Consider the following 57,671-nt stretch of genomic DNA (forward strand, 5'->3'; position numbering starts at 1 on the left):
CGTCTGCGAGCCGGAACAATCCGTATGCCGCGTGAGCTGCCCGTCTTCGTTCCACTGAAGGTATTTATTCCCCCCACGGGCATCGGTTATCTGTACCACCTGGCCGTGGCGGTCATACTGATACCGGGTGTTTTGTTGCAACGGGTCGGTCACGGTAAGAAGATTGCCGCGTTCATCGTACTCACAGCGCCAACTGTTCCCCGTCGCATCCACTTCCGTTTCCGGTTCGTGCCATACCGGGTGCCACTGTGTCTGTGCCACCCGCCCCAGCGGGTCGTGCGTCTCCGTGATATGCCCCAGGCGGTCATACACATAGCGCCATTTGCCGCCCTGAGCGTCGGTCATCCCCAGCAGCAGTCGTTCTTCGTCGCTCCAGCGGAACGTCATCACCTGCCCGGCTTCGTCCTGGTACGCCGTCACCTGATTCTGCGCATCCCACTGATGAAAGCGTGTCCGGCCCGCCCCGTCTGTCACACATACCACACGTTCAGCCATCCGCCAGTCCAGACGGTATCGTGCGCCACTGTCGGTATGGTGGCCCGTCACGCGCCAGCCTGCATCATCCGGCCCTTCATACCAGCCCCACTGGTAATAATACCCTTCGCCGCCGGGCTGCCGGTGCAGCGTCATGCAGTTGTTTTCGTCGTAAGCAAACTCACGCAACAGGTGCCCCGTGCTGTCGTGCACGCCGTTCAGGTGGCCAGCCTCGTCATAGTTGTAACGACGCAGCAGTAAAGGTGCAGTATCAGGGAAATGCTGATAAATCTGTGTCACCCGCCGGGGATGCGCCGCCAGTTCGTAATACAGACGGATGCACGGACGCTGCTGTTCGCCGCGGATTTCAGTGATGCGCCCCCGGTTGTCGTAGTACAGATTCAGACAGTTGCTGTTACGGTCGCCCAGCATTTTCAGCCGCTGGCGCTGCGGGTGATGCGGGTCGGCTTCAAACAGAAAAAAATGTCCATCATCGCTGCTGATAAGCCAGTGCCCCTGCTCACCACGCCGTACTGCCAGTCCTTCACCGGGGCTGTAAAATCCGCTCCCCGGCAGCACGGCTTCCATATCCAGCCGTCGCCCCATACCCGCCACAAAGGTCATGCAGTTTTCGTCCGCGTTACCCGGTGTGCGCTCGAGGCTGACTTCATACATCACGCTCCAGCCCTGACCGAACATCCCATCCGTGCGTTCGTCACGACTGCTGTACACACGCTGCCAGTCCAGCGGAAAGTGGCCCGGCAGGCTGAAATCGAAGTCATCATCATCAGCCAGGTATTTGGCCCCGGTGGCGGCGTTGACCGGATGCGGGAGGGCGCTGATGGCCTTCTGCGTCATCATGCTCATCCCGATACCGGCAGCAAAACAGGCGATTTTAGAAAGCATTTTGCCCGGGCGAAGAAACATCAGCGCCACGGTTGCCACCAGGGTTATCTGCGACCTGCCGCTTCTGATATCCCTGACCACCAGTAACGGACCGCCAATGCGGACATCCGGTGACACAAACGCCCCGTCCCCCGGCGCATTCACCACCCTGGCCTCGCAGGTACAGCGTGCCCCGCTGCGTGCCGCTGGCTGACTGTTGACACGCACATCCCGCGCACCTTCCGCGATATATTCCGCCGCGGGCGGTTCGTCATCACCTTTGAACAGATTACTGATACTACCAATAACCGCATTCACTCCCTGAAAGGCGGTTTCCAGCAGACCGTCCGGACTCAACAGGTTAAGGGCCGTTCCCAGAGGGTCATCCAGAAAGGCGGCTTTTTTTTGTGCGAGTAACTGAGTCAGTGAGGAAGGATGTTTATGGCAGTCGATTTTATCGTCAGGGGTCGGGGTGGAGTCAGGTGCCGCACTGGCCACGGTGGGCTGCCATAGTTCCGACACAAAATGTGTCACGCCATCCACCATCTCAGAACGCCCTTCTTCCGTACTGAGCTGGTCGTGCAGCGCCCGGGACATCAGAACAGGTCCAGTCACCGGATGAACCGCCAGGGCTATTGCCCCCGCCATTTCCAGATATTCCCCGGCCACATCCCGGAACGTTCTGGCGTCCTCCTGACGCTGCGCTTCTTCCTGTTCCGCCTTCGCCTGCGCTTCCTGTGCCTCAATCTCCTGCCGCGATGCCGCTGTGGCCGCTGCCCGCGCGGCAGGTTTGCTGTTGATCAATGTGTCACCAGAGCCGGTGAGGATGTAACCTTCAATCTGAGGCGGGAAAAGCATATCTGCGAGGTCTGAACAGACTTCGCTGACCGTTTCTGTCACGCCGGTGTACACCATCGCCACACCCGCCACAAAACCGGTCAGCAAGACAGCCGTGCACCCCATCGTGATCCCTACTGACGCCGCCAGTAACGAGGTTGCGCCGACAATGAGGGCATCAATAACGACATTTGCGGCCACTTCCAGCACCGCCCCCAGCACATCTGCCATAAACGACGTATGCAGCAGGGCATCACCCTGCCTTGCCGCCCAGAATGCATCTTCCATGTCCCGTTCCCTGTGTGATTAATGCGTCCTGGTTTCCTGCCGTATCCTGAAGCGCAGATTCTTTTTAATTTCAGCCCAGCGCGTCATGTCTGCCGGGGTCAGCGGTGTGGTTCTGGCGTAAGTGAAGGCCATCATGACCCGCTCACCCGGCAATACAAATGCCACCTGACACTGATACACCTGCTCGTTACCCCGGAGAAACTGGCTCTGTATCTCCAGCCCTTCCTCAGCGTCATTAATCCCCACGCGGGTCACCTGCACGGGCGTGTGGTGCAGTTCCCTGACCTGCTTTTCCAGCTTTTTCATTTGCTGTTCAACCTGAGAGGCTAATTCGTCTCCTTCCTGCATCTGACCCCGGCTGATAATGAGTGCGGCGTCGGGATTGCTGAGCCGCAACATATTAATGGTACTGTCCTGAATAATATTCCCGGTGAAAGTTATAACTGTCTCATTGAGGTAATATTCCGTCATAATGGCATGAGTCCTTTTTAATAAACGAATTATTTTTGATGGGTTTTTATTTATTTTTTAGTCATGAAGGTGACGTCTATTGCCGTCTGAAGGGCTGTTTTCTCTAATGCTCCAGGCGGAGGTATATTTGCCGCTCTGTCATTCATGTTTAAATCAAGCTGCCCTGATTGTGTATTTATTTTTCCGTTCTCTGTTGCTGTAATATTAAAATTCTTACAGGTTATATTAAATATTCCGTCACTGGTCATTTGCAGGATAGTTTCTCCGCAGCTAAGAATAATGGAATCTCCCGCAGCAAGGCGTAAATTCTGCACTGTCTGAATTGTTTTATCCCCTCCGGCGAGAGAGATATCATCTGTCTGGACTGTTAGAGAACGTTTCTCACCAATAATCGCAGTTTCTGTTTTATCAATAACTTTAAGGCGATTATTGCCCACCCAATGGCTTTCATTATTATTTACTTCAATGCGTTGATCTTTCTCGGCATGCAACCAGACTTCTTCTCCGCCAGTTTTATCCTCAAAACGCAGGGCGTTAGCATTGGTTGGGCCGCCGCCGATGGTGTGGCTGTAAAACCCGCTTTGCGTCGCTGCGCCCGGTAGTCCCCACGGAGGCATGGTGTCCTGGTTGTATGTCCGCCCCACGATAATGGGTAAATCCGGGTCACCGTTTTTGAAATCCACTAGTACTTCCTGACCAATGCGCGGGATCTGAATGCCACCGAATCCTTTACCCGCCCACGGATAACTGACACGGATCCAGCAGGAGCTGTTTTCGTCATTCTTACCGTAACGATCCCAGCCAAACTGAACTTTCACCCGGCCATATTTATCCGTCCAGATTTCCTGCCCCGCCGGGCCAGTCACGATGGCGCTCTGCGGACCTTTGGTATGGGGTTTGCTCAGAGTTCGCTGCGGACGGTAAACTTCATTGGTGGGATGCAACTCAAAGCTGGTTGAGTAAGAGAAGTGCTGCTCCTGGCCGCTGTGTTGCGCATTGTCCTGTATAAATAGTGTGGTCTGTGCCAGCAGATATTCCCGGTTCACTTCGGCTGTTGGATAGTTTTCCAGGATGAAGGTAAAACCTGTCATCAGGGTACGAATATTGCCACTGCCCTGTACCCGACTACCGGGGCTACGCTGTTCTTCCATGCGGATGCGTGTCAGCATTTCACCTTCACTCTTTGTGAAGTAGTCTCCCGGCCATTCGTAGTGCTCATATTCAGCAAGGCCGGTTTCACGTGGATTAGCCACGGTGCTCTTCAGCAGTGAACGCGGCTTCATAAAGTCGAAATCATTCAGCACCCACTGTCCGCTGCGCAGGCTTTCATTTGCTGTGATGGTATGGATAAACTCCTTGTCCAGTTTCAGCCCTTTCTGGTAATAACACACCAGCGGCGAATCTGCGCATGTCTTGTGGACATTAATGGCATCAGCCAGCACTAACGTGTGACTGTTCTCGCTGTGCTCAAACCACCAGTAGATACCCCACTCCTGCATCAGGCGCTGAATAAAATCAAAATCTGTTTCACCGTACTGCACCTGCCAGGTGCGAGTCGGATAATTTTCCACCAGTCGTTTTTCCACTGGCCAGGGGTACTCATCCAGTACCTCATCCAGGATGTCCACCACGTTTTTATTCTGAAACGCTTTGTAGTCACTCGTGTGGGTCAGTATTTTTAACCACGGTTCGATCCGCAGTTCATACACCACCGAACGTCCTTGATGACCAGCCACGCGCGCCGCCGTCACCAGCCCGCTGATATACCGTTTTCCGCCGCCATCCAATTCGATATGGACGCACAGATCTTTGCCTACCATCGATTTGAGCTGCAGGTTGGCTGCGGGGGAAACATAGCCTATGTTCAGGGTGTCAGGAGTTTTTAATTTAATAGAATAAGTAAATAGTTCCCCTACTGTTTCTGTACCACCTAAGCTTGCGAACAGTAACATTCCATCAGGAACAGCGCTGCCGCTCAAAGTCACGTTATGCTTACCCGATCCAATTAGTGTGCCGGATGGGTAATCTGTAGCTGTAAAACTCATAATTAATCCTTTTAACTAGGAATGGCTAAGTGCTAATAAGAAATCTTACAGAGAAGAAAATATATAAAATATTCGTCGTTGGCATAAAACACCTCAATACTTATGAGTGCTACTGAAGGTACTATCAACCATATATACCATGAAGAATGCACAGTCATGTTACCCTGGCGAAAATATTCACCTGAAGCACATTAATAAAACCAATGAAATTATTTAACTTGTCATTTGATATGATTATCATCAAGTCTTAAAATACGTCCCCCTGTTCTAATTATGCTAAAACCATAGTATTCTTTTTTACTTCCGGAAGAGAGCATATATTTTCCGATATAAATAACATCTGAAGATAGCTCATTTATGTCAATACATACGGGATCGAACTGACCAGTCACTCTTTTCAGTTTTATTGCATTACCATATTTACCTTCATATAAAATATAATTTGAAATCATATTCCCATCGTCTGGTTTTGAACAAACCCGTGCGTCTTGTAAATATATATTACCGGGCAACAATGGACGAACATAATCACCAACAGTGCATCCCGATAAAAAGAGCAACAAAAATAATCTCTTCATATGACGCCCGCAGGAAATAAATTAAGCACCTTTTTGTATTTTTCCGATAGAGTATTCGCTGATTCAGTTGTATCTCCTACATAGTTAACATTTGCCAAATCAGCTACCAATCCATAGTTAATCAATAGCCAATAATCAGCAACTATAGATGCTTGTTGTTCCATTGAATAAGAAGCAATTGACTGTAAATTAAGATCGTAATGATAATTTGCCGCCCAGGAAAACAAACCACGCAACTTAACTGAATACCCTTTCTGATATTGCCAAACATGCATCATTTCATGAATAAATAAGTGAGAAGCACCAGCTACTGTTTCACGATCGCCAGGCATTGCTTGCGATGAAAAATCTGAACTATAAACAGCATCAGGATAATACATTTCCCCGTTTGGGGTCATCGCTGTTCTTTCCCCTTGACCTGGCAAGGGTTTTTCATTGTGGATCCATACCTTGTTATAATCAATTGTATTCTCAAAAATCGATCTGGCTAATGTTAATTCACCAGATGTCATTCTCCTTAATGACATCTCATTCCTTCTGGAAATAATATTTTTCAGATAAAAAACAAACGTTCTTTTATTATTTATTAAATAGGGTTCTCTTTGATGTTCAACATTTCCACTTTATGCAGTGTTGATGACATCATCTTCATAGACAATGAAATCAAAGCAAGTTATCAAAGTTTCCCATTACGATTACTTAACATTAACTCTCAGTATCTTTGTTTATCTATCTTCAATATCAATAGTTGATACAAATGATTGCACGGATAACATAATCTTCATCAATTAATTAATATCTGTAAACGCTACCGCCCCACCCTGATATCATGATCTGCACGTGGCTATCTTAACGTGATGCTCCATACATTAGTAATGTAAATCATGAATTCGGAATATATCAAATTCACTTCATAAATTAATATCGAGAATGATATACATATTAAAATTATATTGAAGTAATGTTTTAAGAGTTGTATTCCCCTGAAACCAGTCATACGCCAGTCCCTCACTGTTCAGTGATAATCAGCGAAGGGATATGTTGGCGACCAACCACACTAGTGACCACTGAAACCACGGGCGTTCAGAGCGACGAACGAGGAACAAAAGATCTGGTCTGCAATCGAGTACCCTCAACGCAACAATAGTTGTATCAGTCATAATTTCACCAGATTGCTATTTTGTCGTCAGTCGCTTTTATACCCATACATTTAGAGCGGGATCATTTTGCATCGTTACACGATAACAGGTAGGATTCTGCGCCGACAGTTATACCCATAAAGAATAATGGTGAAGGCTGTCATTGCCACGGTGAATAAACAAACCATGTGGTGTCATATATAACCTTTTAGCGAGAAACTCAGGGAGCGCAATGAGTAAACACGACACAGATACTTCAGATCAACACGCCGCGAAACGCCGCTGGCTTAATGCCCACGAAGAGGGCTATCACAAAGCGATGGGTAATCGCCAGGTGCAGATGATCGCCATTGGTGGCGCGATTGGTACTGGTTTGTTTTTAGGCGCAGGTGCCCGACTACAAATGGCGGGACCAGCACTGGCACTGGTTTATTTAATCTGCGGCTTGTTTTCGTTTTTTATTTTGCGTGCGTTGGGTGAGTTGGTATTACATCGCCCTTCCAGTGGCAGTTTTGTCTCATATGCCCGTGAGTTTTTGGGTGAGAAAGCCGCTTATGTTGCTGGCTGGATGTACTTCATCAACTGGGCAATGACCGGGATTGTCGATATTACTGCAGTTGCACTGTATATGCATTACTGGGGCGCGTTTGGCGATATTCCACAATGGGTATTTGCGCTCGGGGCATTAACCATCGTCGGCACCATGAATATGATAGGTGTAAAATGGTTTGCAGAGATGGAGTTCTGGTTTGCGCTGATTAAAGTTCTCGCCATTGTTACCTTTCTGGTCGTGGGTACAGTGTTCCTCGGTAGCGGTCAGCCACTGGATGGCAACACCACAGGATTTCATTTAATTACCGATAATGGCGGTATCTTCCCCCACGGTTTATTGCCTGCACTGGTGTTGATTCAGGGCGTAGTATTTGCTTTCGCTTCCATTGAGATGGTGGGAACTGCCGCCGGAGAATGTAAAGATCCGCAGACCATGGTGCCTAAAGCCATTAACAGCGTGATTTGGCGTATTGGTCTGTTTTATGTCGGTTCCGTGTTGTTGCTGGTGATGTTATTGCCGTGGAGTGCGTATCAGGCGGGGCAAAGTCCGTTTGTGACGTTCTTCTCTAAACTTGGCGTGCCGTACATCGGCAGCATTATGAATATCGTGGTGCTGACCGCCGCACTCTCCAGCCTGAACTCTGGCCTGTACTGCACCGGACGTATTTTACGCTCAATGGCAATGGGCGGTTCTGCACCAAGTTTTATGGCGAAAATGAGTCGCCAGCATGTTCCGTATGCCGGGATTCTGGCGACGCTGGTCGTGTATGTTGTCGGCGTATTCCTCAATTATCTGGTGCCGTCGCGCGTTTTTGAGATTGTGTTGAACTTTGCGTCGCTGGGAATTATCGCTTCGTGGGCGTTTATCATTGTTTGCCAGATGCGCCTGCGTAAAGCGATTAAAGAAGGTAAAGCGCAGGAAGTCAGTTTTAAACTCCCCGGCGCGCCCTTCACTTCCTGGCTGACTTTACTGTTTTTGCTGTGCGTCCTGGTGCTGATGGCGTTCGATTATCCGAACGGGACTTATACCATCGCGGCACTGCCGGTTATCGGTATTCTGCTGGTTGTGGGTTGGTTTGGTGTGCGTAAACGCGTTGCCGAAGTTCACAGCACTGCGCCAGTCATCGAGGAAGATGAAGAAAAACAGGAAATTGTGTTTAAGCCTGAAACGGCGAGTTAATTGCAAAATTGCCCGGTTTAAAGCCGGATGCGGCGTAAATGCCTTATCCGGCTAACAAACTCTAAATAAATCAAATAATTATGCATGTTGTAGGCCTGATAAGACGCGACAGCGTTGCATCAGGCATTGTGCTCCGCTTGCCGGATGCGGCGCTAGCGCCTTATCAGGCCTACGAAAGACAAACTCCCCTGTGTCGATTACAGCGCAATACGAATCACATCGTCCGGCTGGGTAGCTTCCTGCTGTTTAGTGGATTTTTGTTTAACACTGACATACAGCGTTTTGCCATCGGCAGACAGCGCCAGGCTGTTCGGATGGGTCGGCGTATCGAACGTTTTCACTACCTTGTAGGTTTTCGCGTCAATCACACTGACTTTACCTGCCTGACGATGTGTCACATAGGCTTCATTACGCGCCGGGTTAAACAGCACAGCCAGTGATTCCGGTGCCGCTACCTTCGCCAGAATATTGCCTTCACGAGTATCAACCACCAGCACTTCCGCAGCTTTGGAGTCGGTGATAAACGCACGCTGGTTGGCGGTATCGAGACTAATGTTGATAAAGAAGTGCTCTTTGCCATCATCCAGCAACTTTTTACGGCTCAAAATTTTGTTGTCGGTGGTGTCGATAGTAATCAATTCACCGTCAGCGTTGGTGGTATAGAGACGTTTGCCTTTGCTATCCAACGCCAGGCCAGTGCTCATTTTACCGGTGTTCTGGATGGCAGTTTTCAGTTTGATATTCTCACCGTCAATCACCCAGATCACGCTCTCCTTCCCAATACCGCTGATGTAAACGGTATTCGTGGCATCATCTGCTACCAGTTCACGCGGCTGCAGCGGGCGCACCTCTTCCGTGCGCTTACGATCATCCAGCACCAGACGCCCTTTCACTTCGCCCGTTTTGGCATCGATCGCCGTGACCGCGCTGTTTACGGTGTTACCAAACCACAACGTCTGGGTGGCATTGTTAATGGTGGCGCCAAACGGTTTGAGATCATTATGAATCACCTGAGTCACTTCCAGAGTGACCGGATCGAGACGATAAACCACCCCGCCTTTATCCAGTTTGCGGCTTTGCGATGTAGCGAGCCACAGCGCATTTTCCTGCTGGCTATAAGCCATTTCGTAAGCGCCTTTACCTACCGCTTTACGCAGCATTTCTTCCGCTGCCTGCGTGCTGAACGATGAAGCAACGAGCAATGAACCTAACAGTAATGAACCACGCAGACGCGATGAGAACAGATGACGTAAATGCATGACGACTCCCTTTGATGAACCGATATTTTTGCTGCTTCACAATGCTTCGCTGAGCGTAATCTTCGTTACACCCTTGTTATAAATGGGAATGGTAATCATTATTTTCTCAAATGTGGAGTATTTCTTGCTGTTACGACTACAATTTTCTCAATTGGTTAACGTATCGTGCCGTTTTGTTTTCTATAAATTTACAAATTCATTACCATAGCGATGTTTTTCCATTCTTAACCTGGCTTTTTTCATGAAGATTTTTTCCGTCCGACAGACTGTTTTATCTGCGCTGATTGTCCTTTCCCCATCCGTTTTTGCCGCCAATGAACAAACCATGATTGTGAGTGCCACACCACAGGTGGTTTCAGAGCTGGATACCCCAGCGGCGGTCAGTGTGGTTGATGGCGAAGAGATGCGCCTGGCAACACCGCGCATTAACTTGTCTGAATCACTGACCAGCGTGCCTGGTTTACAGGTACAAAACCGGCAGAACTATGCGCAGGATTTACAGTTGTCGATTCGTGGATTTGGTTCCCGCTCTACTTACGGGATCCGCGGGATTCGCCTGTATGTGGACGGCATTCCCGCCACCATGCCCGACGGGCAAGGACAAACGTCTAATATCGATTTAAGTAGCGTGCAAAACGTGGAAGTACTGCGTGGCCCCTTTTCCGCCCTCTATGGCAACGCTTCCGGTGGGGTGATGAATGTCACCACACAAACGGGGCAACAACCGTCAGGCATTGAAGCCAGCAGTTACTATGGCAGTTTTGGTAGCTGGCGTTACGGGTTGAAGGCAACGGGAGCAATGGGTGACGGCACACAGGCTGGCGATGTCGATTACACCGTTTCGACCACACGTTTTACGACCCACGGCTACCGTGACCATAGTGGTGCACAGAAAAATTTAGCCAATGCCAAATTGGGCGTACGTATTGATGATGCCAGCAAATTAAGCCTGATTTTTAATAGTGTGGATATCAAAGCAAACGACCCTGGTGGGTTGACCGAAGCAGAATGGAAAGCGGATCCGCAACAAGCTCCTCGCGCTGAACAGTACGATACACGGAAAACCATCAAGCAAACTCAGGCTGGAGTGCGTTATGAGCGTAGTCTTAGCGCCAGCGATGAGATGAGCGTGATGATGTACGCGGGTGAGCGTGAAACGACCCAGTACCAGTCAATCCCGATGGCACCACAACTTACCCCGTCACACGCAGGCGGCGTGATTACGCTGCAACGCCATTATCAGGGAATAGACAGTCGCTGGACACACCGCGGCGAACTGGGTGTTCCGTTCACTTTAACCACCGGTTTAAACTATGAAAACATGAGTGAAAACCGCAAGGGCTACAATAACTTCCGCTTGAATTACGGCATACCAGAATACGGGCAAAAAGGTGATTTGCGCCGCGACGAGCGTAATCTGATGTGGAACGTCGATCCCTATTTACAGACCCAGTGGCAACTGACTGACAAACTGTCACTGGATGCTGGCGTGCGCTATAGCTCAGTATGGTTTGATTCCAACGATTATTACATTACTCCCGGTAACGGCGATGACAGCGGAGATGCCAGTTATCACAAATGGCTGCCAGCCGGATCGTTAAAATACGCCATCACCGATGCCTGGAATATCTATCTGGCAGCGGGACGCGGCTTTGAAACGCCGACCATTAATGAACTTTCATACCGTGCCGATGGGCAAAGCGGGATGAACTTTGGTTTAAAACCGTCCACCAACGATACAATCGAAATCGGCAGTAAAACGCGTATTGGCGATGGTCTGTTTAGCCTCGCAGTGTTCCAGACCGATACTCATGATGAAATCGTTGTCGATAGCAGTAGCGGTGGGCGTACCACTTATAAAAATGCCGGGAAGACGCGTCGTCAGGGAGCCGAGCTGGCGTGGGATCAACGTTTCGCCGGAGATTTCCGCGTAAAAGCGTCGTGGACCTGGCTTGATGCAACATATCGCAGCAACGTTTGTAACGATCAGAACTGTAATGGTAACCGGATGCCAGGGATCGCCCGCAATATGGGCTTTGCGTCTTTAGGTTACGTACCAGAAGAAGGCTGGTATGCCGGTACAGAAGCGCGATATATGGGCGATATTATGGCTGATGACGAAAACACGGCAAAAGCGCCCTCTTATACTCTCGTTGGTTTGTTTACCGGCTATAAATATAATTACCGCAATATGACGGTGGATTTATTTGGCCGGGTCGATAATTTATTCGACAAAGAATATGTCGGATCGGTGATTGTTAATGAATCCAATGGCCGATATTACGAGCCAGCACCTGGACGGAATTATGGTATTGGCGTAAATCTCGCATGGCGGTTTGAATAATATTACGTGGTGGCGGTATAACACCGCCACCTGTTTTGTTAATTGTCATCCGCCACACGAATAACGACTTTGCCGAAGTTTTTACCTTCTAACAGGCCAATAAAAGTCTGTGGGGCATTTTCTAAACCGTCGGTCATTTGCTCGCGATAATGGATTTTCCCCTCTTTCACCCATTGCCCCATCTCCTGCTGGAACTCATGGATCCGGTGCCCATAATCCTGGCTGATAATAAAGCCTTGCAGACGAATACGTTTTTTCAGCACCGTGGCCATCAGCAACGGTAAACGATCCGGACCAGATGGCAATTCCGTCGCATTATAGCCGCTCACTAAGCCGCAGACAGGAATGCGCGCGGATGTATTGAGCAACGGCAACACGGCATCAAACACTTTACCGCCCACATTTTCATAATAGATATCAACACCTTTCGGACACGCCTTCGTCAGTTGCTCAGCAAAATCATCCGCATGGTGATCAAGGCAAACATCGAAACCCAGTACATCAGTAGCATGGCGGCATTTTTCAGCGCCACCGGCAACACCCACCACCCGACAGCCTTTCAGTTTGCCGATTTGCCCCACCGTTGCGCCAACAGGGCCGGTTGCAGCAGCAACCACCAGCGTTTCCCCCTTTTTAGGTTGACCGATATCCAGCAAGCCCATATAAGCGGTAAAACCAGGCATCCCCAGCACACCCAGCGACCACGAAGGGTTTTGTGGCTGATCGCCAAGTTTCACCAGTTCATCACCGCTGGATATGTCGTAGTCCTGCCAGCCGCTGTAGCCCAGCACCCAGTCGCCAGGCTGGTAGTCCGGATGATTTGATTCCACCACCCGGCTCACCGTGCCGCCAACCATCACGCCACCAATATCAACCGGTGGTGAATAGGATGGCTCATCGCTCATGCGCCCGCGCATATATGGGTCCAGCGACAGATAAACTGTGCGCAGTAACACCTGACCTTCACCTGGCGTGGCAACGTCATCTTCTTCCAGACGGAAATTCTCCGGAACCGGCGCTCCATGCGGACGCGAGGCCAGAACCCAACGGCGGTTACGCTGCTTTTGTTGCCCCATAATGATCTCCTGTGCTTTTGGCATGAATCCATCAATGGTAGCAGGCTCACGTGGTGAGATGTGTTTGTATGCATCACATTCGTCCAGCAACACACAATAATTTCATTATAGATTGCGTTGCTTCCGGCTGTTTTCGATAGTATTGATAGCATCATTACTATTCGATGTTTTATAGAGGCTCGACATGTCCATCCGTTTTGCCCGCAAAGCCGATTGTGCTGCAATTGCAGAAATTTATAACCACGCCGTGTTGTATACGGCGGCTATCTGGAACGACCAAACGGTGGATGCAGATAACCGAATCGCCTGGTTTGAAGCGCGAACATTATCCGGTTATCCGGTGCTGGTGAGCGAAGAAAATGGCGTTGTCACGGGGTATGCCTCATTTGGTGACTGGCGTAGTTTCGACGGTTTTCGCCATACAGTGGAACATTCGGTATATGTTCATCCGGATCATCAAGGCAAAGGTCTTGGGCGCAAATTGTTAAGCCGGTTGATTGATGAAGCGCGGGATTGCGGGAAGCATGTCATGGTTGCCGGGATCGAGTCGCAAAATCAGGCCTCGCTGCATCTACACCAGTCGCTGGGATTTGTCGTCACCGCACAAATGCCGCAGGTAGGCACTAAATTTGGTCGCTGGCTGGATCTCACCTTTATGCAGTTGCAACTCGACGAACGCAGTGAACCGGACGCTATCGGATGAATCAGTCGCTTACCCTTGCCTTTTTGATCGCCGCCGGGATTGGCCTGGTGGTGCAAAACACATTGATGGTGCGCATCACTCAGACCTCCTCCACCATTCTCATCGCCATGCTACTGAACTCACTGGTGGGAATTGTGCTGTTCGTGTCTATTTTGTGGTTTAAACAAGGGATGGCAGGGTTTGGCGAACTGGTGTCCAGCGTGCGTTGGTGGACTCTAATCCCTGGTTTGCTGGGATCATTTTTTGTCTTCGCCAGTATCAGCGGGTATCAAAATGTGGGGGCGGCAACGACCATTGCGGTACTGGTCGCCAGCCAACTTATTGGAGGTCTGGTACTGGATATTTTCCGCAGTCATGGCGTGCCACTTCGGGCGTTGATTGGTCCAATTTGCGGAGCGGTTTTATTGGTAGTTGGCGCCTGGTTGGTGGCCAGACGCACGTTTTAATCAGAGGATGGTGCCGCCTTTCGTTAACTGTTCGTGGCGCGCTTCCATATCTTCTTTATGCTTGCGTCCGTGATGGGCGATTGCTGTGCGCAAACGCTGTTGCTGGGTGTAGCGATCTTCCCGGCTTAACTCTGCGTCATCGCTCAGGGCGATTAACAATTCGTTCATATTGGCAATGACGCTCTCCTCAATCGCGGCATCCACGCGCGCGATGACCTCATCCAGATGCGACATACTTTCTCCTTAGCCACTTGTGAAATTTATCGATTCACTCAAATGATATAAGTCTGCGTTGTGCCGTCAAGCCAGCGAGTAAGATTTAAAACAGTGAAAACAGTAGCGCCACTGGAAAACTCATCGGCCATGTGATCCCCACCAGAAAGGCGCTCAGAAAGCGAATGCTCTTCTTATCGTGGGAAAGAAACCAGGTAATAAGAAAGGCGATTACTGCCATAACAGCATAAAAAACAAGCAAACATTGAAAAAGAGACATGTACAGGCATCCAGCCAGGTGAATAAAACGCGCGCAAATATGCGTCATTTCTTGATGCGCATCAAGTTTTCAATCCATTTAAGATAAATTCAATAACCTACGGCATGCTCTTGTCCATCTTCAGAATGAGTATGATTGCGGATTTTCCCAACCCGTACTATACACATAGGGGCTATGACAAAAGGTGGCAAAAATGAACGTTTCCAGTAAAACTGTAGTGTTGATAAATCTCTTTGCTGCTGTTGGGTTGTTTACTCTTATCTCTATGAGATTTGGTTGGTTTATTTGATGTAGCGATATTGCACGCAGCACGTACTGTCAGAGAGAAATCAACTCTCTGACAGTAGGTTAGATCCTCTCACACTCTCCAGATTTACAACACTATCCTTAATGCTTAACCATTACGTGGCGTACTACGGTGTAATCTTCCAGCCCATAAAGTGACATATCTTTGCCATAACCTGAAAGTTTCTGCCCGCCGTGCGGCATTTCACTGACCAGCATGAAGTGGGTATTGACCCAGGTGCAGCCATATTGCAGACGAGCGCTCACGCGATGCGCCCGACCGACATCTTTCGTCCACACCGAAGAGGCCAACCCGTACTGACTGTCATTCGCCCAGTTAACCACTTGCTCTTCGTTGTCGAAGGCCGTCACGCTCACTACCGGGCCAAATACCTCTCTTTGAACGATGGCATCTTCTTGTAACGCACCGGCCAGCAGTGTAGGCGCATAATAATAACCGTTACCCTGCCGTTTTTCACCGCCGGTGATCACCTTAATGTGTCCCGTCGCCTTCGCCTCTTCCACCGCCCTGCTGACGCGTTCGAGATGTGCCAGTGAGCTTAACGGCCCCAGCTCTGTGGCCCCATCATCCGGTGCGCCAGATTTTAACGTTGCCACTGCGGCACCGAGTTTTTCCACCAGCGCGTCGTAAATACCTTTTTGCGCGTAGATACGACAGGCAGCAGTGCAATCTTGTCCGGCATTGTAATAGCCAAAGGTGCGCACACCTTCGACCACTGCTTCAATATCTGCATCATCAAAGACAATCACTGGTGCTTTACCGCCCAGTTCCATGTGGGTGCGCTTTATGGATGGTGCTGTATGGCTGATGATGTGCTCACCGGTAGCGATAGACCCCGTCAGCGACACCATGCGCACTTTTGGATGTCCGGTCAGCGGATCACCCACCGTTTTACCTCTGCCAAACAGTACGTTGATCACGCCTGGCGGGAAGATATCTTTCGCCAGTTCTGCCAGTTTCAACGCAGTCAGCGGTGTAATTTCTGATGGTTTAAGCACTACGCAGTTCCCCGCCGCCAGCGCCGGAGCCAGTTTCCACGCTGCCATCATCAACGGGTAGTTCCAGGGGGCGATAGAGGCCACAACACCTAATGGATCGCGGCGAATCATTGATGTATGACCTTCAAGATATTCACCCGCCGCCAGACCATTCAGGCAGCGCGCAGCACCGGCGAAAAAGCGAAAGACATCGACAATCGCCGGAATCTCATCATTAAAAGCACTATGCAGCGGTTTGCCACAGTTACGGGACTCCAGTTCGGCAAAAACCTGACCGTTCTCTTCGATAACATCCGCCAGTTTCAGCAGGCATTCCGCACGCATTTTCGGCGTGGTTTGCCCCCACCCGACAAATGCGGCATCTGCCGCGCGAACAGCGGCATCAACCTGCTCTGCGGTTGCCTCGGCAATCTCCAGTAATACTTCTCCCGTTGCCGGATTATAGACAGGCTGTTTTTCCCCTTCGCCGCTGACCAGTTCTCCGTTAATCAGTAACTTATGTTGCATAGCATATTCCCATTTCAGTGGTTATTGACCCTTGTCGCCTTCACGGGTTAGCCACCAGGCCCCCAGGATCGGCAAGGTTGTTACCAACATAACCAGCAGTGCCACAACGTTGGTTACCGGTACATCACGCGGTCGCCCAAGCTGATTGAGCAACCACAGTGGTAACGTCCGTTCGTGACCCGCGGTAAAAGTCGTCACGATGATTTCATCGAACGACAAGGCAAACGCCAGCATTCCCCCCGCCAGTAACGCCGAACTGAGATTCGGCAACACCACGTAGCGGAAGGTTTGCCAGCCATTGGCTCCAAGATCCATTGACGCTTCCACCAGACTCCACGAGGTACGGCGAAAACGGGCGATGACATTGTTGAAGACGACCACCACGCAAAAAGTCGCATGACCAACCACGATAGTGAAAAAGCCTGGCTCCAGATTGATCGTTTTAAAGGCCGTTAATAGTGCGAGACCAGTGACAATGCCAGGCAATGCAATGGGTAACAGCAGTAACAGTGAAATGGCGCTTTTGCCGAAAAAGTCACGCCGCCAGAGCGCCGCGGCCGCCAGTGTTCCTAACACCAGCGCGATGAATGTCGCCAGCGTCGCCACTTTAAGTGACAGTGTCACGGCATCAAGAATATCGCTACGCTGTGCTGCTATGCTGAACCAGCGCAGCGTCAAGCCTTGTGGTGGAAAACTAAATGCGGCTTCCTCGGTGTTAAACGCATAGGCGGCGATAATCAAGATGGGAAAATGGAGAAAAAGCACGCCGCCCCAGGCCGCCAGTTTGAGGAACAACGGTGCGCGTTCAGAGTGCATCGAACGCCCCCATGCGTTTCACGAACGCCAGATACAGTGCGATAAGAACAATCGGCACCAGAGTGAAAGCTGCAGCCATCGGCATATTGCCAATCGCCCCTTGCTGGGAGTAGACCATGTTGCCGATAAAATACCCCGGCGGCCCCACCAATTGCGGAACGATAAAGTCGCCCAGCGTTAGCGAGAAGGTAAAGATAGAACCTGCGGCAATACCCGGGATCGCCAGCGGTAACACCACATAGCGGAAAGTTTGCCGTGGGCGCGCGCCGAGATCTGCCGATGCCTGCAGCAGTGACGGGGGTAAACGCTCCAGCGCTGCCTGCACAGGCAGGATCATGAACGGCAGCCAGATATAAAGAAACACCAGAAAACGCCCCAGCCCGGAAGTAGACAGTGTATTGCCGCCCACAGCCGGAAGTGTCAGGAACGCCGTCAGCAGTGGCTCCAGCCCCAGATGTTGCAAAAACCACTGCGCTACGCCATCTTTCGCCAGCAATAACGTCCAGGCATAGGCTTTAACAATGTAGCTCGCCCACATCGGTAACATCACCGCAATATAAAAAAACGCTTTCATTTTGCCGCTGGTGTAGCGCGCCATGTACCACGCCATCGGAAAGGCCAGAATAGCGCTGGCGATGGTCACCGCCACTGCCATCGTCAGTGTGCGGATGATGATGTCGTAATTAGCCGGGTTAAACAGTGCGCGTATATTCGCCAGCGTCAGTTCCGGCGTTACCGACATAGTGAAATCATCAAAGGTATAAAACCCCTGCCATAACAGTGTCAGCAGCGAGCCGAAATAGACGATGCCAAACCACATCAACGGGCCAAGCAGCAGTAAAAACAACCCAAGCCCCGGTTTACGCCAGAAAAAACCCGACATCTTCCCCATGCCGGGGCGCGCAGGTGACTGCAATACGTTCATCGCCATTCACCTCTCCTCAACCAGAGGCACCATCACATCGCGGGACCAGGAAACCATCACCTGTTGACCAGGCGTGAGCGTGGCGGGTAGTTCTTCGCCCGTCATGTTGCCCAGACTGACCAGCAGTTTTTCACCGCCGCTAAGTTTCAGTTCAAAACGAGTCGTCGCCCCCTGATATTGCACCGCCTGGATCGTGCCATTGGCCTGCACTTCGCCAGGTGTATTGAGGCGGATATGTTCCGGGCGCAATGCGAAGCTCCCCATCATGCCGCAAAGTTTCTCCGCAATCAGCGGCGCAAAAACGTTGGATGTCCCGACAAATCCCGCGACAAATGGCGTACGCGGACGCATATAGAGATCGCGCGGTGAATCAACCTGCTCAATACGTCCATTATTGAAAACCGCCACGCGATCGGACATCGATAATGCTTCGCCCTGATCGTGGGTGACAAAGATAAAAGTGATTCCGAGGGATTGTTGCAGCTTTTTCAGTTCCAGTTGCATCTGCTCGCGCAGCTTAAGATCCAGTGCGCCGAGCGGCTCATCCAGTAGCAACACGCGCGGTTCGTTCACTAACGCTCTGGCGATGGCGACCCTCTGGCGTTGACCACCGGAAAGCTGTGACGGCTTACGTTGCAGCACGAAACCAAGCGCCACTTTTTCCAGCGCCTCTTGCGCCATGATGTAACGCTGTTTTTTCTCAACGCCTTTGACCATCAACCCGTAGGCCACGTTATCGAGAATCGACATATGGGGAAACAGCGCGTAGTCCTGGAAAACGGTATTAACATCCCGCTCCCACGGTGGCAGATTGCTGGCGGGTTTACCAAAAATAGTAATTGCCCCGCCAGAAAGCTGTTCGAATCCAGCGATTAGCCGCAGACAGGTGGTTTTTCCGGAGCCGGACGGCCCCAGCATTGAAAAGAACTCACCATCTTTTATCGCAATACTGACGCCATCTACCGCGCGCACGTCACCGTACAACCGAGAAACGTTGTCAAACTCCACTGCGTACGTCATAAAACACCCCAGCGAAGTTAGCGGCCGCCCATAATGGCAATGTAATCCTGCGTCCAGCGGCTATATGGGACAAATTTTCCCCCTTCTGCGATGGGCGTTTTCCAGAAGGCGATTTTGTCGAAATAGTTAAATCCATTAGTTTCACAGCCTTTATCGCCCAGCAACGGACTGGCTTTACAGCCTTCCGGCACCACAGGCAGTGAGCCAAACCAGGCTGCCACATCACCCTGCACTTTTGGTGTTAATGACCAGTTCATCCATTTGTAGGCACAAACCGGATGTTTTGCTTCGCTATGCAGCATAGTGGTATCAGCCCAGCCGGTGACGCCCTCTTTAGGGAAGACGGTGGCGATCGGTTGTCCTTCGCCTTTCAATGCGTTGGCCTGATATGGCCATGCGCTGGAAGCTACCACGCCTTCATTTTTGAAATCGCTCATTTGTACAGAGGTGTCATGCCAGTAGCGATGGATCAAACCATGTTGATCGCGAAGTACTTTCAGCACCGCCTGATATTGATCTTCGGTCAGTTGGTACGGATCGCTGATGCCCAACTGCGGCTGAGTCGCTTTGACGAACAGCGCGGCATCGGCAATATAGATAGGGCCGTCATAAGCCTGTACGCGGCCTTTATTGCTCTTACCGTCCGGCAGTTCCTGTTCCACAAAGACAACCTGCCAGCTATCCGGTGGCGTCGGAAAGGTTTTGGTGTTGTACATCAGCAGGTTCGGCCCCCACTGATACGGCGTGCCATAAACTTTGCCGCCAACGTTAAACCAGTCGCCCTTTACTACGCGTGGGTCGAGTGTTTTCCAGTTGGGGATCAGTGCGGTATTAATCGGCTGCACACGTTTACCCATAATCAAACGCAGTGAAGCATCACCGGACGCCGTGACCAGATCGTAACCGCCTTTGGTCATCAGGCTGACCATTTCATCGGAAGTGGCGGCGGTTTTCACATTTACCGCGCAACCTGTTTCTTTTTCGAATTGCGTAACCCAGTCGTATTGTTTATCGGTTTGTCCACGTTCGATGTATCCCGGCCAGGCGATAATATCCAGTCGTCCTTCCGGTTTATCTAAATTAGTGAGGGGTTCGGCGGCGTGGGCGGTCATTAAAGTCATGGTTAGCGCACACAGGCTGCTGCGGGCAAATGTCTTGCTCATAGGTCTTACTCCTGTTGTCATTATTGTCAGCAGCCGTGCCGTAAAAATATCTCCCTGTTTAACCATAGACGGCGCATTGCAGGCGTACCTTCGCCCCTGAAAATATTTAGTCAGGTTGTGAGCTAACGCGCATTACGCAATTTTAGAGGCTATCTTCTGGAGTATAGACAAGGGGTTAAGGAATACTGGAGCTATTCGAATTTCCTATTGCTCAACCGGAGGGAAATTAAATTGGAATCTATTTCAACTGCTCTTGAATAAGTTTGCCTAATTGTTTTACCGCTTGTTCTTCGCGTTCTCCCCACTGCCATGCAGTATTAAAACGAAAAAAACGTGACCAGTTTTCGCCAGTAGAAAACATTTTACCAGGCGCAATACTGATGTGATGTGCCAGTGCCTGAACACTTAATTCTCCCGCATCTAACGGTTCGGGAAGTTCCAGCCAGAGAAAATAACCACTGTCGTTATGGTGTATTTTGACTTCCACAGGCAGATAACGCAGCAGCGCCTGCCAGGCGCGTTGTTTGCGTTCCGCAAGCTGTCGACGTAGACGACGCAGATGGGCATCGTAGCGGCGTGTCGAAAGGTAATCCACCAGCGCAAGTTGCATCGGTGAGCTGGTGGAAAGCGTACTCATCAATTGCAAGCGTTGGATTTTACGCGCATGTTTTCCTGCGGCGACCCAGCCGATACGAAAACCTGGCACCAGGCATTTAGAGAATGATGAGCAATGCAGCACACGATCATGTTGATCCCAGGCTTTTGCAGGCAGCGGTTTTTCCCGCCCAAAGTACAACTCGCTGTAGACATCATCTTCAATCAGCATCACGTTGTACTGGTTGAGCAACTCTACCAACCGCGCTTTTTTCTGCGGCGTTAAGGTAAAACCGAGCGGATTCTGGCTGTTAGTCATTAACCAACACGCTTTCACCGGATACTCCTGTAACGCCAGTTCCAGCGCCTGAAGGTCAATCCCTTCGTTAACATCCGTCGCCACCGATAACGCTTTCAGCCGTAATCGTTCCAGCGCCTGCAACGCGCCGTAGAAACAAGGATTCTCTACTATCACCCAATCGCCCGGTTCTGTGACTGCTTGCAAACCGAGATTTAATGCCTCTAATGCACCGGCGGTAATGACGATTTCATCAGGCGAAATGGTGATACCCTGTAAGGCATAGCGGCGAGCAATAGCCTGGCGAAGCTCGGCATTCCCTGGCGGTAGGTTTTCGATCACGCTCATTGCCGTGGCGGTTTTGCTTACTTGCGCCAGCGAGCGGTTCAATTGTTGCAGTGGGAAAAGCCGCGGATCGGGAAAGGCTGAGGCAAACGGCACTACCGACGGATCGCGACTGGCCTGCAACATGTCAAAAATATAGGTATTAATATCGACAGCTTCATCACGTGTGACCGGAATGACTGGCGCTTTCTGCATTTTTATTGTCTGTGGCGCAACGTAATAACCCGACTGCGGCCGCGCAATAATATGTCCCTGACTTTCGAGCAACTGGTAGGCATGGCTGACGGTCATAAAGCTCACGCCAGAAAGCGCCACCTGTTCACGTAACGAAGGCAGACGATCGCCAGGCTGCCAGATGCCTGACGCAATTTGCTCGCGTAATTGTTCCGCCAGTTGCTGGTATTTTTTCATTTTTGAATCGTTATAGTGTGCAGGTGATCCGGCAGTCTATATCAGTTGTTAAAAATGACAACTTTGTGTTAACTGTAATTAAACCATCACCAGCGATAACTCTTTGCCAAGCGCCTTAGCCGCGAGCTGGACGGCGTCGATTTTTGTCGCATGGTGCAAATTAAATAGGCGAGTAATCTCCTGTTTAGGTTTGCCAATTCGTCTGGCTAACTCTTGCTGAGTGATTTCTGACTGTAAAAAAGCATTTAGCAGCAATACCTTAGAAGCAACACTTAAAGGTACTTCAATAAAGTGATCGTTGTTATTCAATGGCGAAGGTAACGGGATGAGTTCGTTATCTTCAAAATAAAAATCAAATGCGGTCAGTAAGGCATCTTTTGCTGCTTCCATCGCTTCAGCGACCGTTTCTCCCTGCGTCAACGCTTCGGGGATATCCACAAAAGAAACCATATAACCGCCTTCCGGCGCGGGTGTAAGAGTGACGGGATAACGCATAATTTCGACTGTCTCTCGCATGTCATTAACCTTTTTAATTGGCGATTAACTCAAACCGAGTTGTTTCAGAATTGCTTTACGCAATGGTTCTTTAATCTCTTCGCTGGGGTGACGCGGCATGACACTGCGCCTCCCGTGAAACCTGAGTTTTAAATGGTTGCTGCCATTCGCCACATCGACGCCCTGAGATTCGAGCCAACGTCTGAACTCGCTTTGTTTCACATCGCCTCCCTGCCGCTGAGTATATCAACAAAGTAAACATTAGTGTTTACCTCCGTGTGTAATTTGCTCGAAAATAGCACTTAATCGCCGCAACAGCAGAATGCAATGCAAAATCAGGAAGGCAGATTCCAGAATTTCTTTGCGCTAATTTGCAAAACAGAATAATAACCTCAAGAAACTGTCGGCATCATAGCGGCAAAAGGTAAGAAAAAGGTGGCGGGATGTTTACGAAGGCGTTATCGGTAGTCTTATTAACCTGCGCGCTGTTCTCCGGGCAACTAATGGCAGGACACAAAGGACATGAGTTTTTATGGGTGAAAAATGTGGATCATCAACTGCGCCATGAAGCGGACAGCGATGAATTGCGCGCCGTTGCGGAAGAATCGGCAGAAGGCTTACGCGAGCATTTTTACTGGCAAAAATCACGTAAACCAGAAGCGGGTCAGAGTTGAGTCGTTTGTTGCCGGATGCGGCGTGAACGCCTTATCCGGCCAACAATATCATGCAGATTCAATGAGCTGTGAATAACCCTGAAAACTTGCGGTTTATCCTTTCCGCTTCGGCAATGTTTTCAGCAGATCATCCGGGCTTACGGATGCAACAACGCTTCCCGGTAACGGCATTTTCAGAATGTGATTTTTGATTTTGCCGATGACGTGCATCTCACATGGACGGCAATCAAACTTCAGCGTTAACACTTCATCGCCGTTAACCAGTTGCATTGGTGTTGCCTTCCAGCTTTTGATATTGCCTTTCGCCTGCTTCGGACACAGATTGAAAGCAAAGCGCAGACAATGCTTGGTGATCATCACCGGAACCTCGCCCTTCTCTTCATGTGCCTCATACGCCGCATCAATCAGTTGCACACCATAGCGATGATAAAATTCACGCGCTTTCTGGTTGTAAACATTCGCGAGGAAACTCAGATGCGTTTGCGGATAAACCGGCGCAGGATCAGCAACCGGTTTACGGCTGCCGCGCTGGTAACTGGCAAGACGCGCGGCATCCAGCATTTCGGCGGCTTCACGACGGAACTGATTTAACAGGCTGTTTGGCACAAACAGCGCCCCCGGCAAGTTAATTTGTACATCACGAGCGTAATAGATAGTCTGCCCCAGCTTCGACAATCCCTCTTTCAGATTGGTGAGTGCTTTTTCGGCGTTATTCGCTTCGTCGAATTGCCCATCCAGGGTATGAGTGATGCTGACGCCCTCTTCGCTGGTTAACGTCAGAATGAGTTGTTCCTGCCAGCCGCCAAGTTCAATATCTACAGCGACCCGGCGCTCACTGGAGGTTTTGGTCAGCGCCTGTTGCCAGTTATGGTCAAGGTTACGGTTAAGCGGATGGTGTGGACGAATTTTATGCAGCTCTGCTGGCATCTCATTTGGCCAGACGCGGTACTGGTTTTTCCCCGTTTTCTCTACCGTGTTGGCACGAAAGCCGACGACTTCACGTTTAATCATTACGTTCAGACCATCGCCGTTAGCCAGCGGTTCGGTGACCTCAACATCGAGATGATCTTTAGCAACGTTCAATACTTCACCCACTGGCAGGCCAATAAATTTCGGGGAATCGAACGCGCCAATGTCGCCTTTACGCGCGTTAACAAAGTAGTCTGTACTGCCACGATGGAAGGTTTTTTCCGTCGAAGGTACAAAAAAGTGCTCGGTACGACCAGATGAAGCACGTGCCAGATCGCCACGTTCTTCAATAATGGCATCCAGCCTCTGGCGATAATGCGCGGTGATATTCTTCACGTAGCTCATATCTTTGTAACGCCCTTCAATCTTGAAGGAGCGCACACCAGCATCAATCAGAGCGCCAAGATTGGCAGTCTGATCATTATCTTTCATCGACAGCAGATGTTTTTCATAGGAAACCACCCGCCCCTGATCGTCTTTCAACGTGTATGGTAAACGGCACGCCTGTGAGCAATCGCCACGGTTGGCGCTACGCCCCGTTTGTGCATGAGAAATGTAGCACTGACCGGAATATGCCACGCACAGTGCACCATGAATAAAGAACTCAATGGTCGCGTCTGTGGCCTGATGAATCGCGCGGATCTGTTCCAGGTTAAGCTCACGCGCCAACACGATCTGCGTAAAGCCAACGTCAGAGAGGAACTTCGCTTTTTCCACCGTGCGAATATCACACTGCGTGCTGGCGTGCAGTTCAATCGGTGGAATATCAAGTTCCAGAATCCCCATATCCTGCACAATCAGTGCATCAACGCCGGTCTGATAAAGATCGGTAATCAACCGCTGCGCCGGTTCCAGTTCTTCGTCATGCAAAATGGTATTAAGGGTGACGAAAATTTTTGCGCCATAACGATGAGCAAATGGCACCAGTTCGGCAATATCTTTCAGGCTATTACTGGCGTTATGACGGGCACCAAAACCAGGGCCACCGATGTAAACAGCATCGGCACCGTGCAAAATAGCTTCGCGGGCAATGGCGGCATCGCGTGCCGGGCTTAACAGTTCAAGGCGATGAGAAGATACGGTCACTTTCTTATCCAGTAGCTGAAAAATGGCGGCTATTTTAGCCACAAGCGTGACGTTGCGAAATAGTTTTCCTGTTTAACTACGTGGGTAATGAATGAGGGAATGAAAATGCACGCTTTGCTCGTCACGGTTGCAATAGGCATGAGCGACATCGGCGGCAAAACGGATGCCTTCTCCACGATTAAGACTATGCCACACGCCATCAACGCACAGTTCAAGCTGCCCTTCGATGACGACGACATGTTCAATCACCCCCTTTTCGTGTGGCGTCGATTCACTTATTGCGCCAGGAGCCATCAGGATCGAAAAGTGTTCAAAGCAGAGTTGTGGATCATAAGGAAACAACGAGGTGATCACCATCGCCTGCTGTTGTGGATCATAAACTGATGGTATAGCGTTCTGCGGCGGCGAAATAAACGTCGAAAACGGCACGTTCATTCCGGTGGCGATTTTCCATAATGTCGCGACCGTCGGGCTGGATTCATTACGTTCAATCTGCCCTAACATCGCTTTAGAAACGCCCGTAACTTCTGCCAGTCGAGAAAGACTCCAGCCTCGTTGCTGACGAAGATATTTAAGCGTGGCGGATAAATAGTGAGCGAGATTTTCCATGCGACTCCTCCTGCAAAACAGGAGTTTATCACTTGTGCGTTATAACGGACAAATGCTACGGTGCCTGTCCGCTATAACGCACGAGGTGATTATGCGTCTGTTTTCTGTTCCTCCACCTACATTACTGGCGGGATTTCTGGCGGTATTGATCGGCTACGCCAGTTCGGCGGCAATAATATGGCAGGCAGCGATTGTCGCGGGTGCCACCACTGCGCAAATCTCCGGTTGGATGACGGCACTGGGACTGGCAATGGGGTTCAGTACTCTTGCCCTGACATTGTGGTATCGCGTGCCGGTTCTGACCGCATGGTCAACGCCTGGCGCGGCTTTGTTAGTAACAGGATTGCAGGGACTCACGCTTAACGAAGCCATCGGCGTTTTTATGGTCACGAACGCGTTGATTGTCCTCTGTGGTGTGACGGGATTATTCGCCCGCCTGATGCGCATTATTCCGCATTCTCTTGCAGCAGCGATGCTGGCCGGGATTTTATTACGCTTTGGTTTACAGGCGTTTGCCAGCCTGGATGGTCAGTTTACGTTGTGCGGAAGTATGTTGCTGGTCTGGCTGGCGACGAAGGCTTTTGCGCCACGTTATGCCGTAATCGCGGCTATGGTTGTCGGAATTTTGGTGGTAATACTGCAAGGTGACGTTGTCACAAAAAATGTTGTTTTTAAACCCGTTCTTCCTGCTTATATCGATCCAGAATTTTCGTTTTCTCACAGTTTAAGTGTTGCGCTACCACTTTTTCTGGTGACGATGGCGTCGCAAAACGCGCCGGGGATTGCAGCGATGAAAGCGGCTGGATATTCGGTTCCCGTTTCGCCGCTGATTGTCTTTACTGGACTACTGGCACTTCTATTTTCTCCGTTTGGCGTTTATTCCGTAGGGATTGCGGCAATTACTGCTGCTATTTGCCAAAGCCCGGAAGCGCACCCGGACAAAGATCACCGTTGGCTGGCCGCCGCCGCGGCTGGCGTCTTTTATTTACTGGCGGGTTTATTTGGCAGTGCCATTACGGGCATGATGGCTACCCTGCCCGTAAGTTGGATCCAGATGCTGGCGGGTCTGGCGCTGTTAAGTACCATTGGCGGCAGTTTGTATCAGGCGTTGCATAATGAACGTGAGCGCGACGCTGCTGTGGTAGCATTTCTGGTAACGGCGAGCGGACTGACATTGGTTGGGATTGGTTCAGCGTTTTGGGGATTAATTGCCGGTGGCGTCTGTTACGTGATGTTGAATTTAATGGCTGGTAGAAACCGATAATAAGAAGCGCCATCTTACGATGGCGCGACTGGTATTACTTTTTGTTAACGTCAAACATGGTGGCATCAGTCGCCATGTCATCAATAACTTGCTTAATGTTTTCGAAAGCCATTGGTGTACTTTCGTTATTCAGGTCTTTACCTTCGCCCTGGCGAACCACTTTAATCACCGGTTTGTTGGTAGCCGCGTCAATCAGCTCACCTTCAAAGTACAAGCGGGTATCCATGGTACGGTGACCCGTCGCCATTTGCGTCCCCGCAACAACTAATGCGACAGGAACAACTTCATAGAACTGTAACCCTTCTTTGCTGGTATCAACACCGGTAATAGCACCACGGAAAATCAGACTACGTGGGCCAGCGGTAGTCACCAGTGGTTTACGCTGCGCAATCGCTTCTTTCATTTCGGTGTTGGTATAGCTCAAAATTTTATCCAGAACTTTCTGCCCTACCTGGGTAGAGGCTTTTGGCACTGGGTAATAGGTGATCGGATTCCAGACAATGCTGTCATATTTGCTTTGATCAAAATTTGGATCAACCCAGCGCAATACCGGTTTGCCCGTTGCTGACGTTGTTTCTTGAAGGTTGGAGTAATTGTTTAAAAAACCAGAATATTTATCCGGCTGGGTGATTTTAGAGGCACAACCAGACAGAGCCAACAAACCGCATAAAGCCGCAACTTTCGCAATCGATGTGGTACGCATGAATAATTTCCTGAGATAATTATATTACTTTTTAAGTTATAGCAAAAAGCGCCGCTTCGTGTTGTGGCAAAAAAAGTGTTGTTGAAAATAAATTTTCCAGCCCCTTTTCTGACAATATAGTCAATGACGAAAAGGGGGCTGAGTCAATCATCAGTTGTTAATCTTCAGGATGTTAAGCTAATAAAAAACTTCGCTTCTTGTGATTTATTTCACACCATATTGATAAAAAACATGCCTACCGAAAAGAACAGCCGTTAATCATCTCTACGCGAAGCATTTCCATACGCATTGTCCTTTTCTGATTATTTTTTGCGCGCCAACATAGTAGCAAAACGTAGTTTAATACGATTACCGTTGGCGTCGGTTCGATGTAGTTCACCAACGTCTTCATTGTATTTCAGCATCTCCCAGCCTTCGTAATATCGACGCAACTCCCCCTCTTTGAAGGCAAATGGGAAGCCGACAGTACATGGGAAATCAGCGGTATCCATTGCCGCCACAATCAGGTTGTAACCGCCGGGTTTTGTGCAGCGCTGCATATTCGCAATCAGCCCTGGGATGGTTTTCGCCTCCAGGAACATCAGCACCACAGTAGAAAGAATAAAATCGTATTGTCCATCAAACGTGAGGCTATTCAGATCGACAACCTGAGTACGTAAATTTTCCAGATTTTCAATGGTTTTAATGCGCTCAACGTTGGCAATGCTCATAGCATTTTTATCCCATGCGTCAACATCAAAACCATTAGCTGCAAGGTAAAGGCTATTACGACCATTGCCACAGCCCAGATCCAGCGTTTTACCCGGTTTAACCACTTTCACGGCTTCCAGAACTTCGGAATGTGTGCGGGTTAATTCATATTTATCAGTAAAGTAGTTTTCATCACGAATGATCATTCTTTGTCCTCGGATTTCATTAAAACGGCGCGCTCAGTTCTGATTAATAATTTCCCCTGCATCAGAAGCGCGAAAGTACGGATGAGCAGTAATGCGATAATAAAATTGGTAAAGATAAATAGCGGCACCGCCAGCGTATGGAAAAAACCATTATCGCTGCCGCTACCCAGATGCAAACCGGTGGTTGCCAACGCGGATACACCGAACGAGAAACTCCAGAATGAGGCATTAAACGGTTGCGAGAGATACCACGGCATCAGGCGCAACATGAACAGTAGTTGCAGCAGCCCATAACCGAAAAGCATTTTCGCCAGTGTGTCACCCTCGCCACCGTTAACGCTTAACCAGGCGCTACAAGCGACCAGCGCAGGGGCAAGCTGAATACCGAGCGATGTCCGCAGCGCCGTGGGTAACTCACCCGAACTACGCAGCCGTTGAAGGATCACCGGTTCAAGACTCAACCAGGAGAAGACGCCAGCGCCTAAAAAAACCAGACCGGCATCAGTGTAACCTAACGCACCACAGGCCATTGCGCTGATAAAGTTATTGGCAACAGTCGGCAAATAAAGCCCCGGTGTCGTCGCTTCTTCAGGATGAGAACCGCGCCATAATCCGGCAGTTTGCCAGGCGGCGTAAACCAGTTGAATCACTACGCCAACGCTGAACAGACACACTGCCAACGGGCGATACCACGGCACGAAACCAATTGCTACCAGCATCGTCGTTGCCGGAAACAAACTAACAAAACTGCTCATCACCGGATGGCGCACTTCTGCCAGCACACTGTGCGGAAAGCGCACCAGCCGGGTGATAAATGCCGTGGTCAGTAATCCCCAAATGATCATCGCCAGGATCACCAGACCATCACCTAACCAGTGACTGACCTGCCAAACCTGGCTGGCATAGCGCCAGGCAAACCCCATCCCTATCGTTCCCAACACAATGCCAAAGTAGCCAGCCGGTAAATTGAGCACTTTATCGCTCTGTATCTTCTTACTCATTTTGTTTAATTTATAAAGTATATTTGAAATGCATTTTATGGAAATTTCTCAAACATAGCCAGAGTCGCAGAATTTGCTACGGTTATAGTAAGTCACCTGCGGGAAAACGCTATGCGCAAATATCGTCTCAGTGAAGAACAGCGAGCCTTTAGTTATCAGGAAGATGGCGATAAAAAGAGTGTGTTATTACGGCAGATTATTGCCGTAGCCGATTTTAACGATGTGATAACGGGAACCGCTGGCGGCTGGATCGATAGCGAAACGGCGCTGGCACAGGAGGGAAATTGCTGGATTTACGACCAGAATACCATTGCTTTTGGCGGAACGGTTATTTCCGGTAATACGCGTATCACCGGTAGTTGCGTGCTGCGGGGGGAGGTCTACGCAACGGATAACACCTGGATCGATAATAGTGAAATCAGCCAGGGTGCACATATAAGTGACAACGTCACGATTAGAGACTCATTAATATGTGGTCAGTGTAGAATTTTTGGTCATGCCTGTATCGATCAACATTCAATGATCGTCGCCACGCAAGGGCTAACGCCCGACCACCATCTTCTGCTGCAAATTTATGATCGCGCCAGGGTTAGCACCTCGCGAGTTGTCCATCAGGCGCAAATTTATGGCGATGCCGTCGTCCGGTATGCATTTATTGAGCATCGCGCCGAAGTTTTTGATTTTGCCCGTATTGAAGGCAATGAAGAAAACAACGTCTGGCTGTGCGACTGTGCGAAAGTCTACGGTCATGCACGTGTGATTGCCGGGACAGGAGAAGATGCCATTCCCACCCTTCACTACAGTTCCCAGGTAGCGGAACATGCCACGGTAGAAGGTAATTGTGTGTTAAAGCATCATGTTCTGGTTGGTGGTAACGCCATTGTGCGTGGTGGTCCGATTCTGCTCGACGAGCACGTTATCATACAAGGTGACAGTTGCATTACAGGCGCGGTAATGATTGAAAACCATGTGGAGATAACCGACCACGCCGTCGTCGAAGCCTTTGATGGCGACACTATTCATGTACGTGGTCCAAAAGTTATTAACGGCGAGGAACGTATTACACGAACGCCTCTGGCGGGATTATTGTGAATCGATAATGCGCGCGTATATATTCACATCATCGTAAGCATCGTTAAGGAATTCAGCCTGTTTCAGACAACCTTCCAGTGTAAAACCATTACGCACGGCTACCTTGTTGCTTTGCGGATTGTCCACCCGACATTTGATCACGAAGCGTCGTAGCTCACCGATCCGGGCATAATGATGAATAAACGCCTGCAGCGCCTGAGAAATAATCCCCTGTCCCTGATGGGACTCGTCCAGCCAGTAGCCGATTTCCGCCGTTTTATTCAGCGGTTCTATACGATTAAATGAGATAACGCCGACGAGTTCATCTTCTTTGAAAATCATGAACATTTTGGCATAGCCGCGTTGATGCAACATCATATTGCCCTGCACCGTTTTTCGCGTGTCCTCTTCGCTGTGCACAAACTGCGGCCAGTTTAACGATTGTTGTAACCAGGTTTTGTTTTTACAGGTTAATTGATACAGCGGTGTGACGTGTCTTTCTTCAACGGCACGTAATTCAAGTGATTCACTCACTTTAATCGTCTCGGTCATAATCCTTACATCAGTTTAAAAAGCCGCCCTGCTGGCGGCTTAGAAAGTTTACATCTCTTTGACGCTTTCCTGCTGCAGGATTTTAAGCATCTCATCCTTTAACTGTAACTTTTGTTTTTTCATGCGAACCACTTCCGCATTGTACCCTCGACCGTCAGAACCTTCCTTTCTGGCAATTTCATGATCAAGTTTATTGTGTTTATCGAACAAGGACATAAAGCGAGGATTTTCGTTTTTCAGACGGGATATTAAATCTCGGTATTCTGGAAACATACGCACTCCCTGTTAGTGGCTGACAAGGTGTATCTGAAATACACACCATCAGATTACTCATTTAACGTAAGGAAAAATGCGAGCAGGATCGTGTTTAACCAGACGGCACCCTCCGGAAGAAGGTGCCGAAGAAAAGACGATTAATTCATCACGCGATCGTCAACATACTGACGTTTATCCGGTGCTGGTGGGAAATATTGATACAGCCATGTTTCACTGATGGCATCGCCCTGACAACGTAGATACATCCGCATATCAACCGGTTCGGTAGAGTCCGAGGTCGGATACCAGTCAAACTGAATACGGTAACCATCTATTGGTTCAATGTAGAGAATTTCGATTTGCTTCGCTTCACCACTGGAAAGCGTGATGACCGGTTCAATCCCTTTCGGCGCTGCTGCTTTCAGATCACCACCGACAAAATCGACGGCGAAACGACGCGCCCATTTTTCCGGATAGTGTTCACCTGGTGCCCAGCCTTCCGGAAAACCACCCATGCCGGTACGCGTCGCCATAACTCGCGCTAATGGACAATGAACAGGAGGTTGCGCACTCCAGTACAGACGATACTGGAACGCCAGTTCGTCGCCCACTTTAATTGCTTTCTCCGGTTGCCAGAAACAGACAATGTTATCCAGCGTTTCCCCAGTTGTCGGGATCTCCATCAAACCGATAGTGCCTTTCCCCCACTGGTTACGTGGCTCCACCCACAGACTTGGGCGTTTATTGTACCAGCCCATGATGTCCTGATAATGGGAGAAGTCGCGATCCAGTTGCAATAAACCAAACCCTTTGGGGTTGTTGTCGGTATAGGCATTGAACTGCAATTTTTGCGGGTTATTCAGCGGACGGCAGATCCACTCACCATTACCCCGCCACATGGAAAGACGGTCGGAGTCATGGATTTGCGGATGGATGGTGTCACACATCCGACGTTCGTTAGTACCACAACTGAACATGCTGGTCATCGGCGCAATGCCCAGTTGTTTAATGTCTTTGCGCGCATACAGGTGATTCTCAACATCCATAATCACCTGGCTCTTCTCACAATGGATGGTGAACTTATAGGCACCGGTAATGCTGGCACTATCGAGCAACGCATAAACGGTAAAGGTGGTTGCACCCGGTTTTACCGTATCGAACCAGAAAGCGGTAAAGTCGGGGAACTCTTCTTTGCTGTCGGTATAAGTGTCGATCGCAAGACCACGCGCCGACAAACCATATTGATAAGTGTCATCAACAGCACGGAAATAACTGGCACCGAGGAAAGAAACTACGTCGCGGCGCGCCAGTTCTGGCGCTTTAAACACTCGGAACCCCGCAAAGCCGAGATCGCTTTGCCCTTCCAGTTGTTTGGTATCGACACCCGCATCGTTGTATTTGAATAACTCCGGGCGGAAGTGAATTTCGCGCGCCAGATGAGTTGCCGGATCGACAGAGAACATGCGCACGCGGCGACGGAATCCCATTCCCATATGGAAGAACTGAGCGTCAAGCTGGCGATTTTCAACGTTATGCCATAACGATTTTTCGGCGTCGTATTGAATGCTGTTATAGGCCTGAGGCGTCATTGTCGCCAGCGTATCGGGTAACGGACGCGGCGCGCCTCGCCACGTTTTTTGCGCTAAATCATGCGCCATTGACTGTAAAATAGAGAAGTCAAAACGCTGGGTTTGCCCGTCGGCAATGTCCGATTCTGCTGCGAACGCAGCCTGAGAAAAAAGAGAAGCAATGCCGCTAGTCCCGCACACGGCGGCCATAGCCATTGAACCTTTAATAAATCGTCTACGATCCATACCTGAAAGTGAGTCCTTCTGGTGTAGTGAATGGTCCCGCGCTGGTCGTATTCAGCGGCAAGAAAATGCTTGTTTATAACCGCTCACTCTAGACAATATTTATTAATAATCCAATTGTTAGACACAGAGAATCTGCACAAATTGGCATTTTTTTTCTGTCGATGGGAAGAGCCTGATTCGTTTGTAAAATCAGGCAAATTTTTGCAAAGTCGGATGCACCGAATTTTAAAGCAAACCACAGCGGCGTTTACTGCGTTCTTCCGCTTCCTGATAGAGCTGAAACTCATCAAACACCGGACACCCCAGCGCCTGTTCAAAAACTTCCCGGCTGGCATTGCCGCGACTGCGCATTTGCGTTTCATTGCCCAGATTCGACTGGAAGATCCCCGCAGCACTAACCGGCAGAAAATCCTCATAAGTAATAGGTTGCGCTACGACCCAACCACGTTCGATCAAAGGTTGAGGATCATCACCGGGATGAATCGCCCGACGATGTGCCTCACCCGACGGCGTCAGGCGATAACGAAACCATGCCAATCCATGCTGTCGCATCAGAAATTCACTGTCCGGAAAGGCACTAAAGGTTTCCTGCAGATGAAGTTGGTGAGTGAGATTATCCTGTCCTGTTCCGGCATTACGCAGAAGTACATCATACAGTTGCCGTCCTTTTGGCGTTAACGCCACACCGCGTTGCTCTATCTCGCCAAAGCGCGCGGTATGCGTCCCCTGCTTTTGCCCTGCAAACATGACCGACTCTTCCAGCGCCTTAAAGCTGGTCTGGCGCAGTAAAATCGGCACCTCGCGGCGCGGCGGTCCTTCGATCAGAATTTTGGGTTCGATACCGCATTCGGGCATCATCGACTGAACTCTGTCGATATCCAGGGTACGTGGCGTCAGGTGGTTAATATGGCAGCCGTGAAAACAGACCACATCAGCAATTAGTCGATGTTCGTTATGCAATGCGCGATAGGTTTCTTCATCCACCGTTGCCGATTGATGCCAGCGAAACGTCTCCAGAGCTTCCTGCACAAACTCCCGCGCCTGTGCTTCGCTAAAGCCACCTTCCTGATCATATTCATCTAACAGTTGTCGACAACGCGGGGTAAAGATATCGCGCTGATGCAAAATCTCCGCCGCCTTCTGGCGCAAGGTTTCGTTTTCGATAAGCTCAAGGCGAAGTAATGAGGTAAAAACCCGGAAAGGATTACGCGCCAGCGAGGCATCATCGATAGGACGAAATGCCGTGGAATGTACCGGCACGCCCGCCTGCGAGAGATCGTAATAGCTCACCGGATACATCCCCATAATGGCGAATATCCGCCGTAATGTAGCAAGCTCCTGCGCAGTTCCCACACGTATCGCGCCATGACGTTCAACGTTAAGTCGCGCCAGCTCATCCGCATTAACCATTTTTTCATGCAGTTGGGGATTGTTTTCCAGCACAGCCAGATTTACATCAGCTACCAGTTCCAGCAACGTACCGTACTGTGGAACTTCTTGCTGATACATGGCAGACATTGCCTGCGAAAACTGTTCCCGAATCTCATCCGCCGTGATGCTGTTCGCCATAATATCTGCCTCCAGTGGTCGATAATCTGGAGTGTAGGTAACTGCATTCACTCTGGTGTGAAGAATTTACAAACTGTGATCTCCCCGCGAAATCAGCAAAGCTGGACATTCCAAGGTAACAAAACTGCTTTAAATGTTAATAATATTTTGCAATCAGGTTATCATAATTAAACAACTTCACTTGTCAGCGGCACCGCTTCGTTTTTAACATCGCTTATGGAAAAAAATAGTCTGTTTAGTCAGCGCATCCGTTTGCGCCACCTTCATACATTCGTAGCTGTCGCACAACAAGGAACTTTGGGGCGCGCGGCTGAAACCCTTAATCTGAGCCAACCTGCGCTCTCTAAGACACTGAATGAACTGGAGCAATTGACGGGCGCTCGCTTATTTGACCGTGGACGTCAGGGCGCACAACTTACCTTACCCGGCGAGCAATTTTTAACCCATGCAGTCAGAGTGCTTGACGCCATCAACACCGCTGGTCAGGCGCTTAATCGTAAAGAAGGACTTAACAATGATGTTGTAAGAGTTGGTGCATTACCTACTGCTGCGCTGGGGATCTTGCCTTCCGTTATCGGTCAGTTTCATCAACAACAAAAAGAGACCACTCTGCAAGTCGCCACCATGAGTAACACCATGATTCTGGCCGGATTAAAAACAGGAGAAATCGATATCGGTGTTGGCCGGATGTCAGATCCTGAACTGATGACCGGGCTTAATTATGAATTGCTGTTTCTCGAATCACTGAAACTGGTTGTCCGGCCTAATCACCCACTCCTGCAGGAAAACGTGACGCTAAGTCGGGTACTGGAATGGCCTGTTGTCGTATCACCGGAAGGCACTGCACCACGCCAACATTCAGATGCGCTAGTACAGAGCCAGGGTTGTAAAATTCCTTCGGGTTGTATCGAAACGCTTTCAGCCTCTCTTTCACGTCAGCTTACGGTTGAATATGACTATGTATGGTTTGTCCCTTCTGGCGCAGTAAAAGACGATCTGCGTCATGCCACGCTGGTGGCGCTGCCTGTTTCGGGACAGGGTGCTGGCGAACCTATTGGAATACTAACACGCGTAGATGCGACGCTCTCTTCCGGCTGTCAGCTAATGATTAACGCCATTCGGAAATCAATGCCGTTCTGAAAGGTAAAGGGATCTTGAGATCCCTTCTTTAATCTTTTCACGCCGTTACCAGACTAACTGAATCCCCCGCCACTCGTTGAGCTGCCGGCGCAGACTGTTTCGTCAGACGGAATACATCTACCGCTTCAGTTAATCGCGCCGCCTGCTCTTCAAGGGATACCGCCGCCGCAGAAGCCTCTTCCACCAGTGAGGCATTCTGTTGCGTCACTTTATCCATTTCAGAAATCGCCTGACTGACTTGCGTTATGCCCCTGCTTTGCTCATCCGACGCAGCAGCTATTTCCTGCATGATATGCGTGACGCTCGCCACAGCGTCCATTATGGCACTCATGGTTTTCCCTGCTGTCGTCACCTCATTAGCTCCTTGCCCAATTAATCTGACTGATTCACTGATCAGGCCTTCAATTTCTTTCGCTGCCTGAGCGCTACGGCTGGCGAGTGTACGCACTTCACTGGCAACGACAGCAAATCCGCGCCCTTGCTCACCGGCCCGCGCGGCTTCAACGGCTGCATTGAGCGCCAGAATATTTGTCTGGAAGGCAATACTGTTGATCACGGCGGTAATTTCAGAAATTTTCTTGGAACTGCTGGAGATATCCCCCATCGTTTTCACCACGCCGGAGACCGTCTGCCCACCATCGCTGGCTTTAATGGAAGCCTCTTGCGCCAGACGGCTTGCGTAGTGGGCATTATCCGCATTCTGTTTCACTGTCACAGTGAGTTGCTCCATGCTGGCAGCGGTTTGTTCAATCGCCGCGGCCTGTTCTTCAGTGCGCGAAGAAAGGTCGGCATTGCCAGCGGAAATTTCGCTGGTGCCGCGATAAATCTCCTCCGCCCCCTGACGTACCGTCCCGACAGTCATCACCAGCGAATGCTGCATTTGCTGCAAATGACGGCTTAAACGGCCAATTTCACTGCGCCCAGAAGGTTCGTCAGCCATTGTCAGATTGCCACTGGCAATTTGTTCAATGCGTTGCGCAGCATGCTGCAGAGGTCGAATCACTATCCGACGCAAAACCATAAAGGTCATCAGCGTCATGACCAGGGCAAGCACAAACGCACCAATCATAAACATCACCCCCAGTCGAGTGCGCTGATGCGCCTGCTCCGTCAGATGATTTGCTCTGGCGCTACGTATTTCAACAGCGTTGTTTAAAATCTGGCTATAAACATTATCCAGCACTCGGATCTGCTCACTTTCATGATTAATAATCGCTTCGAACATGCCATTTTTGGCATATTTCAACATGGGTTGCAGACCTGTTATATAAGCCTGAAAACGTTGATTTAATTCAGCATCCAGAGCTTCATCATCACGTGTTTTCACACGGCGATTCTGGTAAGCGCGATAGCCTTGCTGCGACTGTTTAATCTGCAATTCTGCTTGTGCAATATTTTTTTTCATCTCTTCCATTTCTGCGATCCGACTCGCCGCCCCGGCCTGAATCATATTGATTCGGGCTGAACGCAAAAAATCAGAGCTATTTGCTAACCCCGTGCGAATCTGGATCTCGGCGGTGACATCTCGCTGATCGCGGTCAGCCTGCCAGAGAAAATATCCAGCCAGGGCTGAACTCAAAGCAAAAAGAAATAATATGCCGCCAAGAATGCAGGCAAATAACGGAACCAATCTGATGTGATGTAAAAAGCCTGAGCGGTGTGAGGATGTTGTATTCATGACCGTGGTCTCTCTTCCAGGTTTACTCCCGATAGAGGGTCATCGGCAATTGACGGTAATTGCTTACTGCCAAAAACCTGTTCATATCACATTTTTACAACAATTATTGCGATGAGAGATTATTACCGCCGGAATGAAGAAACCGGGAATCAGAAGGACGAAGGCCCCGATCGATAATGCTATCAACCGAAGCCAACGAATGAACCACACAATTCGGATGTTAGCCTCTTACCCGCCATCCGGCAAAGAGAAAGGCTATGAAGCGCCCCCCAGGTGGCGTGTCTGCTCATTATTTGTTTCACAATACTGGCATTCACACTCCTGACCCGACAAACGCTCTATGAACTGCGGTTCCGGGACGGTGAAAAGGAGGTGGCAGCCTCATGGCCTGCACGTCCAGGTAAGGGCAGCGCAGGGAGTTTTCCCCGCGTATCTGGCTGGCAGGTTCATTTTCTCATGGCACCCCTTTTTACTTTTCAGTTAGTGCACGTTTTTTTCGATGCGCTGATAGAACCATCGTTACAGACAAATTTGCCGCCAGCAGTGCAGTGAGAGATCCCCCCTTTCGAACCGGAACAAGGTTTTCGCCCTGCATCAGCATAAAAAGACATCAGTAATCCTATCAGTAAAATAAATGACAACTTCTTCATATAACCTCCATGGTTTGCCGAATCTTATGTTCGGTACAAAAGTTATACGCCGGACAGTTTTTATTTCACTTAGGGAGATCAAAGATTGGATTGGGGGAAATTGAGTAACGCTCTTAATAGAAAGATAATTTGATTAAATATTGGCCAGGCAAACATATAAACACGAATTCTGGTTTTATTTGTCATACAAATAAATATAATAGGTGCTTCCGATGTAGACCCGTATTCTTCGCCTGTACCACGGGTCTGGTTTAGTACAGGCGTTTTCTTTTACTGTTGTCAGGAACGCTTACGCGGCATCATGCGCAGAAGCGTATTGTCCTTCCAGAAATAGTGGTGCGCCAATGCAGCAGCGGCATGCAACCCAATAACGAAATACCCCAGATTTGCCAGCGTTTCATGCCACGATTTTAAGGTATCTACCAGATCGAAATTGGCCTCTGATGCATGAGGCATCATCACACCAAACGCAAACCACGGATTGCCACGGTTATACATCATCACCATGCCAATTATCGGCAGTGCGATAAACAGCAAGTAAATGACCAGATGCCCGAGATGCGCAAGCCCCGTCATCATTGGCTTTGGTTTAGGCACAATTGGTGGCGTTGGATATTTCAGTCTTAGCACGAGACGAAGCACCATCAGTACGAAAATCGAAATGCCACAGGAAACATGGATCATGTTGATAACCGGTCGATCGGCTCGCGGGAAAAATCCACGAAACTCCATCGCACAGTAAGCTGCGATAACCAGTAAAAAGACCAGCCAGTGAATACCGATTTGTAACTTTGAGTATTTATTTTCCATAACATTTCCTGATTTAAAACAATTTATTGTTAACATAACCAGCTTTTCTCAAAATTTCATTAAATATTGTTCACCCATTTTCAGTAGGTTACGTTTCACTGCGAGAATGTAGATTGCTCATCCCACCATCCTGGTCTAAGCCTGGAAAGGATTAATTTTCACCCACGAGTTCCTGACAGGAGAAAACCATGAGTAAAGTTGGTATTAACGGTTTTGGTCGTATCGGTCGACTGGTATTGCGTCGATTACTGGAGGTCAAAAGCAATATAGATGTTGTCGCCATTAATGATCTCACATCCCCGAAAATTCTCGCCTACTTGCTAAAACACGATTCAAACTACGGCCCGTTCCCCTGGAGCGTTGATTTCACTGAAGATTCACTTATTGTCGATGGCAAAAGTATTGCGGTTTACGCCGAAAAAGAGGCGAAAAATATTCCGTGGAAAGCGAAAGGTGCAGAAATCATTGTTGAATGTACCGGCTTTTATACATCCGCAGAGAAATCGCAGGCACATCTGGATGCTGGCGCGAAGAAGGTGTTAATTTCCGCCCCTGCCGGTGAAATGAAAACCATCGTTTATAACGTCAATGACAACACGCTGGATGGCAACGACACCATTGTTTCCGTGGCGTCCTGCACCACCAACTGTCTTGCGCCGATGGTCAAAGCACTCCATGACAATTTTGGAATAGAAGTCGGCACGATGACGACGATTCATGCCTATACCGGCACCCAGTCACTGGTGGATGGTCCGCGTGGTAAAGATCTACGCGCTTCACGTGCGGCGGCAGAAAATATTATTCCCCATACAACGGGCGCAGCAAAAGCTATTGGTCTGGTGATCCCGGAACTGAGCGGTAAACTGAAAGGCCATGCACAGCGTGTACCGGTAAAAACGGGTTCTGTCACCGAGTTGGTGTCTATTCTCGGTAAAAAAGTGACTGCCGAAGAAGTGAACAATGCACTTAAAAAGGCGACAAACAATAACGAATCATTTGGTTATACCGATGAAGAAATAGTCTCTTCCGATATCATTGGTAGCCATTTTGGTTCGGTGTTTGATGCCACCCAAACGGAAATTACCGCCGTGGGCGATTTGCAACTGGTAAAAACAGTCGCCTGGTACGACAACGAATATGGCTTTGTCACCCAGCTTATTCGCACCCTGGAAAAATTCGCCAAACTCTGACAGATACAGGCGGAGGGAAATGCCTCCGCCTGTTTTACACATTACGACTGTAAATAAACGACCTGGGTTTGCAGGTATTCATGCAAACCATGTTTACCATCCGCACCGCCAATACCCGACTTACGCCATCCGGCGTGGAAACCTTGCATCGCTTCAAAGTTTTCACGATTGATGTAGGTTTCACCGAACTTCAACCCTTTGATGGCTTTCATCGCGACGTTCAGATTTTGAGTATAAATCGACGAGGTCAGGCCGTAATCGCTGTCGTTAGCCATGGCGATAGCGTGTTCCAGCGTATCGAAAGCGACAACAGGCAGCACCGGGCCAAAGGTTTCTTCGTGCATAATTGACATTTCCTGGCGAACATCCAGCAATATTGTCGGCGGATAATAGTACCCTTTCCCCGCTACCGCTTTGCCACCAAGCACCACTCTCGCGCCCTCTTCTACAGCACGAGCCACTTTCTGCTCAACCTTTTCCAACGCCGCGGCGTTAATCAATGGCCCCATTGCAATGTCGTTGCGTTCAGAAGGATTGCCAAACCGCACCGCCTGCATCGCTTCACCAAGTCGGTTAACAAACTGATCATAAATGCCTTTCTGTACATAAACACGTTCAGCACAGTTGCACACTTGCCCACTATTAATGACTCGTGAATCAACGATGGCTTTGACTGCCAGTTCAATATCAGCGTCATCCATCACAATAGCGGGCGCTTTGCCGCCCAGTTCCAGACACACTTTGGTGATATTTTTCGCCGCAGTTGCCATGATTTTCTCCCCGGCGGCGACGCTGCCCGTCATACTGACCATTGCGACCTTCGGGTTACCCGCCAGTTCCTGACCCACTGTTTCACCGCGCCCCAGCACAAGGTTAAACACGCCGCGTGGAAGGCCAATTTCATCGACGATTTTGGCGAAAGCAATTGCGTTATTTGGTGTAAATTCGCTCGGTTTAATGACGATGGTATTGCCGGTGAGCAGAGCGGGTGCCATTTTGCGGGCAATCAGGAAGAACGGGAAATTCCACGGCAGAATACCGGTGGTCACGCCAAGCGCACGTTTAAAAAGAAGAATATTCTCTCCCGGGCGATCGCTTTGAATAATCTCACCCTCGTAGCGCCGCGCCCACTCCGCCATATAATCAATATAGTCCGCAGTGAAAGCCACTTCGACTTCAGCCAGTTGCTGGACTTTGCCCCCTTCCTCGACAATCAGTGCACTGATTTCACTGGCGCGTTCGCGGATCCCGGCAGCGATTTTGCGTAACCAACTGGCGCGCTCAATGGCAGGCAATGCTTCCCATTCTGGTTGGGCGCGTTCTGCAGCATCGATTGCCTTACGGGCATCCTCAGCCTGGCCATCAGGAATACGGGAAATAACCGTCTCTGTTGCAGGGTTTACAACATCAATCCATGCATCTCCATGCCAGGTAACAAACTGTCCATCGATATACATAGGATGTTGAACGGGTACTGACATGGGCGACTCCTGTGATTATTGTGTTTTTATTTGGTAAGTATATTGTTAATAAACATCAATCATTGCGGAAACGGCATCGTGGAAGGGCGAATCTGTGAAGGGCTTCATAAAAACAGGTGTGAAAGGAATAAAAGGCAGAAGTAAAAGTAAAGAATCATGCCCGTTTGCCAACGGTTTTTCACAAACGGGCAATTTTTAACGTAGCGAACGACTTTCCATCGCTTCAATAAGTACAGCGTCGTGTTTCAGCGTCTGCCATGCCTGGGCGACTTCTGCAGGAAAATCAACGTGAACGATAAAATCACGTCCGCGGGGGCCATAACCGTCGCTATCATCACGCAAACGTGGTAGCTCACCAGTAAGTAGCGATAAATAACGTTCAACTGGCCATAATCCTTCCAGTTGATTAACAAATGCGACACTGTCTGCGTTATTCCCCACTTGTGGTACGAATCCTGGATAACTTAACCAGCGAGGTGCATCGGGATTATCAGCAGTAATACGGCGGAACGTCGCCATCGTGCGCCGCTGCATGGTGGGATCCTGCACAACGATAGCCGTGTGAATGCGCTCTGTGGCCTGACTCAATAACGCGACGCTGAAGCGGGCGTTTTCACCGCAGTTCGTTGACTGTTCTTCAATCCAGATTTTTTCATGGGGAATATGCCAGAACTGATGGGCAACATCTGCAAGGATGGTGGCTTCTGCCCTGCCCGTGGTACGAATGGTGTTGTAATGTGGATGCTGTGCGACAGCACTATATAAAAAGGTTGTCGAGTGACCGATACCACCGCTGATCAGTAATGGAATTTGCTGATCGCGGGCAATCTTGCATGCAGCGTCGATAGTGGGAATAACAGCGTTACCTGCGAGGATCACGCAATCAGCCTGATACGGCATCTCACCAGAGAAATCATCCTGCGCCAGCCATCGACCAATAACGTTTATGGCATCTATAGTTGTCGCTGAAAGCGTCGGAAACGGGTTAATGTTCATGGTCCCTCCTTCTCGTTCCCTTAAGAATACTGCGTGAGATAATAATGAGAAGCGGAGCACTCTGAAAGGAAGACGTTGTATTTTCTCTATCCTCCTTCGTAAGCCTGATATTTGTTTTACTCATACTGTATTTGAGGAAAGACTGTTGATAAAAATTCAGCAAAATCGTTCAATGTTGCGATAGAGTGAATCCTTCAGATCTTATAAAGAAAAAACCCGGCAGCACACGCTTACCGGGTTTTAGATTCATCAGCCAAATAACAGCCGTTAACCGCTAATCTGCTCCATCGCCTGCAAAATACGCTTATCCGATATCGGATACGGCGTACCAAGTTGTTGGGCGAAGTAACTGACGCGCAGTTCTTCAATCATCCAACGGATCTCTTTCACGTCTTCATCCTCACGACGCGCTGGCGGCAGTTTGTTGAACCATTGTTGCCATGCCTGCTGGACGTTTTCGACTTTCAGCATTTGGGCACGGTCACGATGCGGATCAACCGCCAGTTTTTCCAGGCGTTTTTCAATCGCCTGCAAATAGCGCAGCGTATCGCCCAGCCGTTTGAAGCCGTTACCGGTGACAAAACCGCGATACACCAGACCGCCCATTTGTGCTTTGATGTCAGAAAGCCCCAGCGCCATCGTCATATCAACACGCCCTTTCAGACGTTTGTTGATGTTGAACACTGCCGTGAGGATTTGCTCGACCTGCTTCGCAATATCCACCACGGTATCGTTCAGTTCGGCACGCACTTTTTCATGTAGCGCAGTAAAACCCTCTTCCGTCCAGACCGGGCCACCGTTGGCGTCGATTAATTTATCCACACCGCAGGAGATACAGTCATCGATCAGCTCCAGCACTTTGCCATACGGGTTAAAGTACAGCCCCAGCTTGGCTTTATTCGGCAACTTCTCATGCAGATATTTGATCGGTGAAGGAATATTCAGCAACAGTAGACGGCGCAGACCGTTCCACATTGCTTGCTTCTGCTCCAGTGGATTATCAAACAATTTGATCGCCACGCTGTCACGTTCATCCACCAGCGCAGGCCACGCTTTCACTTTGTAATTGCCGCGCTTCTGCTCGTAGCTTTCCGGCAATTGACCAAAGCTCCAGATATGCAGGCCGCTCTGCTCGATACCGTCATCAGCGACCGCAGACAGTGTTTCCTGCACTTTGCCTTTCAGCGCCTCTTTCAGTTCCTGTAATGAGCGCCCTTCTTTCAACTTCTTGTTTTTGTCGTCCACCACGCGGAAAGTAATTTTCAGGTGATCGGGCACCTGATCCCAGTGCCAGTCTTCGCGGTCAACGGTAACGCCGGTCATGCGGCGCAATTCACGTTCAAGACTGTCGAGCAACGGTAGTTCCAGTGGCGTCACGCGGCCTAAAAACGCTTCGGCGTAGTTTGGCGCAGGCACAAAATTACGACGTACCGGTTTTGGCAGCGATTTAATCAGCGCAATCACCAGTTCACGACGTAATCCAGGAATTTGCCATTCAAAGCCGCGCTCTTCCACCTGGTTGAGCAACGGCAGCGGAATATGCACGGTCACGCCATCAGCGTCCGCACCTGGCTCAAACTGATAACTTAAACGCAGCTTGAGATTGCCCTGATGCCAGAAGTTCGGGTAATCCAGCTTGCTGATTTTTTCCGCACCTTCTTTGATCAACATGCTCTTTTCAAAGTTGAGCAAATCAGGCGTTTCGCGGCTAACCTTTTTCCACCAGTTGTCGAAGTGGCGCGAAGAGATCACATCATGGCTAATGCGCTGGTCGTAAAATTCAAACAGCGTCTCGTCATCTACCAGAATATCGCGACGACGTGATTTGTGTTCCAGCTCTTCCACTTCTGCCCGCAGTTTCAGGTTTTCACGGAAGAAAGCGTGACGTGTCTGCCAGTCACCTTCTACAAGTGCATGGCGGATAAAGAGTTCACGGCACAACGCAGGATCAATCTGGCTGTAGTTAACCTTACGCGCGGCGACAATCGGCAACCCATAAACGGTGACTTTTTCCGTCGCCATCACTGCGCCCTGCGCCCGTTCCCAGTGCGGTTCACTGTAGGTGCGTTTGATCAAATGTTGGGCAACCGGCTCTACCCATTCCGGATCGATGCGTGCCGCAATGCGCCCCCACAGGCGGCTGGTTTCTACCAGTTCCGCCACCATCACCCACTTTGGCGGCTTTTTGAATAAACCAGAACCAGGGAAGATAGAGAAACGCGCGTTACGTGCGCCGGTATATTCCTGTTTATCCGCATCTTTCATGCCGATATGTGAAAGCAAACCGGTCAGTAATGCGATATGAATTTCGCGATACTCCGCCGGTTCACTGTTTACCGGAATGCCGAGTTCTTTCACCACCTGGCGCAACTGAGTGTAGATGTCCTGCCATTCGCGCACGCGCAGATAGTTGAGATATTCAGTGCGGCACAAGCGACGGAAGGCGTTTGAAGAGAGCGCCTTTTGCTGCTCACCGAGATAATTCCACAAATTCACAAACGCCAGGAAGTCGGACTCTTTATCGTGGAAACGACGATGTTTTTCATCCGATGCCTGTTGTTTGTCCATCGGGCGTTCACGAGGGTTCTGAATGGAGAGCGCGGAAGTGATAATCATCGCTTCCCTTACACAGCCATGTTTCTGCGCTTCCAGCACCATGCGTGCCAGACGCGGGTCAACCGGTAACTGTGATAACTGACGACCAAGTGGTGTCAGTTTATATGCGGTTTGTTGTTCGTCGGTGGTGATTGCACCTAACTCCTCCAGCAGGCGCACACCATCCTGAATATTGCGTTTATCCGGCGCTTCAACAAACGGAAACGCAGCGATATCGCCCAGCCCCAGTGCGGTCATCTGTAAGATAACCGACGCCAGGTTGGTACGCAGAATTTCCGGATCGGTAAACTCCGGACGAGAAAGGAAATCGTCTTCCGAATAAAGACGAATACAGATCCCTTCTGATACGCGTCCGCAACGGCCTTTACGCTGATTGGCTGAAGCCTGCGAAATTGGCTCAATCGGTAGACGCTGCACTTTGGTGCGATAGCTGTAGCGGCTGATGCGCGCCGTACCTGGGTCGATCACGTATTTAATACCCGGCACAGTCAGCGAGGTTTCCGCGACGTTAGTCGCCAGCACAATGCGCCGCCCGCTGTGTGACTGGAAGACGCGATTTTGTTCGCTGTTTGAAAGCCGCGCATAAAGCGGCAATATTTCCGTATGGCGTAAGTTCAGCTTGTTCAGCGCATCGGCGGTATCGCGAATTTCCCGCTCGCCGCTCATAAAGATCAAAATGTCGCCGGGGCTTTCCTGGCTCAATTCGTCTACGGCATCGAAAATCGCCTGTAACTGGTCGCGCTCGGTATCATCCGCTTCTTCAACTATTGGTCGATAACGCACTTCTACCGGATAAGTTCGACCCGAAACTTCGATAATCGGCGCATTGTTAAAGTGGCGAGAGAAGCGTTCCGGATCGATGGTCGCGGAAGTGATGATGACTTTCAGATCCGGGCGACGTGGCAACAGCTCTTTCAAATAACCGAGCAGGAAATCAATGTTCAGGCTGCGTTCGTGCGCTTCGTCAATGATGATGGTGTCGTACTGCATCAGCAGGCGATCCTGCTGGATTTCCGCCAGCAGAATACCGTCGGTCATCAGCTTGACCATCGTGTTATCACTGACGTGATCGCTGAAACGGACTTTATAACCGATGCAGCCACCCGGTTCGGTCTGCAACTCTTCCGCAATACGGTTCGCCACGGTACGGGCTGCCAGTCGACGAGGCTGGGTATGGCCAATCAGCCCTTTAATCCCGCGCCCCAGTTCCATACAGATTTTCGGCAACTGCGTCGTTTTACCGGAACCTGTTTCTCCGGCGACAATCACCACCTGGTGGTCACGGATCGCTTCGAGAATGTCCTGTTTTTTCTGGCTAACCGGCAAATTGTCCGGATAAGTAATCTCGGGACGCGCCGCTTCACGTAGCAGGACTTTCCCTGCCGCCTGGTCAATTTCTTTTGCCATCTCCTGGAAAATGGCCTGTTGTGCATCAGGATTTTTAACCTTCTTCACCCCATGCAGACGGCGGGAAAAACGCAGTCTGTCACGCAGCATTAACGAATCCAACCGCTGCTGTAAGGCGTTAAAGGTCAATTTTTGTTGTTCTGTCATAACGTTAAAGGGCAGCGTTGTGCCTGATTAATTTTCTTTTAAATGATAGATATAGAGTACCACATCGCGGCTTTTTATGTGTTGTTCAATAAATTCGAACATAGACTTCGATATATTGCGCTATCTCTGTGGCAGGATTGTGAATAAAGTGTCAACAAGCAACAGGGCATCGCCCATTCAAACATCTATAAGGAAACACCATGAGCAAGGTATTAGTTCTTAAATCCAGCATCCTGGCAGGGTACTCTCAGTCTGGTCAGTTGTCTGATTATTTTGTTGAACAATGGCGTGAAAAGCACACTGCTGATGAAATCACCGTCCGCGACCTGGCTGCAAATCCGGTTCCGGTGCTGGATGGCGAACTGGTTGGCGCTCTGCGTCCGAGTGACGCGCCGCTGACTCCGCGCCAGCAGGAAGCCCTGGCACTGTCTGATGAACTGATTGCCGAGTTGAAAGCGCATGACGTTATCGTGATTGCAGCACCGATGTACAACTTCAACATCTCTACTCAGTTGAAAAACTATTTTGACCTGGTTGCGCGTGCAGGCGTTACTTTCCGCTACACCGAGAACGGTCCTGAAGGTCTGGTAACCGGTAAAAAAGCCATTGTTATTACCAGCCGTGGCGGTATCCATAAGGATGGGCCTACAGACCTGGTGACCCCGTATCTTTCTACGTTCCTTGGCTTTATCGGCATTACTGACGTGAACTTTGTCTTTGCTGAAGGTATCGCTTACGGGCCGGAAATGGCAGCAAAAGCGCAGGCAGACGCTAAAGCGGCAATTGACGCAATTGTTGCAGCATAAGTTTTAAGAAGCCTACCGCGAGTGCGGGAGGCTTTTTTACTTAACTCGCCTTTTTCGCAATACTGTCCAGCGTTGCCAACACATCATCAGGTAGCGCTAATTCCCCCACTGCCATATTCTCCCGTAAATGCGCAACGGAAGACGTTCCCGGGATCAGCAAAATATTCGGTGAACGTTGCAACAGCCACGCCAGCGCCACCTGCATCGGTGTCGCATTAAGACTTGCTGCGACATCAGAGAGCGTGGAGGATTGCAGTGGCGTAAAGCCCCCGAGCGGGAAGAACGGCACATATGCAATGCCATCGCGGGCCAAAGAATCAATTAATTCGTCATCCGCACGATGGGCAATGTTGTATTCGTTTTGCACGCAAACAATTTCTGTAATCTTGCGCGCCTCTGCAACCTGCGTTGGTGTTACGTTGCTCAGGCCAATATGTTTTACCAGCCCTTGTTGTTGCATCTCAGCCAGCACGATCAGGCTGGCTGAGATGCAACAACAAGGGCCATGTCCATCGTCAGACATCACCCGCAGGTTCACCACATCCAGCACGTCCACCCCCAGATTTCGCAGGTTATCGTGCACCGCTTTTTTCAGTTCTGCTGGAGAGAATGCCGGCAACCAGGAGGCGTCCTCACCGCGGCGAGCGCCAATTTTGGTGACGATAGTCAGGTCATCGGAATAAGGATGTAACGCTTCGCGGATAATCTGATTGGTAACGTGTGGACCATAAAAGTCGCTGGTATCAATGTGATTGACGCCCAATGCCAGTGCCTCACGCAGCACGGTAATCGCGACATGGCGATCTTTCGGTGGGCCGAATACACCAGGTCCTGCCAGTTGCATCGCGCCGTAACCGAGACGGTTAACGGATTTTGTACCGAGAGTAAATGTGTTGCTGCTCATAACACCCTGCCCTGTAATAAAGCGGATTAAGAAAAATCAGTATAGAAATGAACGGAAAGTGAATAAATGACTATTGAATGCGGATGCGTAAAAACGAGCGCCAACAAGCAAAAACAGCGCCGCAATCAGTCTGGCGGAGGTCTGTAGGTATAATTTGTACCGTTTTGAACGGTAACTGATCTTTCTGAATACGAAATTAATTACCGCTGCTTTACGTTTTTTATTTTTGCAGCCATTTCCCATTAATCCCCTGCACATATTCTCCCGGTTTAGCGCGAGCGACCAGTTTCTGCCCTGCCAGTTTTGCAATCTCCTCAGTTGAGACATTATTTTGTCTGGCCAGTTGCTGATAACTCAGCGCACGAGCTTTATTAATATCGTTTACCAATGCCTGCGTTTCGTCATCCGTTTTCAGTGCCATCAGATAACCATTAAATGTTTCGCCTACCCGCCCCTGACTTCTGGCTTCATTCAGGGTTAACGCCATCGCACTGCTGCTCATCAGGCAAACAGTCCACACCATTATCAGTAATGCTCTTTTCATCATTACCTCAAAAAAGATCGCTACGGGTTTTGAGCAAGTCTTCAACGTCCTTATCTGCTTTTATGATGATCTCATGCTCAATTTTAACGTTCATATTAATGGTGATTGGCTCTTTCGGCGCAGCCACTTCAATGCGCGGCGTGCAACCAAGCAACATAAAAGAGGACGCGAACGCGGTTATCATTATTTTCATTATTTTTCCTCACACTCATTTCCTGATGGGCAACCCGTTTTCGGGAGTCGGGCATTCTGTTCCAGCCACGCCTGGAGATTATCGCCAAAGCGTAAGCTGCGCCATAACGTAAAAATATTCTCTTCGTGGCTGTAATTAAGATTCACCGTGCCCGTTTTACCATCAACCCGGCTATTACCGCTGATCGTTGCCTGCATGGTTAACACACCGAGATTATCCAGATTAATTTTTGTCGATGAACGGCTAATTTCCATATAGCGCAACCAGTTGATTGCAGTCCCTGCGGTCATATTGTCTTTTGCTACTGCATCCGCCGTGTCTTTATCCAGGCGCAAGGTCATGGGGCCTGCGTTTGCCAGCCAGCCATCTTTCACAATCCATTTTTCATTATTAAGCCATAGCGGCAATGCCCCACTGAATGCCCCTGACATAGCGAATTGCTTTGGATTGATGGCGCTAACCAGTTCACTGGAAGAGAGATTATTCAGCCGTAACAGCGCCGGATCGTGCTGCGGCATACGTAATTGTTTCATTAGCACGTTACCACCTAAAACATCAACACTCACATCAGTCAGTAGCAAGGGTTCGTCTTCGGTCCACGGATAACGCCCCTGAAGATCGGCAGTAATATTTTTTGCCGTCACCAGGTTAACCACTTCAGCAATACGTAATGACACAGGTCGCCGCGTTCCCAGGTGCCACGCACCGTCGGCAAAACGGAACGGTAGTACAAAGTCGACACCGTTGACCTGGTTATCTGGCATCCACGCGCTGCCACCTTTCAACACGCCATGCCCCCCTGCACGGAAGCCCTGCTCAGGCGCGGCAGAAAACGCCACCTGGGCATACAGTTCACCATCGCGTAGATTCATCTTCCAGTCTGGCGGGATCAGCGGCTGGAATACGGTCAGCGATTGTTTAGGCCACCAGGCATTGCCGCGCAGGCGAATACCGTCCCAGCGGCCATTCACCCGTACCGGGCCAATCTCACCAGCATGTAAATCCCCTTTGAAGAGGAAATACGTCGGATCGCGTCCATCGACACTAAATTTTAAGGTTGATGGCGGTAACACACTACCGCCTGTGAAAAGCGTTTGTCCTGCATCCAGCGAAAGCGCACCACTAAAAGACGGATTCTGGGCGTCACGCACCCAGATAACGGGTTTATCAAGAATTAAGCGCGGCGTTTCTACTGTCATCGTGCCATATTGCAACTGATCGAACCCGGTCGAGAGGTCGGTAAGCGTAATCGTGCTGTTATGCCACTCACCTTTTCCTGCGACATCCCAGGTGGCATTCATCGGGGTAAAGCTGCCTTTGCCCCAGTAACGCCACTGCCAACGCCCTGCATCCGGGAGAAAATCATTCGCCTGACCATCCATATGCAGCACAAAGTCGCCCAGTTCATTTTCATGGGCCTGCAAAATGGCCTGCAAGCGACCGTCAACACCACGTTGAGTGACTTTTACCCCCGCTAAAGGCCAGCGAATTTCATCGATGTCCAGTGAATCGATGATTCTTCCCTTTGAACGTAATAACGCGCCTGGTTCAAAGGCCAGCGTTGGGTCAGTCAGACTTCCGCTTAGCTGTGCCGGTAAGCGGGCATACAGAATGAGATCAGCCTGTTTTGCTTCACCGGTCAGTTGCAGTGGCATCTGACTGTTATCCATGCTCAATTTTCCTGGGCCAAAATTAAGCACCGCATTGCCTTTCCCTGCTTGCCCCTGAGTCAGCACACTCAGGCGTCCACTGACCAACGCGTTCTCAAGCCCGGCCTGCCAGTTCTCGACTTTAACACCCAATCGCCCACTCAGGGGAAAACCTTCATACGGCCAGCTCCAGCGACCATCGCTGACCGTCAATTGCTGACGGGTAATTTGCCACGGCAAATCGAGCAATGGATCGCCGTTATCCCGTGTCATCACAAGCAATTGCCCGCTATTTTCCTGCCACTCCAGTTCAGCATCCACCAGTGACGGTTCCTGTGGCAAGTTCAAGGTCGCGGTAGCATGGCCACTGACAGGAAGCCCATCCGGCACCAGCGGCATGGTAAATTCCCCTACCAGTTTTACCGGCGGCTGATTTTCAAACGCGGCGACATCCAGTTCGCTGACTGTAAGTTGTTGCCCTTTAAGCTGGCCTTGAAATTTAACTTTTTCGCCCTGATAACGCAGTTGCTGGATATCAGAGGTCAACGAGAGAGAGAGTTTTCCCTGCCATTCCTGCCAGGGCGAAAGGATCAGTTTATCAATATTGATCCAGGTGTTAGGCAGCATGGATTGCCACTGCGCAAGGGTTTTCGGCGCTGCCGGAGAGGGCTCTTCCTGTGGCAATTTTGCCAGGCAAGCAGAGTCAAGCTCCACTGTGCCAACGTTCAATAACCAGCGGCTGGGATGTGAAAGGCTGGCATTGGTGATATGCGCCAACTGGCAATCCGCCACCAGATAACGGAGATCGGGAATAATTAAACCTTTACGCGTGATGCGCGGGCTTTCATCTAATGCAATGCGTGTACCGAGCGGCAGCCAGATACCCGCCAGCGTAGGAACCCACAGCCCGAGCGTCATCAGCAGCGTTAACGGCACAAGAATAATCAGTAATAACAGCGCGAGAACGGCTTTATATTTACCCAACATGGGTAGTTAATATCCTGATTTAGCGAAAAATTAAGCATTCAATACCGGTATTGTGGCATGTTTAACCGTTCAGTTGAAGGTTGCGCCTACACTAAGCATAGTTGTTGATGGATTTTTCAATATCACCACAGCTTTCAATTATATTTGAATTTTTGTAAAATATTTTTAGTAGCTTAAACGTGATTCAACATCACTGGAGAAAGTCTTATGAAACTCGCCGTATATAGCACAAAACAGTACGACAAGAAGTACCTGCAACAGGTGAACGAGTCCTTTGGCTTTGAGCTGGAATTTTTTGACTTTCTGCTGACAGAAAAAACCGCCAAAACCGCCAATGGCTGCGAAGCGGTATGTATTTTCGTAAATGATGACGGCAGCCGCCCGGTGCTGGAAGAACTGAAAAAGCACGGCGTTAAATATATCGCCCTGCGCTGTGCCGGTTTCAACAACGTTGACCTCGACGCGGCAAAAGAGCTGGGGCTGAAAGTAGTCCGTGTTCCAGCCTACGATCCGGAAGCCGTCGCTGAACACGCTATCGGTATGATGATGACGTTGAACCGCCGTATTCACCGCGCGTATCAGCGTACCCGTGACGCCAACTTCTCTCTGGAAGGCCTGACTGGCTTTACCATGTATGGCAAAACGGCAGGTGTTATCGGCACCGGTAAAATCGGCGTAGCGATGCTGCGTATTCTGAAAGGTTTCGGTATGCGTCTGCTGGCGTTCGATCCATACCCAAGTGCGGCGGCGCTGGAGCTCGGCGTGGAATATGTCGATCTGCCGACCCTGTTCTCTGAATCAGACGTTATCTCCCTGCACTGCCCGCTGACGCCGGAGAACTACCACCTGCTGAATGAGGCGGCGTTTGATCAGATGAAAAACGGCGTAATGATCGTCAACACCAGTCGTGGCGCATTGATTGATTCCCAGGCGGCAATTGAAGCGCTGAAAAACCAGAAAATTGGCTCGCTGGGGATGGACGTGTATGAGAACGAACGCGATCTGTTCTTTGAAGATAAATCCAACGATGTGATTCAGGATGACGTGTTCCGTCGTCTGTCTGCCTGCCATAACGTACTGTTTACCGGGCACCAGGCTTTCCTGACGGCAGAAGCTCTGACCAGTATTTCCCAGACTACGCTGCAAAACTTGAGCAATCTGGAAAAAGGCGAATCCTGCCCGAACGAACTGGTTTAAACATGCTGCTCCCCTGCAAATCAGGGGAGCTTATTCAGATAATCCCCAAAGATCTTTCATCCACTATTCTTACAATAAGTTTTGTTGAACGGATAAGACGCCCCAGCGTTGCATCCGGCAATCAGCACCTGATTTATACCTTAAGTTGAGAACTAAAATGAAGAAAGTTGCCGCGCTAGTCGCACTAAGCCTGCTGATGGCGGGATGTGTAAGTAATGACAAAATTGCTGTAACGCCAGAACAGTTACAGCATCACCGGTTTGTACTGGAAAGTGTTAACGGTCAACCTGTTGCCAGCGATAAAAACCCGCCAGAAATCAGCTTTGGGGAAAAGATGATGATTTCCGGCAACATGTGTAACCGCTTTAGCGGAGAGGGTAAACTTTCGGGCGGAGAACTGAAAGTTAAAGGACTGGCAATGACCCGCATGATGTGTGCCAACCCACAGCTTAACGAACTCGATCACACCATCAGCGAAATGCTGAAAGAAGGTGCGCAGGTAGATCTGACCGCCAACCAGTTGACGCTGGCAACCGCGAAACAGACATTAACTTATAAACTCGCAGATTTGGTCAATTAGTAGCTGCCACAGCTTCCGGCGGCAAGCGACTGTTCGCTGCAGCGTTTGCCGTTAGGTAATGCACACATCCCAATAGCCGTTCCGTCAAGTTGACGGGCAACGGATAGCGAACCACCAATCATTGCGCAATTTGCTTCACCGCTACTGGACATGGACGCTTTTAAACCAGGCGCCACATGCGCCGCGGTTGCCTGCTGAACAGGTTCACTACTACACGCAGACAACAATAAAGCGGCACACCCTACCCACAACGCTGCTCGCATCTTTACTTCCTCTAATCTTTAAGCCAAACGACACCGCCCTAAATAATAGGCAGCCCAGGCGGTTACGTCGAGAACTACTATGTGTGTTGCAACGCATTGTTACTTTTTTATCGCTATTTTTTGCCCGGTGCTTGATCGAAACATTCATTATGCGGATATGGGGGACACAAAAGCGAAAATGCAACAGAAAGCCATTTGCTAAAATTGAGAGATAACTACTGGGCGCGCAGCTTTTTCGTGTGCCCCTCATTTGCGCAATGTAAGGGTGTCGTATGATCACAATTGACGGTAATGGCGCGGTAGCTTCGGTGGCATTTCGCACCAGTGAAGTTATCGCCATCTACCCTATTACCCCGAGTTCCACGATGGCAGAACAGGCTGATGCCTGGGCCGGAAACGGCTTGAAAAACGTGTGGGGAGATACACCTCGCGTAGTTGAAATGCAGTCCGAAGCTGGCGCTATCGCGACTGTGCATGGCGCTTTGCAAACGGGCGCACTCTCTACATCGTTTACATCATCGCAGGGTTTGTTGCTGATGATTCCGACATTGTACAAACTGGCGGGCGAACTGACACCGTTTGTACTGCATGTGGCGGCGCGAACCGTCGCTACTCATGCGCTCTCTATTTTTGGCGATCATTCAGATGTGATGGCGGTGCGCCAGACCGGTTGCGCCATGTTGTGTGCGGCAAACGTTCAGGAAGCGCAAGATTTCGCCCTCATTTCGCAAATCGCGACACTAAAAAGCCGTGTGCCATTTATTCATTTCTTTGATGGTTTCCGTACTTCCCACGAGATCAACAAAATCGTTCCACTGGCCGACGACACTATTCTTGAACTGATACCGCAGGCAGAAATTGATGCTCATCGCGCCCGTGCGCTGAATCCGGAACATCCGGTGATCCGCGGTACATCCGCCAATCCTGACACTTACTTCCAGTCTCGTGAAGCAACTAACCCATGGTACAACGCAGTTTACGACCATGTTGAACAGGCAATGAATGATTTCGCCGCCGCTACGGGTCGTCAGTATCAGCCTTTTGAGTATTACGGTCATCCACAGGCAGAACGGGTGATAATCCTGATGGGTTCTGCTATTGGCACCTGTGAAGAAGTGGTAGACGAATTGCTGACCCGTGGCGAAAAAGTTGGGGTGCTGAAAGTTCGACTATATCGTCCGTTTTCCGCCAAACACTTACTACAAGCACTACCGGAGTCCGTACGCAGCGTAGCGGTGTTGGATCGCACCAAAGAGCCGGGTGCCCAGGCAGAACCACTCTATTTGGATGTGATGACCGCGCTGGCAGAAGCCTTTAATAATGGCGAGCGTGAGGCATTGCCTCGCGTCATTGGTGGGCGCTATGGTCTGTCTTCCAAAGAGTTTGGCCCGGACTGTGTGCTGGCAGTATTTGCCGAACTTAACACAGCCAAACCAAAACCACGATTTACCGTGGGTATTTATGATGATGTGACCAATCTGTCACTGCCATTGCCAGAAAATACCCTGCCAAACTCCGCGAAGCTGGAAGCCCTGTTTTACGGTCTGGGCAGTGACGGCAGCGTTTCCGCGACCAAAAACAATATCAAGATTATCGGTAATTCCACCCCGTGGTATGCACAGGGGTATTTTGTATACGATTCCAAAAAGGCCGGTGGTCTGACAGTTTCTCACCTGCGTGTGAGCGAGCATCCAATTCGATCCGCGTATCTGATTTCACAAGCAGACTTTGTTGGCTGCCACCAGTTGCAGTTTATCGACAAATATCAGATGGCAGAACGCCTGAAACCTGGCGGTATTTTCCTGCTTAATACTCCGTACAGTGCCGAAGAAGTCTGGTCGCGGCTGCCGCAAGAAGTTCAGGCGGTGTTGAATCAGAAGAAAGCTCGCTTTTATGTGATTAATGCAGCGAAAATTGCCCGTGAATGTGGACTGGCAGCGCGCATTAACACCGTAATGCAGATGGCCTTTTTCCACCTGACGCAAATTCTGCCTGGCGACAGTGCCCTGGCTGAATTGCAGGGCGCAATTGCCAAAAGCTACAGCAGCAAAGGTCAGGATCTGGTGGAACGCAACTGGCAGGCACTGGCGCTGGCGCGTGAATCCGTGGAAGAAGTCCCGTTGCAACCGGTAAATCCGCACAGTGCGAATCGGCCACCGGTGGTTTCCGATGCAGCGCCTGATTTCGTTAAAACCGTCACCGCTGCAATGCTCGCCGGACTTGGCGATGCCCTCCCCGTTTCGGCGCTACCACCAGACGGCACATGGCCAATGGGCACAACGCGTTGGGAAAAACGCAATATTGCCGAAGAGATCCCCATCTGGAAAGAGGAACTCTGTACCCAATGTAACCACTGTGTCGCCGCCTGCCCACACTCCGCTATTCGCGCAAAAGTGGTTCCGCCGGAAGCAATGGAAAACGCCCCTGCCAGCCTGCATTCGCTGGATGTGAAATCGCGCGATATGCGCGGGCAGAAGTATGTGTTGCAGGTCGCACCGGAAGATTGCACCGGCTGTAATCTGTGCGTTGAAGTTTGCCCGGCGAAAGACCGTCAGGATCCTGATATCAAAGCCATCAATATGATGTCGCGTCTGGAGCATGTGGAAGAAGAGAAAATCAATTATGACTTCTTCCTCAACTTACCAGAAATCGACCGCAGTAAACTGGAACGTATTGATATTCGTACATCGCAATTGATCACACCGCTGTTTGAATATTCTGGTGCTTGTTCCGGTTGTGGCGAGACGCCGTATATCAAATTGCTTACTCAGCTCTATGGCGATCGAATGTTGATCGCTAACGCCACCGGATGTTCGTCGATTTATGGCGGTAACCTGCCATCCACACCGTATACCACTGATGCAAACGGTCGTGGTCCGGCCTGGGCGAACTCACTGTTTGAAGATAATGCCGAATTTGGCCTGGGCTTCCGCCTGACGGTCGATCAGCATCGTGTCCGTGTTTTGCGTCTGCTGGATCAGTTTGCCGATAAAATCCCGGCGGAGTTACTGGCAGCGTTGAAATCAGATGCCACGCCAGAGGTTCGTCGCGAACAGGTTGCCGCGTTGCGCCAGCAACTAAAGGATATCGCTGAAGCTCATGAACTGCTGCGCGACGCTGATGCGCTGGTGGAAAAATCAATATGGCTGATTGGTGGCGACGGCTGGGCTTACGATATCGGCTTCGGTGGTTTGGATCATGTATTAAGTCTGACGGAAAACGTCAACATTCTGGTACTGGATACGCAATGCTATTCCAATACCGGCGGTCAGGCGTCGAAAGCAACCCCTCTTGGTGCAGTAACGAAGTTTGGTGAACACG

51 protein-coding genes and 2 pseudogenes (1 of these 53 running past the window's edge) are annotated in these 57,671 nt (G+C 49.9%); 16 read left to right on the plus strand and 37 right to left on the minus strand.

Going from position 1 to position 57,671, the window contains the following annotated elements:
- The 5 genes from A31E_RS14820 to A31E_RS14800 all read right to left on the minus strand — a co-directional run.
- A partial coding sequence (locus tag A31E_RS14820; protein ID WP_016248710.1) for a DUF6531 domain-containing protein occupies window positions 1-2,484 on the minus strand: 2,484 nt, incomplete at its 3' end.
- 18 nt (window positions 2,485-2,502) lie between these two features.
- Window positions 2,503-2,955 (minus strand): DcrB-related protein, encoded by a 453-nt coding sequence (locus tag A31E_RS14815; RefSeq protein ID WP_000141610.1) that lies wholly within the window; start codon window positions 2,953-2,955, stop codon window positions 2,503-2,505.
- A gap of 50 nt (window positions 2,956-3,005) precedes the next feature.
- Window positions 3,006-5,000 (minus strand): type VI secretion system Vgr family protein, encoded by a 1,995-nt coding sequence (locus A31E_RS14810; protein WP_001516408.1) that lies wholly within the window; start codon window positions 4,998-5,000, stop codon window positions 3,006-3,008.
- 221 nt (window positions 5,001-5,221) lie between these two features.
- Window positions 5,222-5,578, minus strand: a complete 357-nt coding sequence (locus tag A31E_RS14805) for a hypothetical protein (RefSeq protein ID WP_016248711.1) — start codon at window positions 5,576-5,578, stop codon at window positions 5,222-5,224.
- A complete protein-coding gene (locus A31E_RS14800; protein WP_016248712.1) occupies window positions 5,575-6,105 on the minus strand; it encodes a hypothetical protein in 531 nt (176 codons plus the stop codon). The genes A31E_RS14805 and A31E_RS14800 overlap by 4 nt, the downstream gene beginning before the upstream one ends.
- An 844-nt stretch (window positions 6,106-6,949) precedes the next feature.
- On the opposite strand from A31E_RS14800, the gene ansP reads away from it, so the two are divergent.
- On the plus strand, window positions 6,950-8,449 hold the full coding sequence (gene ansP, locus A31E_RS14795) for an L-asparagine permease (RefSeq protein WP_001516412.1): 1,500 nt from the start codon (window positions 6,950-6,952) through the stop codon (window positions 8,447-8,449).
- 197 nt (window positions 8,450-8,646) lie between these two features.
- On the opposite strand, the gene A31E_RS14790 is transcribed toward ansP, so the two are convergent.
- A complete protein-coding gene (locus tag A31E_RS14790; RefSeq protein ID WP_000550691.1) occupies window positions 8,647-9,708 on the minus strand; it encodes a 7-bladed beta-propeller protein YncE in 1,062 nt (353 codons plus the stop codon).
- A gap of 241 nt (window positions 9,709-9,949) precedes the next feature.
- Here A31E_RS14790 and pqqU point away from each other — a divergent pair, with 241 nt between their 5' ends.
- Window positions 9,950-12,052: a TonB-dependent receptor PqqU gene (gene pqqU / locus A31E_RS14785; protein ID WP_000689392.1), complete on the plus strand. Its 2,103-nt coding sequence runs from the start codon at window positions 9,950-9,952 to the stop codon at window positions 12,050-12,052.
- A gap of 38 nt (window positions 12,053-12,090) precedes the next feature.
- On the opposite strand, the gene curA is transcribed toward pqqU, so the two are convergent.
- On the minus strand, window positions 12,091-13,128 hold the full coding sequence (gene curA / locus A31E_RS14780) for an NADPH-dependent curcumin/dihydrocurcumin reductase (protein WP_016248713.1): 1,038 nt from the start codon (window positions 13,126-13,128) through the stop codon (window positions 12,091-12,093).
- A 184-nt stretch (window positions 13,129-13,312) separates the two neighbouring features.
- On the opposite strand from curA, the gene A31E_RS14775 reads away from it, so the two are divergent.
- Both A31E_RS14775 and A31E_RS14770 read left to right on the plus strand, forming a co-directional pair.
- Complete coding sequence (locus A31E_RS14775; protein WP_001516415.1) at window positions 13,313-13,831, plus strand: GNAT family N-acetyltransferase; 519 nt, start codon at window positions 13,313-13,315, stop codon at window positions 13,829-13,831.
- A complete protein-coding gene (locus A31E_RS14770) occupies window positions 13,828-14,277 on the plus strand; it encodes a DMT family transporter (protein WP_001076542.1) in 450 nt (149 codons plus the stop codon). Before A31E_RS14775 ends, A31E_RS14770 begins: the two co-directional genes overlap by 4 nt.
- On the opposite strand, the gene ydcY is transcribed toward A31E_RS14770, so the two are convergent.
- Both ydcY and A31E_RS14760 read right to left on the minus strand, forming a co-directional pair.
- The gene (gene ydcY / locus A31E_RS14765; RefSeq protein ID WP_016248714.1) at window positions 14,278-14,511 is read right to left on the minus strand and encodes a DUF2526 family protein YdcY; all 234 of its coding nucleotides are present in this window, start codon (window positions 14,509-14,511) and stop codon (window positions 14,278-14,280) included. It abuts the gene before it with no gap.
- 85 nt (window positions 14,512-14,596) lie between these two features.
- A complete protein-coding gene (locus A31E_RS14760) occupies window positions 14,597-14,770 on the minus strand; it encodes a GhoT/OrtT family toxin (RefSeq protein WP_001516416.1) in 174 nt (57 codons plus the stop codon).
- A gap of 193 nt (window positions 14,771-14,963) precedes the next feature.
- On the opposite strand from A31E_RS14760, the gene yncL reads away from it, so the two are divergent.
- Entirely contained in the window at window positions 14,964-15,059 is a 96-nt protein-coding gene (gene yncL, locus A31E_RS24120) for a stress response membrane protein YncL (protein WP_071985532.1), read from the plus strand.
- 98 nt (window positions 15,060-15,157) lie between these two features.
- Here the strand turns inward: yncL and patD are convergent, their stop codons facing one another.
- The 8 genes from patD to hicA all read right to left on the minus strand — a co-directional run bounded on the left by patD (window position 15,158) and on the right by hicA (window position 22,871).
- Window positions 15,158-16,582, minus strand: a complete 1,425-nt coding sequence (patD, locus tag A31E_RS14755) for an aminobutyraldehyde dehydrogenase (protein ID WP_001163919.1) — start codon at window positions 16,580-16,582, stop codon at window positions 15,158-15,160.
- A gap of 21 nt (window positions 16,583-16,603) precedes the next feature.
- Window positions 16,604-17,398, minus strand: a complete 795-nt coding sequence (locus tag A31E_RS14750) for an ABC transporter permease (protein ID WP_000555487.1) — start codon at window positions 17,396-17,398, stop codon at window positions 16,604-16,606.
- Window positions 17,388-18,329 (minus strand): ABC transporter permease, encoded by a 942-nt coding sequence (locus A31E_RS14745; protein WP_001516417.1) that lies wholly within the window; start codon window positions 18,327-18,329, stop codon window positions 17,388-17,390. Before A31E_RS14745 ends, A31E_RS14750 begins: the two co-directional genes overlap by 11 nt.
- Window positions 18,330-19,343: an ABC transporter ATP-binding protein gene (locus tag A31E_RS14740; RefSeq protein ID WP_016248715.1), complete on the minus strand. Its 1,014-nt coding sequence runs from the start codon at window positions 19,341-19,343 to the stop codon at window positions 18,330-18,332.
- Window positions 19,344-19,360: 17 nt separating this feature from the next.
- Window positions 19,361-20,506 (minus strand): putative ABC transporter substrate-binding protein YdcS, encoded by a 1,146-nt coding sequence (gene ydcS, locus A31E_RS14735; protein ID WP_000047463.1) that lies wholly within the window; start codon window positions 20,504-20,506, stop codon window positions 19,361-19,363.
- Between the two features lie 238 nt (window positions 20,507-20,744).
- Window positions 20,745-22,154: an aminotransferase-like domain-containing protein gene (locus A31E_RS14730; RefSeq protein WP_016248716.1), complete on the minus strand. Its 1,410-nt coding sequence runs from the start codon at window positions 22,152-22,154 to the stop codon at window positions 20,745-20,747.
- Between the two features lie 78 nt (window positions 22,155-22,232).
- On the minus strand, window positions 22,233-22,649 hold the full coding sequence (gene hicB / locus A31E_RS14725; RefSeq protein ID WP_077627724.1) for a type II toxin-antitoxin system antitoxin HicB: 417 nt from the start codon (window positions 22,647-22,649) through the stop codon (window positions 22,233-22,235).
- Between the two features lie 45 nt (window positions 22,650-22,694).
- Complete coding sequence (hicA, locus tag A31E_RS14720; protein ID WP_000813795.1) at window positions 22,695-22,871, minus strand: type II toxin-antitoxin system mRNA interferase toxin HicA; 177 nt, start codon at window positions 22,869-22,871, stop codon at window positions 22,695-22,697.
- A 221-nt stretch (window positions 22,872-23,092) separates the two neighbouring features.
- Here hicA and A31E_RS0122530 point away from each other — a divergent pair, with 221 nt between their 5' ends.
- A complete protein-coding gene (locus A31E_RS0122530) occupies window positions 23,093-23,323 on the plus strand; it encodes a DUF2554 family protein (RefSeq protein WP_000494240.1) in 231 nt (76 codons plus the stop codon).
- A gap of 93 nt (window positions 23,324-23,416) precedes the next feature.
- Here A31E_RS0122530 and rlhA read toward each other — a convergent pair whose 3' ends face one another.
- Complete coding sequence (rlhA, locus tag A31E_RS14715) at window positions 23,417-25,378, minus strand: 23S rRNA 5-hydroxycytidine C2501 synthase (protein WP_024193578.1); 1,962 nt, start codon at window positions 25,376-25,378, stop codon at window positions 23,417-23,419.
- 72 nt (window positions 25,379-25,450) lie between these two features.
- Window positions 25,451-25,987, minus strand: a complete 537-nt coding sequence (locus tag A31E_RS14710; protein ID WP_001516421.1) for a helix-turn-helix domain-containing protein — start codon at window positions 25,985-25,987, stop codon at window positions 25,451-25,453.
- A 52-nt stretch (window positions 25,988-26,039) separates the two neighbouring features.
- Here A31E_RS14710 and A31E_RS14705 point away from each other — a divergent pair, with 52 nt between their 5' ends.
- The gene (locus A31E_RS14705; RefSeq protein ID WP_071990339.1) at window positions 26,040-27,251 is read left to right on the plus strand and encodes a benzoate/H(+) symporter BenE family transporter; all 1,212 of its coding nucleotides are present in this window, start codon (window positions 26,040-26,042) and stop codon (window positions 27,249-27,251) included.
- 34 nt (window positions 27,252-27,285) lie between these two features.
- On the opposite strand, the gene A31E_RS14700 is transcribed toward A31E_RS14705, so the two are convergent.
- The 3 genes from A31E_RS14700 to tehA all read right to left on the minus strand — a co-directional run bounded on the left by A31E_RS14700 (window position 27,286) and on the right by tehA (window position 29,839).
- Window positions 27,286-27,954, minus strand: a complete 669-nt coding sequence (locus A31E_RS14700) for a DUF3313 domain-containing protein (protein WP_001261035.1) — start codon at window positions 27,952-27,954, stop codon at window positions 27,286-27,288.
- A 302-nt stretch (window positions 27,955-28,256) separates the two neighbouring features.
- A complete protein-coding gene (gene tehB, locus A31E_RS14695; RefSeq protein ID WP_000586710.1) occupies window positions 28,257-28,850 on the minus strand; it encodes a tellurite resistance methyltransferase TehB in 594 nt (197 codons plus the stop codon).
- Window positions 28,847-29,839, minus strand: coding sequence for a dicarboxylate transporter/tellurite-resistance protein TehA (tehA, locus tag A31E_RS14690; RefSeq protein WP_024191883.1), 993 nt, complete (start codon window positions 29,837-29,839; stop codon window positions 28,847-28,849). The genes tehB and tehA overlap by 4 nt, the downstream gene beginning before the upstream one ends.
- A gap of 123 nt (window positions 29,840-29,962) precedes the next feature.
- On the opposite strand from tehA, the gene ydcK reads away from it, so the two are divergent.
- Window positions 29,963-30,943 carry a YdcK family protein gene (ydcK, locus tag A31E_RS14685; RefSeq protein WP_016248718.1) on the plus strand — a complete coding sequence of 327 codons (981 nt, stop codon included), beginning with the start codon at window positions 29,963-29,965 and terminating at the stop codon, window positions 30,941-30,943.
- Here the strand turns inward: ydcK and rimL are convergent.
- From rimL to A31E_RS14665, 4 genes are all read right to left on the minus strand, one after another.
- Window positions 30,935-31,474 (minus strand): 50S ribosomal protein L7/L12-serine acetyltransferase, encoded by a 540-nt coding sequence (rimL, locus tag A31E_RS14680; protein WP_001516425.1) that lies wholly within the window; start codon window positions 31,472-31,474, stop codon window positions 30,935-30,937. The genes ydcK and rimL overlap by 9 nt on opposite strands.
- A 48-nt stretch (window positions 31,475-31,522) precedes the next feature.
- Window positions 31,523-31,747, minus strand: coding sequence for an HP1242/YdcH family protein (locus A31E_RS14675; protein WP_001516426.1), 225 nt, complete (start codon window positions 31,745-31,747; stop codon window positions 31,523-31,525).
- 140 nt (window positions 31,748-31,887) lie between these two features.
- Window positions 31,888-33,543 (minus strand): glucan biosynthesis protein OpgD, encoded by a 1,656-nt coding sequence (opgD, locus tag A31E_RS14670; protein WP_071990832.1) that lies wholly within the window; start codon window positions 33,541-33,543, stop codon window positions 31,888-31,890.
- Window positions 33,544-33,768: 225 nt separating this feature from the next.
- The gene (locus A31E_RS14665; protein ID WP_016248720.1) at window positions 33,769-35,112 is read right to left on the minus strand and encodes a 2-oxoadipate dioxygenase/decarboxylase HglS; all 1,344 of its coding nucleotides are present in this window, start codon (window positions 35,110-35,112) and stop codon (window positions 33,769-33,771) included.
- 216 nt (window positions 35,113-35,328) lie between these two features.
- Between A31E_RS14665 and A31E_RS14660 the strand changes: the two genes are divergently transcribed.
- A complete protein-coding gene (locus A31E_RS14660; RefSeq protein ID WP_000414559.1) occupies window positions 35,329-36,252 on the plus strand; it encodes a LysR substrate-binding domain-containing protein in 924 nt (307 codons plus the stop codon).
- A 37-nt stretch (window positions 36,253-36,289) separates the two neighbouring features.
- Here the strand turns inward: A31E_RS14660 and A31E_RS14655 are convergent, their stop codons facing one another.
- Entirely contained in the window at window positions 36,290-37,930 is a 1,641-nt protein-coding gene (locus A31E_RS14655) for a methyl-accepting chemotaxis protein (RefSeq protein ID WP_016248721.1), read from the minus strand.
- Window positions 37,931-38,129: 199 nt separating this feature from the next.
- Here A31E_RS14655 and A31E_RS26420 point away from each other — a divergent pair.
- Together A31E_RS26420 and A31E_RS26070 are read left to right on the plus strand one after the other, a co-directional pair.
- Window positions 38,130-38,274 (plus strand): annotated as a pseudogene (locus A31E_RS26420) (hypothetical protein).
- Window positions 38,222-38,334 (plus strand): annotated as a pseudogene (locus tag A31E_RS26070) (Hok/Gef family protein). The pseudogenes A31E_RS26420 and A31E_RS26070 overlap by 53 nt, the downstream one beginning before the upstream one ends.
- Before the next feature lie 72 nt (window positions 38,335-38,406).
- Here the strand turns inward: A31E_RS26070 and A31E_RS14650 are convergent.
- Both A31E_RS14650 and cybB read right to left on the minus strand, forming a co-directional pair.
- Window positions 38,407-38,580: a YdcA family protein gene (locus A31E_RS14650; RefSeq protein ID WP_000736410.1), complete on the minus strand. Its 174-nt coding sequence runs from the start codon at window positions 38,578-38,580 to the stop codon at window positions 38,407-38,409.
- A gap of 279 nt (window positions 38,581-38,859) precedes the next feature.
- Window positions 38,860-39,390, minus strand: a complete 531-nt coding sequence (gene cybB / locus A31E_RS14645; RefSeq protein WP_000428995.1) for a cytochrome b561 — start codon at window positions 39,388-39,390, stop codon at window positions 38,860-38,862.
- Window positions 39,391-39,578: 188 nt separating this feature from the next.
- On the opposite strand from cybB, the gene gap reads away from it, so the two are divergent.
- Window positions 39,579-40,580, plus strand: coding sequence for a type I glyceraldehyde-3-phosphate dehydrogenase (gene gap / locus A31E_RS14640; protein WP_016248722.1), 1,002 nt, complete (start codon window positions 39,579-39,581; stop codon window positions 40,578-40,580).
- Between the two features lie 41 nt (window positions 40,581-40,621).
- Here gap and aldA read toward each other — a convergent pair whose 3' ends face one another.
- The 3 genes from aldA to hrpA form a co-directional block, all read right to left on the minus strand.
- The gene (aldA, locus tag A31E_RS14635) at window positions 40,622-42,061 is read right to left on the minus strand and encodes an aldehyde dehydrogenase (protein ID WP_016248723.1); all 1,440 of its coding nucleotides are present in this window, start codon (window positions 42,059-42,061) and stop codon (window positions 40,622-40,624) included.
- A gap of 195 nt (window positions 42,062-42,256) precedes the next feature.
- Window positions 42,257-43,057: a DUF218 domain-containing protein YdcF gene (gene ydcF / locus A31E_RS14630; RefSeq protein ID WP_016248724.1), complete on the minus strand. Its 801-nt coding sequence runs from the start codon at window positions 43,055-43,057 to the stop codon at window positions 42,257-42,259.
- Window positions 43,058-43,324: 267 nt separating this feature from the next.
- Window positions 43,325-47,227, minus strand: coding sequence for an ATP-dependent RNA helicase HrpA (gene hrpA, locus A31E_RS14625; protein WP_024193579.1), 3,903 nt, complete (start codon window positions 47,225-47,227; stop codon window positions 43,325-43,327).
- A gap of 200 nt (window positions 47,228-47,427) precedes the next feature.
- On the opposite strand from hrpA, the gene azoR reads away from it, so the two are divergent.
- On the plus strand, window positions 47,428-48,033 hold the full coding sequence (azoR, locus tag A31E_RS14620) for an FMN-dependent NADH-azoreductase (RefSeq protein WP_000048921.1): 606 nt from the start codon (window positions 47,428-47,430) through the stop codon (window positions 48,031-48,033).
- A 40-nt stretch (window positions 48,034-48,073) separates the two neighbouring features.
- Here azoR and A31E_RS14615 read toward each other — a convergent pair whose 3' ends face one another.
- From A31E_RS14615 to A31E_RS14600, 4 genes are all read right to left on the minus strand, one after another.
- Window positions 48,074-48,937 (minus strand): aldo/keto reductase family oxidoreductase, encoded by an 864-nt coding sequence (locus A31E_RS14615; RefSeq protein WP_016248726.1) that lies wholly within the window; start codon window positions 48,935-48,937, stop codon window positions 48,074-48,076.
- A gap of 220 nt (window positions 48,938-49,157) precedes the next feature.
- A complete protein-coding gene (locus A31E_RS14610; protein WP_001516435.1) occupies window positions 49,158-49,481 on the minus strand; it encodes a YdbL family probable chaperone protein in 324 nt (107 codons plus the stop codon).
- Between the two features lie 7 nt (window positions 49,482-49,488).
- Entirely contained in the window at window positions 49,489-49,674 is a 186-nt protein-coding gene (locus A31E_RS14605; protein WP_000699961.1) for a YnbE family lipoprotein, read from the minus strand.
- Window positions 49,674-52,310 (minus strand): YdbH family protein, encoded by a 2,637-nt coding sequence (locus A31E_RS14600; RefSeq protein ID WP_016248727.1) that lies wholly within the window; start codon window positions 52,308-52,310, stop codon window positions 49,674-49,676. Before A31E_RS14600 ends, A31E_RS14605 begins: the two co-directional genes overlap by 1 nt.
- 207 nt (window positions 52,311-52,517) lie before the next feature.
- Here A31E_RS14600 and ldhA point away from each other — a divergent pair, with 207 nt between their 5' ends.
- Both ldhA and hslJ read left to right on the plus strand, forming a co-directional pair.
- Window positions 52,518-53,507 carry a D-lactate dehydrogenase gene (gene ldhA, locus A31E_RS14595; RefSeq protein WP_000762228.1) on the plus strand — a complete coding sequence of 330 codons (990 nt, stop codon included), beginning with the start codon at window positions 52,518-52,520 and terminating at the stop codon, window positions 53,505-53,507.
- 157 nt (window positions 53,508-53,664) lie between these two features.
- Window positions 53,665-54,087 carry a heat shock protein HslJ gene (gene hslJ, locus A31E_RS14590; protein WP_001516437.1) on the plus strand — a complete coding sequence of 141 codons (423 nt, stop codon included), beginning with the start codon at window positions 53,665-53,667 and terminating at the stop codon, window positions 54,085-54,087.
- Here hslJ and A31E_RS14585 read toward each other — a convergent pair.
- The gene (locus A31E_RS14585; protein ID WP_001200698.1) at window positions 54,084-54,350 is read right to left on the minus strand and encodes a putative hemolysin; all 267 of its coding nucleotides are present in this window, start codon (window positions 54,348-54,350) and stop codon (window positions 54,084-54,086) included. The two genes, hslJ and A31E_RS14585, sit on opposite strands and share 4 nt — an antisense overlap.
- Before the next feature lie 272 nt (window positions 54,351-54,622).
- On the opposite strand from A31E_RS14585, the gene nifJ reads away from it, so the two are divergent.
- On the plus strand, window positions 54,623-57,671 hold the 5' portion of the coding sequence (nifJ, locus tag A31E_RS14580) for a pyruvate:ferredoxin (flavodoxin) oxidoreductase (RefSeq protein ID WP_000628247.1). 476 nt of this gene lie beyond the right edge of the window; only the first 3,049 of its 3,525 coding nucleotides appear in the window; its start codon is at window positions 54,623-54,625; its stop codon lies beyond the right edge, outside the window.

It is taken from the genome of Escherichia sp. KTE159 (assembly GCF_000408805.1).
Taxonomy (GTDB): Bacteria; Pseudomonadota; Gammaproteobacteria; order Enterobacterales; family Enterobacteriaceae; genus Escherichia; species Escherichia marmotae.

What these genes read in the sequence shown, in the direction of transcription:
- A31E_RS14615 (WP_016248726.1), bottom strand. Translation starts at nt 48,937, where the DNA reads ATGAGCAGCAACACATTTACTCTCGGTACAAAATCCGTTAACCGTCTC.
- A31E_RS14805 (WP_016248711.1), bottom strand. Translation starts at nt 5,578, where the DNA reads ATGAAGAGATTATTTTTGTTGCTCTTTTTATCGGGATGCACTGTTGGT.
- hslJ (WP_001516437.1), top strand. Translation starts at nt 53,665, where the DNA reads ATGAAGAAAGTTGCCGCGCTAGTCGCACTAAGCCTGCTGATGGCGGGA.
- A31E_RS14705 (WP_071990339.1), top strand. Translation starts at nt 26,040, where the DNA reads ATGCTACGGTGCCTGTCCGCTATAACGCACGAGGTGATTATGCGTCTG.
- A31E_RS14660 (WP_000414559.1), top strand. Translation starts at nt 35,329, where the DNA reads ATGGAAAAAAATAGTCTGTTTAGTCAGCGCATCCGTTTGCGCCACCTT.
- cybB (WP_000428995.1), bottom strand. Translation starts at nt 39,390, where the DNA reads ATGGAAAATAAATACTCAAAGTTACAAATCGGTATTCACTGGCTGGTC.
- opgD (WP_071990832.1), bottom strand. Translation starts at nt 33,543, where the DNA reads ATGGATCGTAGACGATTTATTAAAGGTTCAATGGCTATGGCCGCCGTG.
- A31E_RS14700 (WP_001261035.1), bottom strand. Translation starts at nt 27,954, where the DNA reads ATGCGTACCACATCGATTGCGAAAGTTGCGGCTTTATGCGGTTTGTTG.
- A31E_RS14605 (WP_000699961.1), bottom strand. Translation starts at nt 49,674, where the DNA reads ATGAAAATAATGATAACCGCGTTCGCGTCCTCTTTTATGTTGCTTGGT.
- aldA (WP_016248723.1), bottom strand. Translation starts at nt 42,061, where the DNA reads ATGTCAGTACCCGTTCAACATCCTATGTATATCGATGGACAGTTTGTT.
- A31E_RS14600 (WP_016248727.1), bottom strand. Translation starts at nt 52,310, where the DNA reads ATGTTGGGTAAATATAAAGCCGTTCTCGCGCTGTTATTACTGATTATT.
- ansP (WP_001516412.1), top strand. Translation starts at nt 6,950, where the DNA reads ATGAGTAAACACGACACAGATACTTCAGATCAACACGCCGCGAAACGC.
- azoR (WP_000048921.1), top strand. Translation starts at nt 47,428, where the DNA reads ATGAGCAAGGTATTAGTTCTTAAATCCAGCATCCTGGCAGGGTACTCT.
- A31E_RS14790 (WP_000550691.1), bottom strand. Translation starts at nt 9,708, where the DNA reads ATGCATTTACGTCATCTGTTCTCATCGCGTCTGCGTGGTTCATTACTG.
- hrpA (WP_024193579.1), bottom strand. Translation starts at nt 47,227, where the DNA reads ATGACAGAACAACAAAAATTGACCTTTAACGCCTTACAGCAGCGGTTG.
- A31E_RS14665 (WP_016248720.1), bottom strand. Translation starts at nt 35,112, where the DNA reads ATGGCGAACAGCATCACGGCGGATGAGATTCGGGAACAGTTTTCGCAG.
- ydcS (WP_000047463.1), bottom strand. Translation starts at nt 20,506, where the DNA reads ATGAGCAAGACATTTGCCCGCAGCAGCCTGTGTGCGCTAACCATGACT.
- gap (WP_016248722.1), top strand. Translation starts at nt 39,579, where the DNA reads ATGAGTAAAGTTGGTATTAACGGTTTTGGTCGTATCGGTCGACTGGTA.
- A31E_RS14740 (WP_016248715.1), bottom strand. Translation starts at nt 19,343, where the DNA reads ATGACGTACGCAGTGGAGTTTGACAACGTTTCTCGGTTGTACGGTGAC.
- A31E_RS14750 (WP_000555487.1), bottom strand. Translation starts at nt 17,398, where the DNA reads ATGCACTCTGAACGCGCACCGTTGTTCCTCAAACTGGCGGCCTGGGGC.
- rimL (WP_001516425.1), bottom strand. Translation starts at nt 31,474, where the DNA reads ATGACCGAGACGATTAAAGTGAGTGAATCACTTGAATTACGTGCCGTT.
- pqqU (WP_000689392.1), top strand. Translation starts at nt 9,950, where the DNA reads ATGAAGATTTTTTCCGTCCGACAGACTGTTTTATCTGCGCTGATTGTC.
- A31E_RS14760 (WP_001516416.1), bottom strand. Translation starts at nt 14,770, where the DNA reads ATGTCTCTTTTTCAATGTTTGCTTGTTTTTTATGCTGTTATGGCAGTA.
- A31E_RS0122530 (WP_000494240.1), top strand. Translation starts at nt 23,093, where the DNA reads ATGTTTACGAAGGCGTTATCGGTAGTCTTATTAACCTGCGCGCTGTTC.
- A31E_RS14610 (WP_001516435.1), bottom strand. Translation starts at nt 49,481, where the DNA reads ATGAAAAGAGCATTACTGATAATGGTGTGGACTGTTTGCCTGATGAGC.
- A31E_RS14775 (WP_001516415.1), top strand. Translation starts at nt 13,313, where the DNA reads ATGTCCATCCGTTTTGCCCGCAAAGCCGATTGTGCTGCAATTGCAGAA.
- curA (WP_016248713.1), bottom strand. Translation starts at nt 13,128, where the DNA reads ATGGGGCAACAAAAGCAGCGTAACCGCCGTTGGGTTCTGGCCTCGCGT.
- A31E_RS14800 (WP_016248712.1), bottom strand. Translation starts at nt 6,105, where the DNA reads ATGTCATTAAGGAGAATGACATCTGGTGAATTAACATTAGCCAGATCG.
- A31E_RS14810 (WP_001516408.1), bottom strand. Translation starts at nt 5,000, where the DNA reads ATGAGTTTTACAGCTACAGATTACCCATCCGGCACACTAATTGGATCG.
- A31E_RS14655 (WP_016248721.1), bottom strand. Translation starts at nt 37,930, where the DNA reads ATGAATACAACATCCTCACACCGCTCAGGCTTTTTACATCACATCAGA.
- A31E_RS14650 (WP_000736410.1), bottom strand. Translation starts at nt 38,580, where the DNA reads ATGAAGAAGTTGTCATTTATTTTACTGATAGGATTACTGATGTCTTTT.
- ldhA (WP_000762228.1), top strand. Translation starts at nt 52,518, where the DNA reads ATGAAACTCGCCGTATATAGCACAAAACAGTACGACAAGAAGTACCTG.
- A31E_RS14585 (WP_001200698.1), bottom strand. Translation starts at nt 54,350, where the DNA reads ATGCGAGCAGCGTTGTGGGTAGGGTGTGCCGCTTTATTGTTGTCTGCG.
- A31E_RS14815 (WP_000141610.1), bottom strand. Translation starts at nt 2,955, where the DNA reads ATGACGGAATATTACCTCAATGAGACAGTTATAACTTTCACCGGGAAT.
- yncL (WP_071985532.1), top strand. Translation starts at nt 14,964, where the DNA reads ATGAACGTTTCCAGTAAAACTGTAGTGTTGATAAATCTCTTTGCTGCT.
- ydcY (WP_016248714.1), bottom strand. Translation starts at nt 14,511, where the DNA reads ATGTCGCATCTGGATGAGGTCATCGCGCGCGTGGATGCCGCGATTGAG.
- ydcF (WP_016248724.1), bottom strand. Translation starts at nt 43,057, where the DNA reads ATGAACATTAACCCGTTTCCGACGCTTTCAGCGACAACTATAGATGCC.
- ydcK (WP_016248718.1), top strand. Translation starts at nt 29,963, where the DNA reads ATGCGCAAATATCGTCTCAGTGAAGAACAGCGAGCCTTTAGTTATCAG.
- hicB (WP_077627724.1), bottom strand. Translation starts at nt 22,649, where the DNA reads ATGCGTTATCCCGTCACTCTTACACCCGCGCCGGAAGGCGGTTATATG.
- A31E_RS14675 (WP_001516426.1), bottom strand. Translation starts at nt 31,747, where the DNA reads ATGTTTCCAGAATACCGAGATTTAATATCCCGTCTGAAAAACGAAAAT.
- patD (WP_001163919.1), bottom strand. Translation starts at nt 16,582, where the DNA reads ATGCAACATAAGTTACTGATTAACGGAGAACTGGTCAGCGGCGAAGGG.
- A31E_RS14770 (WP_001076542.1), top strand. Translation starts at nt 13,828, where the DNA reads ATGAATCAGTCGCTTACCCTTGCCTTTTTGATCGCCGCCGGGATTGGC.
- tehB (WP_000586710.1), bottom strand. Translation starts at nt 28,850, where the DNA reads ATGATCATTCGTGATGAAAACTACTTTACTGATAAATATGAATTAACC.
- A31E_RS14710 (WP_001516421.1), bottom strand. Translation starts at nt 25,987, where the DNA reads ATGGAAAATCTCGCTCACTATTTATCCGCCACGCTTAAATATCTTCGT.
- A31E_RS14730 (WP_016248716.1), bottom strand. Translation starts at nt 22,154, where the DNA reads ATGAAAAAATACCAGCAACTGGCGGAACAATTACGCGAGCAAATTGCG.
- A31E_RS14745 (WP_001516417.1), bottom strand. Translation starts at nt 18,329, where the DNA reads ATGGCGATGAACGTATTGCAGTCACCTGCGCGCCCCGGCATGGGGAAG.